Genomic DNA, 57671 nt, shown 5'->3' with positions numbered 1-57671 from the left:
GGTGTGGGGAACTTTCACCGACCAATATATGCGACGGCCACCATCGGCGGTAATCACATCTTCACGAAACTTCTGAGCTTGCCCAGATTCAAATACCTTACGGTTATGCTCGGCTAACGATTTAAATGTTGCTTCATCAACAAGCTCCGATATTTTCATGTTCTTGAGTTCAGCTTGGGTATGTTGAAACTGCTCTGCCAAGCACCGGTTGCTGTAGACCAAACGGTTATCTTCATCGAGCATAAAAATGCTCGAATCGATATTGTCCATCACGATATTTAGCATCTCGTTCTGATGCTTGAGTTCACGCTCAAGGGCTTTTCTTTCCGTGATGTCGGTGGAAATACCAAACATACCGATGAGCTTCTGGCTGTCGTCGTATAACGGCTGCTTCACGGTGAGATATGTCAATCGCTCGCCAGTCGACTTTAAATAGTTCACTTCTTCGGTTTCGTGCACTTGGCCGGATTCCATCACATGACGATCGTTTTCTCTAAGTTCCGCAGAACGTTCCAGATCAAAAAACGCTTCATCGGTTTGGCCCACAATTTCTTCCAGTGAAGCACCAAACAATTCCTGCACCTGACGGTTCACATAAATGTACCGCCCTTCGGTGTCTTTGATGTACACATACGCACCCACATTATCCAACACAGTCGTGAGGATTTCTGCGGGAATTCCAATGCGTTGTAAGGGCTCCAACATCAATGCAGATCTCCGAACTTCGTGAGTTTTGTGGTGACTTTAGGAACAATGCGCCACTGATTGATAGTAGTTCATTAATCCTAAAATCACTGTGAATTCTTCCATTATATGCCGTTGATCATATTATCGTCCGCGCACGTACTCTTAGATACATGGATTAACCTTGGATGCTTATGCGAGTGATATTTACCGCAATAATGTTTGGCGCACTGCTTGTACTAGTCGCGTGCCAACCTACACGCGTGCTCAATACTGTGGTGCCGTCTGGCAGCTACCATGCCCACACCGATGTGATTTATGGTGAACACGAACGTCAGCGCATGGATATCTATCTGCCACAGCAAGAAAAAATAAAGGAACAAGTTATAGTATTCGTATATGGCGGCGCTTGGGATCAAGGGGATAAGAAAGAATTTGAATTTGTGGGGCAGGCATTTGCCCGACTTGGCTATATCACCGTGGTACCCAACTATCGCTTATACCCGGATGTGGAGTTCCCTGATTTCATTCAAGATGTCGCTGTGGCCATCGCAGAGATCCCAGCTACTCTGCAGGCTCGCAATATCGATAACTGCCCATCAGGGCGACAGGTAATTCTCATGGGCCACTCCGCCGGTGCCCATAGTGCCGCTATGCTGGTGGCCGATCCGCAGTATTCCCACACTGCCGGCATCGACGATCTCACCATCTCCGCGTTGGTAGGTATGTCTGGCCCCTACGATTTACCCCTTGAGCATGAGCGCGTAAAAGACAAGTTCTCCCAAGTTGAAGGCGAAGAAGCCAACCCGGTTGCGCTCGCTCACGCCGAGATGCCGCCAACTCTTCTGCTCCATGGCGGTCAAGATACGGTGGCCGAGCCATTGCATACGGAAAAATTTGCACAGCGCCTGCGCGAGCTTGATGTGCATGTGGATGTGCATAGGTACGACCGCGCCCGGCATGTGGCGCTGGTGGCAAGTTTAGCGTCGCCTCTGCGCTTCTGGACGCCCGCCTATAACGATATTCAAGCGTTCCTAACCGAGCAACAATTGGATGGGGAGTGCTTCCCGGAAGGCCCGCATTAACGGGCGTCGAGGGTAAACGATAGAATTTTTGAAAGGTGCGCGTAAGGCAAACCCGTTTCTTCGTGCCATTGATTAAACACTTTTTGCGCTTGTTTTAGGCCTTTTTGCGACGTTGGATTGGCATCAAGCAAGTTGTGATTCACCAGTGCTGCCGTAACATCGCTCGAGAGAATAAAGCCATCCCAGCCCACCATACGCAAAAAATATTGGGCACTGGCCCCGCCCAAGCGCGACCCGTTTTTCTTCAGCCAGAGCAATAAGCCGACTTGGTCATGCGATGGCCATTGCGCCAGGAACTCGCCAAAACTGCCGTATCGCTCCGCGACTTCAACGATCATAAACGCGTTTTGCGGCACCGTATTAATCTTCTGCATATTGCGCACAATACGCTCGTCGCGCCCCAGAGCCTCTAAACGCTCCGGCGGCACCTGCTGCCAATACAACGGCAGAAAACCACTAAAGGCTTCTTCAAAACCCGGCCATTTGTTCTCAATAATGCGCCACACAAATCCCGCCCGAAACACGCATTTGGTGATCGTCGCCAAATACCGATCATCACCCAACGCCCGCAGCTCATCCGCAGTGGCCACGTAAGGTAAGCGCTCACTCACCTTTTGCAAGCCACCCTTTCGCTCTAGTGCCCGTTGGTAAAATATTTCAAATTTCATGGGATGGGGTTACCTTAGCCAAGATAAAAACTCTCCAGTGCGACACAATATGTCGCACAAGCTCGCTAATCTAAATCCGTCGAATCTAAGGAAGGATAAGTGGCACAGGATGTGCCGACAAGGGTTTTATCCTGCTTTACTTTTTTTAAACCACGTCGCAACGTTCTTGTGGGTTCCGGTGGAATAAACAAGCGCTTCGGAGTAAATTGGCTACTATTAATTTCTATAATGGTTAAAACCACCAACCCCAACGTGGAGCAATGCAGCATGAGCAGCGCAGCACAAAAAGAATTCAACAGCTTCAAAGAGTTTTACCCGTATTACCTCAAAGAGCATCGTAATCGTACGTCCCGTCGTTTGCATGTGGTGGGCACTTTGTTGGTGGTTGCGATTGTTCTGTATGTGTTGTTTACCGGCGCATGGGTGTGGTTATGGGCGGTGCCTGTGGTGGGTTACGGCTTCGCTTGGGTGGGGCATTTCTTTTTCGAGAAAAACAAACCCGCCACCTTTAAGCATCCCTTATACAGCTTGATGGGCGATTGGGTGATGCTTAAGGATGTGTTGACGGGTAGATTACCCTGGTAACAGCATCGCGCGTATAAATGGACAACGCGCCCAATCCGCTCCATGCTTGATTTGTATTTGTTTTTTCACAACACCCTGTGATCAATTTCACGTTGTTGGGCGTTTTATACGAGTTATCTCGTAACTTTTCAGGGACATAATAAAATGAAACGGCCTGATCAATTTCCCCTCGCGGTGCGCTACGGTTTAATTGCTGTGATTGTAGGCGGGCTTGCCCTGCTCTTTCTCGCAGTAGCTTCTGGCTTTGGTCAGCGCGTGGTTACCGCACAAGAATTCGTAAATTTCCAAGAAGGCGGCAATCCCCATCAGGGATTTCGGCGCGCTCATGCCAAAGGCTTTTGTATCGCCGGTGAATTTATTGCCAGTAATCACGTCGGGGCATATACCACTGCCGCGGTGTTTAACCAACGCAGTACGCCTTTTACCGGACGCATCTCTACGGGTGGTGGGAACCCCACAGCACCGGATCTTGCGTCGTCGGTACGCAGTTTGGCATTGAGCTTTAATCCGGGTACCCGTGATGCATGGCATACCGCGATGAATACGCCACCGGTGATGCCGGTGCGAACACCAGAAGATTTCTATGCCTTTGCCCAAGTCTTTGCGCCGGATCCGGAAACGGGCCAACAGAACCCAGAGCGCATTGGCGCCTTCCTCGCGGCGCATCCGGAAACTCAAGCGGTGCGAGAATGGCAAGCGAGCTACACGCCTACGGGCAGTTTTGCTACCGAAACCTACAACAGTATTAATGCGTTTTACTTAGTCGATAATGAGCGCAACAAGCGAGCTATTCGTTGGTCGGCGAAACCGAGTGCCCGGGCCGTTGCGGGCAGTGTGATTGAGCTCACTGATGATCCTAATGCGTTGCGCAATGAGTTCATGGCCCGGCTCGAGCATGGTCCGATTGTGTTCGATATGATCTTCACCTTTGCCAATGATAGCGACGATGAAACGGATCCCACTGTGCTTTGGGGCGACGACCGCGAGCAACGCTTAGCGGGAATTATTATGGTTCATCGGGCGACCCCGGAAGCAGATGGCAACTGTGACGCTATCAATTTTGATCCCTTAATCCTACCGCGGGGCATGGCACCCACCGACGATAAAATTCTACGGGCGCGATCTGCTGCTTATGCAGAATCCTACCGCCGGCGGGCTCGAGAAAATCTGATGAATGCTCGCGGGGAGGGATCACAATGAGTACACATAACTATCATCTTGCCGCGCGTATCATGCATTGGAGTATGGCCCTGCTCATCCTGTCGATGTTGTTTGCTGGTTTAGCTATGGTGCAAAGCCTCGAACCTTGGCATTTAACCTTTCTGCAGTTGCACAAATCCTTTGGGGTGGTCGCCTTGCTTGCGGTGATTGCTCGCGTCGTTGTGCGCTTACGGTTTACACCGCCGCCGTTGCCCAGCTCAGTGCCGGTACTACAACAGAAAATCGCCAAGTTTTCGCATATGTTGCTCTACCTTGCCATGTTTGCCATGCCCCTATCGGGCTACCTGATGCAAAGTGCTGCAGGGCGTCCCGTGGTGGTATTTGATCTATTCGCGCTGCCTCAGATTCTGCCGCAGAATTTGGCGCTGTACGGATTCCTGCGCGAATTTCATGGTTGGGTGGCTTGGGCATTTATTGCACTGATTCTAGTCCATATCGGTGCAGCGCTACATCATGGTTTGATTAAACGTGATGGGGTATTGCAACAAATGCTGGGCAGCAAACCTAAAGACTAAGCCGCAGGCTTTGCTGTATTTCTTTTATAAGGCCACTGGGCACCTCGTGCTCCGTGGCCAACTCCTGCCAACGTGACACACTCGCAATCACTTCATCGATGATATTGTTCACTCTGCGCTTGCTAAACAGTGGACTCACCGGTGCGAGTGAATAGAAATCCTCGCGCGTGAAATCATCCCGTTTGCCATTGAGGGTCATCCAGTGGCTATTCACCCATTTGCTCCCGGGCTTGTAACTGAAGGCGATATCGTAGGCCGGGGCGAGGGTCCAGGTTTTATCGCGCAACATAAAGGCGAAGTTCTTGGCATGATCGTCGTGATTGCGCGCCACAATATTGAATACCATTCGGCGAAATAATTGCTCCGCTTCTTTGCCACTGAGGCGCAATTGGCGCGCAACGCCAAATAACTCGGCGTACGAGAACGATCCGGGCTTTTTATAATCCACGTGGGCCAGCCCGTTTAATGTGGACACATGAACTTTCTCGTTGCCCACACGATCAAATCGCTGGGTAATAAAATGGCGTCGATTGCCTTCGGGTAATAGATGGCAGGGCATCATGGTGATGCCGCAGTCTTGGGCCATCAGTGAATATACATATTCCATGGCTCCAAAGCCCAGAGGATCACCGAAAGTTTCTTGGTTAGGGTTATGCTCGCTTACCCCATCAAACTTCATCAAATAATGGGTAAACCCGTCTGGCACGTCGGTTTGCCCCGAGCGCACTTGGCTAAAATCTTCGTTAAAGGCCAGAACGGCTTTGGGACGCGCACCCCCGGCACTCATACCCACGGTAAATAGTGCCATCATGGCTTCTTTGTCTTCACGGCCATCGAGCGTGAGCTTGGCGCTAAAGTCGGTGCGGGCATCGAGAATTTCTTGAGCCAGGGCCACCAATGATTGCACGTCCACTTTTTGTGTGGCGTTTAGGTGCTTCATTCGGGTTGCCGGGGCGTATTCCAAGGCGCCCATGCCGCGTTTACCGGTGTATTGCAGGCGCTGTAAGGGCGTGATCTCATGCACGGATTTACCTCGCGAGGCGACCCACGCATTGAGCACGGCATTGCCGAAATCATCCGGTAAGGAATCGGCAATCATGCCCGGCAAGCCCTTAAAAGTGGCGTAGTCGAGGTTGGGAAAACTATAGATTTGCTTGGACAGTGGCATTTTAATGGGGGCAAGCTCAATGCCCGACGCAATAAATGAATCGGCGTACTCGAAAGCACCAAGACCACGCTCGGTATCGAAACTGACTGCGCCGACCGTTTGCCCCTGATAGTTCACCTCAACCACTTCCATTACCATTCTGGCGTGTCCTCATTCTCTGTTGAGCTTGTGGCGCTTCCTGATCGCGCTCGCAGCCCAGAAGCGCGTTGGCGTTGCTTGCCTTGCAACTTGGCTAACTGAATGGGCGACAGCGGCTGCGGCGGCAAAAAGCGATCCAGATGCTCGGTTAATTCCAAAGCATCCAGAATAGCAACAAAGACCACCAGCTGTGCCTTGCCTTTCTCGGCATTTACCACAGCTTTACGCGATACTCCGGCCCGCTCGGCTACTTGCTCTTGGGTGTAATCGCGATTCAGCCGTGCTTGTTTTAAGCGCTGCCCGAGCTCTTCCGCTATAGCTGATGATGACCTTGTACTCATGTAATGTCCTTTAATTTGCTCATTATTGCCTTATATGTTTTTAATGTACTTATTATAGCACACTATAGAAATAAGCAATAAAGAGCTTTATTCGTTACATTATAGCTTTAAAATTATTTAATGTGCTTTTACAGGGTCATTATATGACTTGTGTGTTCTGTATGCTATTGGGTGTTCTGTGGCCTATTTTCCGATGACGGCCAGATCGAAACTCGCGGTATCGGCTTCCTAACCCTTGGCTACCGCTTCTAATCCGCTTCGTATTCCAATAAATCCCCTGGCTGACAATTGAGTGCTGCGCAGATAGCAGCCAGGGTGCTAAAACGAATGGCTTTCACTTTGCCGGTTTTAAGCAGTGACAGGTTGGTCATGGAAATCCCTACCCGCTCCGATAATTCCGTGAGCGACATCTTATTCTTGGCCAATTCCACATCGAGATTTACGCGTATATTCATCGCAACTGCACTCCTAGATCGGGGCCCATACTAAACCACTTCAACGCTGTGGTCGTTGCGGAAGAATTGAATGGCCAAAAGCACAAGCAGCACTGGGAATAAGAACACGTTCACTACAGCAAGAATGATGGTGAGTTGCATCAGGCTTAACAACAAAATACCAATGGCGAAGATTTTGATTAATGTCGGTAGGGCCGCGAAACGGATCAGCAAGCTGATGGCAAAGATCAATGCAACCAGAGAGTACAACACTAACAGAGTGATACTCGCGCCAAGCACTAAGAACATCACCGAGCTGGTCACTTCTGGAATCAAGCCGACAGCAACGGCGACATCAAACAAGACAGTACTTGTAAACACCACAACAATTCCGGCCATTACATATAAAAGTATCGCGGGTAACTCGCCATTCACTTGGTCTTTGCACATACGGGCCAGCATCACATAGACATAGACTTCAAGCGCGCCTATCAGCACAAACAACGCATCCCAGCCGTTTAGTGTCATTAAATCATCACGCAGGATTTCTTGGAAATTTGTGACGGCCAGATAGTTCACCGGGTGTAACCAGTAGATTGGGAACAATACAGCGAGTAATAACGCGGCCACTCCGGCCCATTGATAAGGATTGGAATTCATGGTGTCTCTCCTTGCGCTAACCAAACCCACAGGGAACATTTCGGCTATCGCTTAAATTAGTTAGTTTGCGCGCTCATCTTTACGTTCTATAAATGAGCAACTGATGAGAATATAGATAATCAATTTATGATTTGCAATTATTATTTTATGTTTATCATAAATTTATTTATGTTAGCCCAAGTTATACAACTCACAACAAATGGCTTGGCTTTCACTTTAATTTGGTTATGATGGGGAGACGATATAAGGACGTAATGGGCGCAAGGAGTAGTATCTGCCATGGAAGAATTAGTACTGATTGTTGATTTAGAAGCCACCTGTTGGGATGATCATGTTCCGGGCTTACACCGCATGCAGACCGTTGAAGATATGGAAGTGATTGAGTTTGGTTGTGTTGTGGCAACACTGCAAGGTGAGGTGATTGATTCCCGCTCTTTTTTGGTACGCCCTCTAGAACGTCCGACTTTAAGTGAATTTTGCACCTCGCTGACGAGCATAACCCAAAGCGATGTTGATCAAGCCGATTTATACCCTCAGGTGATTGCGGCCATGGATCACTGGCTCGCTAATTATTCATTTGTGTGCTGGGGCTCTTGGGGCAACTACGATCGCAATCAAATTACCGTGGAACAGAATCGTCACCAATGCGCGCCTAAGTTTTTTGCGCTCCCCCACGTGAACTTAAAAACCTTATGGCGCAAAAGTAACGGCCTCTCCCGCAAAGCAAAAAGTGGCTTGCTACACGCCCTTGAATATCACCAGTTTAAATTCGCTGGGGCCCATCACCGGGGTATCGACGATGCTTTGAATGTGGCCCGATTGCTGCCGTTTATTGATTTACAAGCATCATAGAGAGGCGAATTAACCGTCGGCTATCGAGATTCCGGTGACGGTTACGGTTACGGTTACGGTTTCAGAGTGGAACCGGGAATTAACTAACAAGCCATCGTAAGATAGCGGATTTGTCCTAGAAAACTTCGGGTTACCGGACCGAGAAGCTCGGCATCGGTGAAGTTCAGATAGAAGTTCGTGGAGCGCACAGCACCGCGGTCCAAGTTCAATGCCTGTAGGCTACCATCGGTTAAACTAGTTGCCACCGCGTGCTCGGGTAGCCAGGCGTAGCCTAAACCCCGGCGAATGAGCTCAATGGAGCTGGCAATATGGCTAACGGTCCAGCGCTGATCGGCCCCCAGCCAGCCATAATTGGTTTGCTTTTTGAGGGCGGAATCCCGCAATACGATTTGGCGGTGGGCCTTGAGATGTTCTAGCGTGAGGGGTTCCAGCGCTTTACTTAAAGGATGATCGTTACTAGCCACCAACACAAACTTTACCGTGCAAATATCTTCACTGAGATTTTCCGAGAGGGTGAAAGGCGACAGCGACACGTCGGCCTTGCCCTGCTGCAGCAATTCGTCGGCACCGGAGAGAATGGTTTCAAGCACCTCGATACGAATCAGCGGGAACTCTTCCGAAACATTAGAGAGTGCTTGATACAATGGCTCTTTTGGAAAGGCTTCATCGACGGCAATGCGTAGGCTCGATTCAATGCCCACCTGCATATTACTGGCCACATGTTCCATTCGCTCTACTTCGTGAAGTAAATAGTCGATGCGTCGCAATAGGTGCTCACCCGCAGCAGTAAGCACTAACTTACGACCATGCATTTGAAATAACTCGACACCCAACTGCTGCTCTAATTTCTGCACCGCATTGTGCACACTCGACGGGCTTTTGTGGATGCGTTCGGCGGCTTGATTAAAGCCACCGAACTCTACCACTGCTTTGAACATTTGCCATTGGGTGATGGTCGAGCGCGCCATAGGAAGCTCCGTTATGCACGGCTTATTTGGTAAGCGCTCCGTCGGCGGAAAGTTTCCCGGCTCCGGTGAACGCTAACGACACACTGGCCGCTAGTAACGCTAATCCAAACTCATAGCCGTTGTTTGCTAGAAATAATCCGTGCTCAAAATGCACAGCGAAAATGGCCACAATCATGGTGAAGGCGAGTACCACGGCCGATGGTCTAGTCAGTACGCCGAGAATCAAAAACAGACCACCAAAGAACTCTGCGGCACCGGCAAGAAATGCCATGAGTAGTCCCGGAGCCAAGCCAATACTTTCCATCCAGCCAGCAGTGCCCTCTAAACCGTGGCCGCCAAACCAGCCAAATAGCTTTTGCGCACCGTGGGCGGCAAAAATAATGCCTACGGGCACGCGCAATACTAAAGCGCCCCAGCCACCGTCCGTGGTAAATAATTTACGTAACCATGCGTGTTTTTTCATGAATGATGTTGTCATCAGAATGCCCTCAATTTGTGTATGTGGGCATACTGTAGAACACATCATTAATTCAATGTATTGGATATATTCTAATCTTTTATTCTAAAAATTAGAATGCAAAAACTATTTAATCTGCGTTTAATGGGGAAGGTTCGCTGAGCAAGCCGTTGGAGGTCTGTATGTTACCGTCGAAGCAACCGGTGTTATTTGTATCCCACGGGGGTGGCCCGTTGCCACTGTTGGGGGACCCGAGTCATGAGGATATGGTACGGCGCTTTCGCGACATTCGCGAATATCTTCATACTCAGGTGTCCAAGCCCGACGCTATAGTGTACATCAGTGCCCATTGGGAGGCGTCGCCGTTACTGATTACTGCTGCGCCTTCTCCCGAACTGTATTATGACTATTACAACTTTCCCGTCGAGGCTTATACGTTCAAGTATCCTGTGCCGGGGGCTTCTACGTTGGCTGCGCGTATACAGCAATCCCTAATTGATGCAGGTATTCCCGCTGAATTAGATGCAAAGCGAGGGTTAGACCATGGTGTGTTTATCCCCGGTTTGTTGTTATTTCCAGAAGCCGATGTGCCCACCTTGCAGATTTCCCTGCACCCCGAGTTAGACCCTCGTTTTCATCTCGAGCTCGGGCGGCAGTTAGCGGTGCTGCGCGAGCAAAATGTGTTGATTATCGGGTCGGGATTTTCGTTTCATAATATGCGCGAGTTCTTTCGCCCATCGGATGTAGATGCAGACGCCAAGAATTTGGCCTTTGAGGAGTGGCTAGAGGAAACCTTGCAGCTTCGCGATGCCGAGCAACGTGATAAACGCTTGGTTGAGTGGACCAAAGCACCTCATGCGCGTTTTTGCCATCCCCGCGAGGAGCATTTGCTGCCCTTGCATGTGTGCGTAGGAGCCGCCGGCGATGCTACACTGCGGGAGAGCTGGCATTTTGCCGCGTTGGGCAAGCAGGGCAGTTGTTATCTATGGTAAATCAGCGCAAAAAATTAGTGGTGTTAAGTGGGGCTGGCGTAAGCGCGGAGAGCGGTTTGGGCACCTTTCGCGACAATGGTGGCTTGTGGAACAACCATTCGGTATACGACGTGGCAACGCCCGAAGCCTTTCACAACAACCCCGAGCTGGTGTTAGATTTTTATAATCAACGGCGTCGCGATGTTTATAAGGCCCAGCCCAACCCAGCCCACCTTGCATTGGCGGAAGCGGAGCGCGATTTCGATGTGACGGTAATTACCCAGAACGTAGACGACTTGCACGAGCGCGCTGGCTCAACGGATGTGTACCATGTGCATGGCTTAGTCACCCAGGCACGCAGTTCGCTTACCGACGAGGTGTTCGAGCTTGAAGGAAAAGACATTCACCTAGGCGACACCTGCCCTAAAGGCGCCCAACTCCGTCCTCATGTGGTGTGGTTTGGCGAGTTTATCTATCACATGGACGAGGCCATTGGGTTTGTGGAGCAAGCGGATATTGTGATTGTGGTGGGCACGTCGTTAAAAGTATTTCCCTTCGCGAATCTCGTTGATTATGCCCGCGCCGACGCTCAGTGCTTTCTGGTTACCCAAGATATCGACGCCGTACCCTACGGCTTCCAATACAAACAAGGCCCCGCTAGCACCGTTATCCCGCAGCTCCTCGCCGAACTCACCCTCTCATAAGCGCCCACCGCACCGCGCTGGCAAAACAATTCCACCTCCAACAATTCCGCCCCAGGGGTGAAACTCCGCTCTTCCCCAACCTCCAACAATTCCGCCCCAGGGGTGAAACTCTGTTTTACCACGATCTCCGCGGCCGCAAAAAACCGCTACACCCCTCTCCAACCATGGGATACAACAGTTTCGCCCCAGGGGCGAAACTCTGTTTTCAAGCCGCCTCCGATTATTCCACCCCTGGGGTGGAATTGTTACTCAGGAGGAGGTTGGGTGTTCTTAAGGCGGCGTTCGTGACGCTGAATATAACGTTGAAACAGCGGCAGATAGCCATGGTGATCCGACACTTTAATATCGATATCCGCTTTAATCAGGCCCGCCCCTGGATGTTGGCTGGTGAGCCATTCCCATGTAACTTGGCCCGGATAAATCAGCTCCACCGGATACCAATTTAAGTCGGTGTCCGCCAAGTGTGTTTCACTGTAGGTGGCAATAATTTCGGCTTCCCCGGTATTTACACCTAAGCCCAACCGATGCGGCAACGACACATGATGATGACGCGCACCCACCGAACCATGGTGCACTGCGAAGGCGACGTTATAGACATCCCCCTCCCGTAAACGCTTGGAATCAAGTCGGTTTGGACTGCGCATACTGCGTTCAAGGGTCACCCGCCACGCGCCGTCCCGATAAGCGCCATCTGCAGTAATAGCGCCACGAGCTCCATCGGGGATTTGTAGCATCCGAAACGGAATCACATCGCCTTCTTGCCACTCATGCTCAGCATCAAACGGCACCGCGATGTCTTCGGAAATGTAGTACCAATCGTCTTGGCTGTACTCTCGGGCTACTAACGCATCCCAATCTAATGATTGGATACCGGTTTTCTCAACGTCGAACATGTAGGCAGGGCGATCCAGCTCAGCATCCCGGTTATCGCTATACATACCGCGACCTTCCGAGTTCAGCCGATAATGAAGCACATAGCCGTTATCGGCGTAGCCAACCGGATTGGAGCGATGCGCCCGCCATTGCCATAGATCTAGGAATTCCCCGCGATCGCGCATTTCATCCAGTTCTTGCTCAGACTTCACATCATCCCACCGGGCTTGATCGGTATAGCGATCCACGTTGCGCGATTGCGGAATATATTTGCGCACATCCGAACGCCCCATCGCCTCACCCAGCGTCGGGTGTGCTTGCACCGCGTCGCTCGACATAGCGGAGTCCAAGCTGCGCATGCCTGGGTGAATCAGCATCCAGCCCCCATAACGAGCAAAGCCTTCAACCGATCCGTCGTCGAGCATCATACTAATGCGGTCTTCATAGAGCCCATGTGGATCAGGACCATCTGCGCCCGACCCCATGCGTACCCACTCACCATCGGTGAAGCGCCAATATTGGTGATACCAGCTCGGGTTCTCAACTTCCAGACGATAATGCAGACGGAAAGTGTCGTCGTTGTACTCGGCAGCCACATACAGCGTCTGGGCCTGATTACCCAATGGCGCCTGCGCTTCTGCACTCTCCTTGTCTGTATCCGTGGACGGCGCGCACGCCGCCGTTAAAAGCGCCAATGCAACCACACCCGACACCTTGCCAAGCCGCCAATTTCCGAGTATCCCCATCATATTCATCTCCCTCAAAACAATTCCGCCCCTGGGGTGAAACTCTGTTTTAAAGCCGCCTTCGATAATTCCACCCCTGGGGCGGAATTGTGTTTTCGCTGGGGTTAGCATACCGGCTTCAGAGGTGGGAGACTACCGCTTGATTTTGTTGTGCACTCGAACAATCCTCCGAAGATGTGTATCTTTAGTTAAAGGACTTCAAACCGTGTTGGAGATTGGCTTTGCCCGTTATTCAAAAAACCATTCAGCTCAAAGCGCGTCAGCGTGGCTTTCATCTAATTACATCAGAGGTGCTACAGAGCATTCCTGAGATTAGCCGTTGCGATGCTGGTCTGTTGCATGTATTTATTCAGCACACTTCGGCGTCTTTAACCATAAACGAGAACGCAGATCCCACGGTGCGTCAAGATTTTGAAAGCCACTTTAATGAAATGGTGCCCGAGAACGCGCCCTACTATCGTCACACCTGCGAAGGCCCCGACGACATGCCCGCGCACCTCAAATCCAGTTTGCTCGGCAGCGGCGTGACCCTGCCCGTGAGCCACGGGCAACTTAATGTAGGCACGTGGCAAGGTATTTATTTGTGCGAGCATCGTGATCATGGCGGGTCACGTCGTTTAGTGCTGACCCTCACCAGCTAATCCTGCGTAACAAGGACAGTGATATGAATTCATCTCAATCACCAGCAAACAAAAAACCTCGCTCATTATGGCGCTTCGTCGGCCGAAGATTTCTACTCGCCGCGATCATCATGTTAATTCTCGCCTTTTTTAATCCGCACTTGTGGGCGAGCAATCACGTGCGCAATTTGCACAATATGTTGATGAACGGAAGTGAGATTCAAACGCTGCTCGCACTCGCCGAAGATACGAATTACAAGCAGATTGCCTGGAGTACGCGCAGCGCAGTGGAAGCCCGCGGACGTGTTCGCACAGTACCCGGAGGCGCTTGGCAGACGGCGACAGATATTCAACCCATTATCGAGGCGGCTCAGGAGTTCGGATTGCAGCGGATACTGCTCACTAATTTTAATGGGAATTGGTATCTGGAAGGTTTCGGCGAAGAAGTGCCGGACGGCACGCAAGTGCGAGCGCATATCGGCAGGCCCGACGAAATCGACTATCCGAAGTGCACTACGGAGCTTAAAAGTTCAGGCGCTGGACTATGTGTGCGAGCGCGTTGGGGCGGCTGGGCCGTGGTGCATTACTGGATGCACTCGCCTTCATTTCAACGATAACCCACCAGTGGATGCCGGACCCAACGCACTGCGTTGGTTCTAGGCTGAGAGTAGGTACTGAGCTCGCTGCCAACGCGATGCGTTGAGTACTTTAGATTTCATTGATTTGTTCATAGCGTTCGGCGAGAAAATCGATCAGGGCGCGCACCGAGGGCAACATACCGCGGCGCGATGGGAACACCAAATGAATCACTTCCGTGCGCGGACACCAACCATCGAGTAAGGATATTAAATCTCCCCGGGCAAGCTCATCGATTAACATCAACGATGGCAACTGCACAATCCCCACCCCCTTTAAGGCCGCTTGCTTCAACGCGAGCATATCCGTGGTGGTGTAGCGCGGTGTGAAGGGTACCTTGAGTTCTTTCTCTCCTTCTTTATTCAAGTACCATGCATGCGATTCGTTTGGATTACTTCGCGCAAGGGCCGGTAGCTCTGACAATCCCTGCACTGAATCCGGCACCCCATACTGTGCAATCAATGCCGGCGCAGCCACCAAACATTGCTCGCGACTGGAGAGGACTTTTAACACCAAGTCACTATCCTCGAGCGGAAACGGTCGCACCCGCAAGGCTAAATCGAATCCTTCCCCAAGAACATCCACGCGACGGTTTGTGGCGTCTAAATGCACCGTGACCTTCGGGTACATTTGCATAAAATCCGCAAGCATCTCGCCCACGTGAAAGTTGAGCAAGCCAATCGGACAAGAGAGCTTAATGGTACCGCTCGGCTCCGATTGCAATGACGCCACCGTTTCCAACGCCGTTTCCGCTTCCACCAGCATGGCTTGGCAGTGCTCATAAAAACGCTGTCCGACATCCGTAATGGCAAACGCCCGAGAAGAGCGAATCAGCAGGTTGATACCCAACTCATCTTCGAGTTTTCGCACGCGACGACTCAACTTCGACTTTGGCACATTCAACGCCCGCCCTGCGGGAGCAAAGCCACGATGCTCCACCACTTTGGCGAAATAAAATAAGTCGTTCAGATCGTACATACCCCTTCGCTCCCACCAGTGAACACCGTTCTAAAAGCAGAACGATTCGTGTTAATTATGCACCTTTTTAGGCGATCGTTCTAAATATACACTTGCTGAACATAAAAGGTAGGAGAAATTCACATGAGAACAGTACGCAACATCAACACAGTGACAGAAGCCCACTGGGTCGGGAACGGCTTTCCCGTAAGCACCATGTTCTCGTACCACCAGGGCGCGGACGCGCTATCGCCATTTTTACTGATGGACTATGCCGGTCCGGTCGTATTCGGCCCTGCGCAAATCCCGCGGGGTGTCGGCAAACATCCGCATCGGGGCTTTGAAACCGTGACTATCGTCTACGACGGCGAAGTTGCACACCGTGATAGTACCGGCCAAGGCGGGGTTATCGGGCCTGGCGATGTGCAGTGGATGACGGCAGGGTCCGGAATTTTGCATGAAGAGTTTCATAGTGAAAAGTTCGCAGCCAGTGGTGGAAAGCTGGAGATGGTTCAGCTTTGGGTAAATCTCCCTGCAGACCACAAAATGATGAGCCCGGGCTATCAAAGCATCACCTCGGATCAAGTCCCCCGAGGGGCGTTTTCTGGGTTGAACTCGACTTTTCGCGTGATCGCGGGTGAATACAAAGGTCTCCGTGGCCCCGCTAGAACGATGAGCCCAATGTTGGTGATGGATCTAGCACTCGAACCCAGTGAGCATGTAGATCTCGTGATCAAAAAGGAGTGGAACCTGATGGTCACCGTGCTGACTGGCACCGTGAACATCAATGAGAAGTATCTTGGACGGGATGCCACCATCGCCTCCTTTAACAACGACGGAGAGTACGTCACTTTGGAGGCAAACAATCCGGCCCGTGTGCTGATTACCGCTGGAGAGCCTATTGATGAGCCAGTTGTAGGGCATGGCCCTTTTGTAATGAACACGCAAGAGCAGATTAACACCGCTTTTCGTGATCTCGAGTCGGGCAGTTTCGGCGAGCTGCCCGCGCAATAACTAAATAATGCGTTGCGCCGACGCAATAAGGAATCCGTTATGAAAGATTATGCACGTTTAGACAAAAACAATGCGGCTGTATTGCTGGTTGATCACCAAACTGGGCTGTTATCTCTGGTGCGTGACATTCAGCCTGATACATTTAAAAACAACGTGTTGGCGTTGGCTGATTTGGCCAAGTATTTTAACCTACCAACGATTTTAACGACGAGCTTCGAAGATGGCCCCAATGGTCCTCTCGTGCCTGAGTTAAAAGAAACTTTCCCAGATGCACCGTACATTGCGCGCCCAGGACAGATTAACGCGTGGGATAATGAAGACTTCGTGAACGCAGTGAAGGCAACCGGCAAGAAGCAATTGATCATTGCCGGGGTAGTTACAGAAGTTTGTGTGGCCTTCCCCACGCTCTCGGCCCTTGCCGAAGAGTTTGAAGTATTCGTGGTCACCGATGCATCGGGCACGTTCAACGAAATGACGCGCGACGCGGCCTTAGACCGGATGTCTAACGCAGGTGCTCAGTTGATGACGTGGTTTGGCGTTGCCTGTGAATTGCATCGCGATTGGCGAAACGATATCGAAGGATTGGGTACGTTGTTCTCCAATCATATTCCGGACTATCGAAACCTGATGAACAGCTATGCGACGCTTATGAGCAAGTAACGGGTATGAATAGACCCAACGCACCGTTATCGAAGGTGCGTTGGGTACGATTTGATCGCCCCCCGCCAATGCGGTGCCTTGGTTACGGCTGTACTTTATAAATAACATTCACGCGTTTGTAGATTCGAATGGACTCGGGAATAAACAGCTCCTGATCGACACTTGGTGGTGGTGCCGACGTCCGCATTTGCTGCATGTCTGCATACACGGCGCGGTTTAACCCAAAAGTCGCAAAAAACTCTTCAAACGATCCGGTATCGTTAAACGCAAACACGCTATCGATTGTGACACCTAAACCCTGGGCCATCTGCTCAGCTTTTTGTTTTGCCGCGGCGGCCGCTTCTGCGATCAACTCCAGTTCTACTTCCTGCCGCTGGGATGAATCAAAAGAACTCTGCTGAAACGTAAGGTAATCGATATCGAGCAGCGCCAGCACAATGGCGGAATACTTATCCAAATCCGCAATCTCTACTTGGAAATTACGCCGGAATTGATAGCCAATAATCCCCAATTGGTTATAGGAGCTATCCCGCTCCCGCACTTCGTTTTTTGAAATTTCATAGGATGTAATAGCACGGTCAGGGATATTGTGATCCGCGAAAACTTCTAACGCCTGGCGTGTGGTGCGATTCAGTTGCGCACTGGCATTTTCAGATTTTTCATGAAAGGTCACAATTTGAAAAGTGATGACAGCCTCATCAGGCATAACCCCACGCTCGCTTTCCCCACTTACGGTCACAAACGGGAAACTGGGGAGCGACGACGCCTGAACAGCAACAGGGAAACAACAAATAAGTAAAGCAGTAAGTAAACGCAACATGACGAGACCTTCATTGGTAGGGGGAATCCTCCTTGAAATCTAGTCTCTTTATCGCTTGGGGGCAATGTATGGGATGTAAATTGTGGTAGCCAACGCAGTGCACTAGTTCGAGATCTGCTGACATATTCGGGCTCCCTACCAACGCGATGCGTTGGATACGATTTGACAGGGTCTCGCTACATGTGCGGTGCGTTGGCTAGGATTCTAATTACATTTAGTGGAGTTTGTGCTCATAGCACGCTTCGATTTGTCGCGCCGGTAGCTGTTGCCCCACAATCGGCTCTAATGCCAGTTGGATGCGCGGCACCAAGGTTTCCAATCCCTCTAACAACAACTTTTCGGGGGTCGATTCTGCAAACGCTAAAGTAATCGTTAGTGACTCTGGGAAGCGTTGGTAATTCACCGCATGGGTTAACCAAACAAAACCATCAACATCGAATTTCGAAGCTTCACACACCTCTGTCAGTGCTTGAATGATCTGGTTATCGCGCTTTTTGTCGGTTTTCCGCATGGGGCTCCGTGAGGGATCAGTTGAATCGAGAAGCTTTGTTGAAGCGATTATTGCAGCATAGATTTGGATTGCAAACACCTCGTAGCCTGAGTAAAGTTCAAAATACAAACAAAGAGGTCGCCTAGTATGGCGTCCCAAACCTGAGACAGCACAGCATGATACTTAAGGAAAAGGCCCCTTCGAACGCCTCCTGCGTTCGACTCGCTGCAGGGATAAAACAAGAGCAGGATGTCGCTTTTTATCTGCGCAGAGCCTACCGCAACAGCGAAAAGGTAATGGTGCTCAACGATATTTCTATTGAGCACGACGGCGAGCGCGCGCAAATAGATCATCTCATTATATACACCTATGGCTTTATTATCGTGGAATCAAAAAGTATCCGCGGCCAAGTGATTGTAAATGAAGAAGGCGAATGGATTCGTAGTTACAACAACAAGTGGTCGGGAATGCCCTCGCCTATCAAACAGGCCGAGCTGCAACTCGCGTTGCTTAGGCAATTTCTGATCGCCAATACCTACGACGTTATTGGTACATTCCTCGGTATACAGCAAGGCTTGGGAGCTCGTTGCTACGATGTTTTTTGTGCTATCTCAAGCGATTCAATAATCGACCGTTCGCGAGCACCGCAAGAAGTCGCAAGTAGACTTGTAAAGTCTGAGTTTGTCACCGATGTACTCGACAAAACCATGGACTTCAAAAAGTTCTATCAAGTGGTTGGAAAAGTATTTGATTCTCGCCCGGGTTTTAATGCCAAAGAGCTAATGCATATTAGTAATTTTATTCTCCGACACCAATCCGGAACTGCCGAAGCTACTAATCTCAACCCGTTTAATGTTCCTAAGTCTTATTCTTCAGTTACCCCGCCTCCAAGCACCGTCAATCATGATGCCAACACCACCGTCGTTTCCTGTAAACATTGTAGCGATACAACCCCTTTATCGGCGCACTCCGGACGATATGGGTATTATGGAAAGTGTGGGAATTGTGGAGGTAACACCCCGCTCAAGAAACCTTGTTCAACGTGTAATAACAAGGAAACCGAGGTTAAGAAAAGAGGGAATGTATTTACGCTCCACTGCGACAGTTGCTACAGCGTGACCCGCATCGCAGTGAAATAAATGTTAGCGTAAAAAAATACGTTTCCAGAATGGTGACCGTTGCCGCTTCGCCCCAACGCCAGCGAGCTGAGAAAGCAGCTCGGTATTGCCTTGTTGTTCGGCAGCCTCAAGCGGCGTGAGATTGACCATCGCCGAGCGTAAATGCGGGTCGGCACCGTGCTCGAGTAAGTAATTGGCGATGTCGATATGCCCCGCCATAATGGCAGCCACCAGGGGCGTACACATAATCTCAGGATGTTGGTAGTTCGGATCCACACCTGCGCCAATATGATATTTCACTCGGTCTAAATCACCACTACATGCGGCGCTATATAGATCTTTCCAGTCACCTGCAGACATGGCATGGTCCTTATTCCGTGTAACTAATGAGATTTATTGATTCCAGTATAGTCATGTCAAGCCGTCTCAACCACCAATTCAATATCCTCTGGTGCGGTTAACAACGGCGCCAGCGCATTAACGTCGCTGTGTAGCCAAAATGTTATTTCACTTGGGCGGATCAGCAATGGCATACGGTGATGAAATTCCGCACATTGGGCGGTTGGTTCTGTGGTGAGCGTGACAAGCTGAGTAGGATGATCCGAGTACGGATAGTAAATTCCCGCCATAAACAACGGCTGTTCGTTGGCCTCGGCAAAACGGTACTTAGTTTTTCGGGTTGACCCCTCGTGAGTTTTCCATTCATACCAGCCACTGCAAGGTACTAAGCAGCGGTGCTGCGCAAAGGCCTGTTTGAAGGTAGGTTTGGTGGCGACGCTTTCTGCTTGGGCGTTAATCAGAATGCGTTTCGCCCATTTGGGCTGGATGCCCCATTGCGCAGAAAATTGATACAGGTGATCGTGCTCGCTCCCGATCACCTGTACCTCTTGCGTTGGGCGTAGGTCCCGATTCGACGCGACGTGAAAATCTAACCCCAACTGCTCTGAAACAAAGGTGCTCAGGGGATGATCTTTTACATCGAGTCGGCCACACATAGAAAATCCTTGAGCGTTACTCCGCCGAAGGTGGGGTGGGTTCACCGCCGATAATGCGGCGGCGCAGCGGTGGCCATAGCAAGGCGGCTAAGCCAATGCCTGCCAAAACGCCTCCAGGCATCCACCATAACTCGCCATTGATGGATAAACCGAGTAGCACCACCATTACCCCGGAGATAAACAGCGATAACCCAGAGATAGACGCGGCATCCGGCAGCAGAGGCGGCATTCCGGCGGCACGCCGCATACCGTTGAGATAATCAATGGCATACACCGACAGCCCGCTCACTAATACCGCAGAACCGGCCACTAATAAGGGAACAAAAACACCGGCAATTAAACCCAACAGAACAAAAAACGTTCCTATGGTCATTAAACTAAAACTACTTTTTCCTACTGCCGAATCTTGCCCCGCGTCTCCGACCCCGACAACCGACAGCCGACCGAGCGGCACATCAAAAGCGGCCGCTAAACTCAGCTTGGTTTCCCGCGAGCCGCGACCGTCTGCTTCCACCCGTTGAATGGTGCGCAAGCTCAGTCCCGCAACTTCGGCCAAATGTTCCTGCGACCATCCCCGGCTCTCGCGAAGGGCGCGCACTTGTTCTGCATTGATACTCATGTCGTAAAGCATAATAGTCTCTCCTTGTGATTGGAAGCATGAGCTTGGATGCAATCACAAATACACACCACGACACGGTAACGTCATTTGTCTGACAGGGGGGTGACACGGGGCTGACAGGGCGCTGCCAACGCGGTGCGTTGGGTTGGCTCAGGGTTGGATCACAGTTGGCAATTTCGCTGCCAACACGTTGCATTAGGTGCGTCCTTCTTTAGTTAATTCAACACCGCTTGAATCAGCACCGTATCGGTATACTGGAAGAATTTGGTGACTTTGCCATTTTTCAGGGTCCAGGCATGGGCGAAAGGCGCCGTAAAGCTCTTTTCCGTGTCTTTGCGAGTGCCACTGTACTCACCGAGCGCAATGACCATATCCCCTTCGGCGACAAAGGTGTGTGGTTCCACCCGGTAACTCGCCCATTCTTCACCGATTTTCGCGAATATATTTTCAATCACCGATTGCGGACCGATATAAGTACCGGCTTCAGGTGAACCTTCTGCTTCGGTCCACTCTATTTCTTCATGAAAATTAGCCATTGCGCCGGGCACATCACCCGCTGCAAATTTTGCATATAAATCTTTGATCATATCTTTATTGTTGCTCAATTCGATTGCTCCTTGCTCTGATTTACCATGACATAAGCTTAGTTTAGATAGTGCAGGAACAACAGAATCGGCAAACCCGTTGTATTGATTGAGCTGGGTCTAGAAAGCGCATAACCGCTGCTCTTTCATCGGGCGCGGCATTGGCGAGAGGCCCCGTAAAACTCTTTTCCGGGGTCTTGCGAAAGCTATTCACACGGAAAAGGCAGGCCAATTCGGGCTTCAAAAAAATCTGGGCGGATATGGTAATCCCGGCACACCTTTCGCCATACGTCCGCCGATAAAACATAAAACATCACAGGACGTTGGCACGCATCAATAGCCTTCTCGCGACGTTCCTGCAGGGCACCACCCGCGTTATTGAACTCCTGAATCCGACTTCTCAAGTTAATTGCTTCATTTCGCAATGCCTGTTCACGGGACTGGTGACGCTCAGCCATCTCGATTTTCTCGTCATACTGTGCCCGGCAAGCACGGTCGCGATTAACACAAGGAATTAAGGCTTCAATCTCCGCTAACAAACGCTCTCCATCCCGCTGCATCCGCTCATGACGCGTTAAAATCTGCCGTTCTTCTGTCCTCAACTCGCGGTGTTGATCATCGCGGCGGTCATAATAAATTTGGAACATTTCGAAATCATTAAGGCACTGGCGCGCCATTTGTTCTGCATTAGCGTGCACGGGAGATACGGACATGAAATATAACAAGCACCCGTGGAACCCCAAAAGCACCGCGTGACCAAACGATTTTGCCGTTGCCATGATATTTTTCCTTATTCTGGATTACGCCGAACGCACCTTGCTTCCCTCGGGCGCAAGCACTGTAAACTCATGGGTGGCTCTATCTACAAAGCAGCCGTCGACCGACCACACTCTGAAAGAGCTCATGGGAAATTTCGCGATCGTCACACGCGTCTTGCCAGGTATGATAAGAAACATCTTCGAGCTCCGACTGGTTACACGAGTCCACGGCGCGCTCTCTGAACCAAGAAAGATTTTCCCGCCGCACTTCAAGCTCATCTATTCGCTTCGCCAAATCCGCTTCATCGGCGCGAAGTTGTCGATTGCGCTCGTTATGCTCTCTTCTAATTTCATCGTGGGCATGAATTCTAGCCATACATGCCGACTCTAGCGTGTTGCAATTAGTAACTTCGCGGCTTTCGCGAAGCAGGCGCTGACTATTGCTCTCGATTTGTTGCCTGCGTGCCGCGAGTTCCTCACGCTCAAAGGTTAACTCGCGCTGCTGATCCATAATGCGCCAGTTTTGATTTTCATAGCTTTGAAAATGACTCAAGCACTGCAGCGCATATTGTCGGTTATCATCCGCATGGGCCGACGATAAGCCCACAAGGCAACCGCTGAGTATCCATGCCGCTGCCCAAAAAATTGACTTTCCTGTGGTCATAACCCACCTCCTGTTACTTAAACCTAGCAAGGCATCTTGGCTTTCGCCATTTAAAATGGTGCTACATGACATTCGTTGACCCTTTTTGACCTTGTTTGACAGAAGCGCTCTGGTTATTATCTGAACAGAATCGACGTTCACTAGGAATTTGCATGAAGCGTATTCTGATTGGCCTTATTTCTATTTTCATCGTTATCGGTTTAATTTTCTCAGGGTGGTATTATCGGCCTTGGTCGCCTTTTTCTCCGGCCAGTGTACGCGCCTTAGATAATCCCGCAGAATATGTGATTACCTTTCAACGCATGGACGAGCTGCTTCCTAGTGCGCGCATTACCGCCCAAAACCCACAACCACTTCCGCGCAACGTGCAACCTCTCGACATAACTTACGAATGGAACGGAGAAATCCGCACCCTGGATGACTATCTGGAAGAAGCCCGCGTAATGGGCTTGACCGTGCTCCATGAAGGCCAAGTTGTGCATCAGCGGTTTTTCCATGGTGCCGATCAAGCGACGCGCTTCACCTCTTGGTCGGTAGGCAAAAGTTATGTGGCCAGCTTGATTGCCATGGCCTTAAAAAACGGCTTGATAGACAACCTTGATGACCCCGCTGAATTGTATGCGCCTGAATACGCCGGTAGCTATTATGGTTCCGTGTCGCTGCGACACCTACTGATGATGTCGGCGGGGGTGGACTTTAAAGAGGAGTACTCGCCTCATCGCCCATCTGATGTACGCCCGTTCTTTTTTAACTCCTTCATTATGGGACGCAGCCCAGACCGATTAGCTCGCGCCTTTGGTGCCAACGAGCAAGTACCGGGCGAACATTTTCATTACGTGAGTACCAACACGCAGGTGCTCTCTGCGGTAGTGCGCAATGTGTATGGGGGCTCGCTCGCCAACGTGGTTGAAGAACGGATCTGGACTCCATTGGGTATGACCGCCGACGGTACTTGGTTGCAACATATCGCTGGGGATCGCGGCGTGGCCGTAGGTTATTGCTGTTTGCAGGCCACCAGCGAAGATTACGCCCGCATGGGCCAATTCTACCTGCAAGATGGGGTCTGGAATGGGGAGCGCTTGCTACCGGAAGGATGGGTATTAGAAGCCACACGCCCAGTATCGCCAGCCCATGAGGCTAGCGCCACCCTGGGTTACGGTCCGCGCGGATACGGCTTACATTTTTGGATACCCCAAGGCCACAACGGCGAGTATTTTTTCGCAGGAGTCTACGGCCAATACATCTGGGTGGATGAAGTGCGCGGCGTAGTGATTGCCCAAAATGCAGGCGATCCCGCCTGGGGTCGGCTGAGCGCTGAGACATTTACAGTGATGCGCGCTATTGCCGCGGCGGTGTCTGATAAGTAGTCCGTCGATCAGATAACGCTTTATTCGTCGTCGGTGCGCGCGATTACTTCAAACTCCCCGTCCATGGTTTCATGTACCGTGAGTTCAATAGGCTGACAGCAGATTTGGCAATCAACAATTTGCGCTTGCCCCACATCATTGATGGCGTCGATCTCTAATGAGTTCGGCGCCATACAATAGGGGCAAGAAAATTCTGTTTCGTAACCGAGCGACATTAGGTTTTACAGGTATTAATTCCGAACAGGCGATATAATCCACACACACGGAAGATACCTGTCGCAATTAGGGCCACGCCAAGAACCCACCAAAAATTGCCTGCGTTAATGCTCCACACTGCAATCAATAAACCAATCACAATGCGAATTGCACGGTCGATAGTGCCCACGTTATAGGTCATGTTCATGGTAGATTCCTTTAAAGTTGAGGTGTTGCGAAGAGTATAGGTTAGGTTGAGGGGGTGCGCGAGGCTCTCGTTATGACCCATCACAGAGAACATGAACCCAACACCAAAAAACTAGACGAGTCTAGTATGGAATTGCGGTATAATAATTAACCAATGAAGCAACATTGCTTCAGATGTCATTCACTACTGATTTGCAGGCGGAGATGTGCTTAAGCCAAAAATCATTGTTCCAGAACGCTTTATACATCAGCAATCCATCACGCCAGGTGCAGAGTTTGGGGTGTTGTGCTGGAATACACAAAAACTGACACAAACATTAAAGTTTCAACTCGCCCTCGCGCGCGTGTTAGATCAATTTCCGAGTTTGTTCTTGTTGCTTCAAGAAGCAAAACTGGCCTCGCACCGCGATTGGCACTTACCCCACTGGTCTTACGCGATTGCACCGAATATACAAACCAAACGATCGACTTATGGCGTGTTAACCGCCAGCCAATACGCATTTACCGATGCACAGCCGCGCCTGACCCGTCATCGCGAAGGCATGCTCGCCACCCATAAAAGCTATATGCTGTCGTATCACCCGCTACCTGATAATGAATCACTTCTGATCGTGAATGTGCATGCGATTAACTTTGTGCGAGCACGCCACTTTCAGCGCGAAATTGAGTTACTGAAAGCAGAACTGTTACACCACAAAGGGCCACTGATCGTTGCCGGAGATTTTAATGTGTGGAATCGGCAGCGGCGTTTGCACCTATTCCGTTTCTGCCGCAGCGTAGGCCTGCGCACCGCCAACATGTTGGATGCGCACCATATAAAAACATACCGAGAGCACCCATTAGACTTTATTTTCTACCGGGATCTTGGGCTGAAAGAAGCCACCGCCATCGACACCACTTCAGTGTCTGATCATAACCCTATTTATGCGCGGTTTGTGTTGTGAGGTCTCAGAATGGGCAGCGCCATTAAGCCATTCGCTCTAAAATCTGTTTGCAGTATTTCACATTTTGTAACTGCTGCTCGGCCAGTGCTTTAAAGTGGCCGCTGATCTCCGCGTGAGATAATACGCTTTCCCAAAATTGAATCGCCGCCGGATAAGCCGTTTCCCAACACACGCGTGACACTGATGAGCTGATTCGAATCCTATATGGCGTTGAAGGCAAATCGCCCGCCGCTGTGGGAGCAAAATGCATTGGCAGCATGTCGTAAATAGGCGCCAACTCATAAGGCCGGATTCCGCTATGAATCACAGACACATTACCCAAATGCATATCTGAATTCGCTATCAATTGTCCAAATGCCCATGCCACTTTGCACCAGGTAACAGCTTTTTCTGTAACGACTTTTTCTCGATGTAGTGCATCAACAAGAACTGGCCAAGACTCATTCGCTTTGCCAACGAACTGCGCATCTAAACTTGCGAAGGAAACCACACCGATACGGCCCCCGTCAGCACTTCGATCGAATCGCTGCGAGGCTAATAGCGTTCTACCGCTATGGCAAAAGCTTCTATTTGGGGCGGCAATGCCTGGCAGTACGTGGTTCAATACCTTGGATGCTAAACACTCTGCATGTAGCAAATCCGCCCAACGATTCGCCACGCCGTCTTCTTGCGTTTGGGTAACCGAACCCGAAAATTTTACAATACAATCACCATCTTCAAGCCGAGCAGTAAACTTCGGTTGTTCCCCCTGGGCGGAAGATTCAAAGTGCTCACCATTGGCAATAGCATGAGCTCGCTGCGCAGCCTCAGCATCCGATATTATTGTTGGCTCCGGACGGCGAAGCCAGTCTTGATAAGCCTCTTCGCCAAGTAACAAATTGCCGATATGGTCTTGAGGGTATCGCACCAACATTGCCAGCACATGATCCTCGCGCCAACTGCGGGGGTCTGCATCGATCGGCTCGCCACGGGCGCGCACCTGTTTGGCAAATAAACGACCCAAGAAACCCTGTGGTCGCATGTCTGTAAGCCACCACGGCAGGGACTCATAGTAAGTCCACTCGCTAGCTACCATCTCCGGGGCTGTTTTACGAAAGTATTCCACAAGATAAGTTTCCGCTGGAAAAACCGAATATAAATTGGCTATGTGCTCCGCTCTCCTTTGCTCATTCACACGATAAATCGGTAGCTGTCGCGCTCTCTTTAGTAGCTCTAAGGGTCGTAATAGATACCAGCGCGTACCTCGTCCACTCCCTGCTTTCACAACCTGCTTACTCAACATTTTGAGCTGACGTGTGATCGTGGACCCGTTGACACCCAAGCGCTCGGCAATCTCAGCAGCAGATCGAGGGCCTGATCGAAGTGTTAATGCAATGTTATTAGAAAGCGTCGTCATGAGTTCCTAGCTATACTAGAGTTGGTTTTTCAGTGCCAAATGCATTAATTTTTGCATTGTTTTTATAATATTTTAATCCATTTAAATCAATAATATAAATAAACTAAATAAAGATAAGCACACGGTTTTACGCATGATTTTGATACACCTGTTTAGATGTTATAGCAGAGACAGTAAATCTCCGCAAATAGCTAGGGGGCTGGGCTTTGTAGACGCGAGTTATAAAGCGATAGGAGTCCTGCAGTCAGATGCTCGACCGCACACTGCCTCCGAGACATCGCAAAGACAATACGAATCGAACATAAAAATAAATAACACACCCTAAGATCGCATCTCTCAAACTGCACGTATACTTAGGCGATAACCATACTCTCATGGTGCACGTTGTCTAAACTCATACAGGAACGATTTTTATGAAAAAGTTTACAGGTCTACTGTTGATTCTGTTGATACATAGCTTTTTCTCTCACGCAGTATTTGCGCAAGATGAAACAACCGCTTTGGTGCCCTTACCCTCGGTAGACGACTTTACCCGAGGGAAAGACGGTTGGGCCCTCGGACTCGGCCTTGGTATCGAATACGAAACCGCCTATGAAGGATCCGACGAATTCGGTTTCGAGCTCGACCCTGCTGGCGCCCTGCAATGGCGTCGGGGTGATAATATTTTCTTTTGGGCAGGTGAAGCGCTCGGTTGGCGCGGGCTACGTGCCGACACTTGGCTACTCGAAGCACTGGTAGGCTTCGATGAGGGCCGGGCAGAGAGTGATTCCAAGAAAGGCCACTTAGATGGGCTCGGTGACGGAGAAGAAGGCCTGGAATTCGTGTTCCAAGCGCGTCGTGCATTCGATGCCGATTGGCGTTATTGGTTGGTCGGCCGCGTTGTAGCCAGTGAAAACGGTAATCTTGGCCTGTTTGGCGTTGGCCGCCGCTTTGGCGACAAATTGGATGGCTCAGGCTCTGAAGTGAATGTTGTTGCGGTGTATCATGATAGCGAATTTGCTAACAAAGATTTCGGCATCAACGCACAACAGGCGGCAGCATCCGGGCTTGCCGAAACACGCATGAGCGGCGGCATCCGCTCCGTTGGTATCAACTACAACTATCGCCATATCATCAACAAAAACTGGCAGATTTTCGGCGAAGCACTCTACGAACATTTCAGTAGCGACGTTCGCAAAAGCCCCATCGCCCGTAGCGACTATGAGGCCGAAATAGGGATTGGGTTTATTTACGTGTTTTAAAGTGATTGCCTGAGCTCAATAGCAGGGCGTTTTCAAGCAGCGCTTGCACAAATAGACAAAGGCCACAAATGTGGCCTTTGTTGCATTAAATAGGTTTGGTTACTCTATGTTTTGAATCTTAATATCGAACCAAAAAATAAAAGTCAGATTAATTAAGCGCTTGAGATAAGTGCATATCCATAAATTAAAATTTACCCACCACTTTACCCGCCACTTGGCATGAGATAGGATTATTGGCTTTCCATACGACGTAACTTCGCTACTAGCACTCGCGCACCGCTCACATCTACAAAGTTCTGATAAAAAACCTCACTTCCTCGAAAGTGAAGCTCCAGCCTATTAAGTACATTTCTGAGCGCGCTTAACATTTCCTCAATATGCGCTCTGCTAATGCCACTCAATGGTCGCACAGGTTCATTCATCAGATGACCAGCATCTTGATGCGCAACACGCTTATTCCGGTGTTCTCTTGCAAACTTCGCTGACACAAAAGCAGCTTCGCAAAGGCCTTCTATTTCAATTTTTAAAGCTTGATCATCTATCAATGGCGGCAAAGAGAAGATCGTCAGGTTCTTATTGCTTTGACTTTTCGCGGGATCAGTCATTCTAGAAATACTCAATAGGACACTATCCCAAAGTTCGTCTTGAACGATCTTGAAGAATAGTCCCGCTGTGCGATTCAGAAGCTCAATAGTGTCATCATCCGATCCAAAAAGCTGGCGATATTGCTGCCAAACGATGTGTAATTCACCGAGCTTTCGATGTAATGCGAAAAAATGAAGACCAAGTTCCTTTCCCATCGAGGAAACATAATCATTCCTAATTACATCAAATTCGCGAATGTTCAACTCAACGACCAAAACCCTTTTTCCTGCGATTAACTTTCTTTCTGTCAGTCACGTTCTGCTCCAGCTTGGCTCCTCGCGGCCCAATCAGCTCTAAATCATCACTACACTCAATTGGTCCTTCGTTTTTTGTGATTGGTCCAACACCTCTCACGCCATCGTCTCGTTGCTGGGGACTATTGCTTGAACCAACTTCCACGTCAGCGCTGATAACACTTTCAGCGAAAACACGATGTTCTTGTATAGCTTCTTGTTCCTTTTCTGAAAGATAGCTCTCATCAACATCTAACTTTCGGTTGTGCTTGAGCGCTTGAACTTCTCTTTCTCTGTCGGCAAGTGTCATTTTCTTGAGCTTTAACTCTGCTTCTAACTCCTCAACCCTATTCTGTAGTTGCGTGGCTCTCTCTTTGGATTCTTTTATTGCCTGCTTGCTCTTCTTCATTTGTTCATTGTGCTTTGTAAAATCATCAACGGTATCCAAAAGCATGGACTCGATAACGACGCTATTGGAGCAATTAAGCTTTTTGACTAGGAACTCTAAAGCGGCCGCCCCCTCTTTTGTGAGTTCGATAGTCTTTCGCCGAACTGCCAGCTCTCTCCTTCGTTCATCGCTTGTGTAGCGATTTCGAACCCTTCCTGCAAAGTCTAATAACACCAACAGACGAGCTTCATCATAAACCGCTACAAAGCTCGCCTCGCGCTTTTGCCCTGCAGCCACATAAGCAGAATCTAGTAAGTGTATGGCAAGAGTCTCGCTAATCTTCGTACCAGGAGACTTTACTATTGTCGGTAATGGATAGTTGAAAGTTTTCTGAAACCTACGCTCCGCAAAAACGCGGACACGTGCCCACTTCTCATTATCAAGTTTATCAAGCCACTTCAGGCGCTCAGATAAACGCCGCTTTGCCTCTAAGAAAGTGTAACTACTCATTGTCCTCACCCAAGTAACAACCCCAGTAACGATCAAACCCTAATGAGGATAGCTGCTTTTATGAATAAAAACCATGAGTAATAATGTTATTGATTACATGACTAAATACGTGATTTAATAATTCCACTATTTCATCTTAAAATAGGGTATTAAATGGTGCACATGTTAGGTGGAAAGGAGTCTTTGCTAATGATAAAAAGCCTATGCTTAGCTAGCTTTCTGCGTTTGAAGATTAATAAACACAACACGATTGTTACCTCGAGTACGACAGAGATAGCGAAAATCGCCGGATGCAATAGGAAAACTATCGAAGCTCCATTTAGGGAGTTAACGGAATCTGGGCTAATCAGCACAGAAAGTGTTTTGGACGGAAAAGGGGATTTGGTTCAGGCACTATGCTTCAATGAGGAAAAATTCGCGGCAATTTCCGAGGCAATACCTGTTGAGGGAGCATCCTGCCATGACGCCGTTATCGACGATCTTGTATCGAGCATGTTTCAAGATCTAAGCATAGAGAATCGACTCGCTAAATTGTCTCCTGTAAATACACTGTTGCTCTGCTCAATTCTTTCAGCTGCAGATCAAAATGGCATTACCAATTCCCTATCTCAAAATAAGTTGAAGAAGTTATTTGGTTTCTCGACCGCGCGTCTTAAATCTCAACTGAGAAAGTTGCAACACTTGGGGCTTCTAGAGGTTCTTTCTGTTGGTGGCGCAGAAAAAGGCAAAGGGAGAAAAATTTCAACCTTAAAACTTGATGTTAAGAAGATTAGAAACGCATACGAACATGCGCAAAAGCAAACTAGTTACATTTTGATAATGGATGATTTGAATATCACCGAGGCAGTTACGTCGGCAAATGAACGTGGTCAATCATTCTTAAGAATTAGTAACGAGGAAACCAAAGATCTGTTCGCTGCAAAGGGAATGCGTGACTTATCCTTACCTTGGCAATCGAATCAAATAACAGACGAAATCGAAGCACTGTTAGATTCAGTAAATGAGCTACTATCCTCACAGTTCGAGCACTGGAAATACGCTCCACCGGAGGGGGCGCCTCCTCATCAGAGTCTCAAAAACGACCTACTTACGGATCGCCTAGTATATTCAATCGCCAAATCGGTCTTTTCAGGAATTGCTTCCAGCAAATGGGGAACAAGCGTTAAATTTGCTAGCGTGCGGCATGATGATAAAAGGCAGTCACTCATCGTGAGACTTGAACCTTAACAAGCTAAGAGTTAGTTCTGAGCAACTTAGCCTTAACGTAAGTTGCCATACTTCGGGCATACCAACGTGATTTAACTTCCAAATTCTCACATCCGCCTTATGCAGGCTAAGGACCTGAAAATACCCTCTGTGCCTGTGCATTCTTTAGGCACCGATGTCGGTTTAAATAATATTAGAGTATTAAGGCTTTATTCCTAAGTAACCAATACAGGTAACAAGTTGAAAGCTCAGTATAAGCCTAGTGGCACAATTGGATGGCAATAGCCCAATCCAATCTAAGAACACATAATTAATTACAGACATGCAACTTCCTATGCAACTAATACCCACAATAGGAACTAAGCATGTCAAAACATCTACCTACCAACCGTAACCTGCATATTTATAGCGAAGATACTTTTAGAGGCTTTCAGTACTACCAACATAGAGGACCTATGATTATGGAGTACCTTGAGGCCTCAATGGATGTCATACATCGCTCACTAAACGAACATCCACGTACGCTGGCTATACGGGTCGACTTGAGATATCCCCTTTTCTATCAATGCAGACCAGACAGCAGTGTGATTGCAAGATTTACCGAAAAACTCAGGTATTTGATTGCTGCAGATATTCGTGAGAGAAAGGCTCGTAATTTGAGAGTTCACCCCACAAGCCTTCGGTATATCTGGTGCAAGGAGTCTACCGAAGAATCAGTAGCTCACTACCACATGATGCTTTTTGTTAACCGAGATACATATTTCCAACTGGGTAACTACCAAAGTGACGGGAAAGGACTCGCTGGAATGATTCGCAAAGCTTGGACCTATGCGTTGAACATCGATGAGCAAGAAGCTATGGGCGCTGTGCACTTCCCTGAAAATCCGATATACCATTTGAAAGAGCGAAGCAGCGACTTTGCAGCGACCTTTCAGGATGTGTTCTATCGCGCCAGCTACTTTGCAAAAGCTGATACTAAGTTTTACGGCAATCGGTATCGCTCCTTTGGTGTGAGCCAGATTTAACTCGAGTCGACGAACATTGTCACTATCGAAACTACTGCACTCGCACTCTCGGGGTATTGATGTGATTTCAATACCCCGACTTTCAAACTCAAGGTGTTTTTGGAGACTCATATGCAAATTCGTCCACTTACCGAACCACAAATACGATCAATCGCCAAGAGGTATGGTCTTAAAGCTAGTCTTTCGAACGAGTTAATCAATACGGTGATCAGGCTATCTCAACTCGTGAGTAATGAAGGTACGAGCGTTCATCAGCAAGCATTTACTCTAAATGCCGTACTGGCCAATCGGCTACCGAAAGCCCTAGACTCCGTAGATTTTTGTGTGGCAGTTTCACAGGAGTTCTTGGCCTCCAACTTAGATATAATCTCTACACGGCGCCCCTACAGAAGCTCTGAGTCGGCCGATTCGTCGTCACCTAGTTTCACGTAGGATTTTCATACGAATGTAGAGCGGAGGCGAAACATGTTCGGTGACGCTTTCTCATGTATACTTATCGTGCTATAAAAATCCGTATATCGATTAACCGCCAGGGAAATGAATAATGGCTAGTTCGGCCCAATTGAAAGCACTTTTTCATGCACACATATCTGGAGACACTGAGCGTTTTCGTTCCGTTGCGCTGCAGGTCGCTGCTCATGAAGCCAAGATTGGGCATTTAAAATTAGCTGGCGAACTGCGTGAGCTTGTGAACAAAGCAAAAGAACAGCAGCAAGTCGTAGCAATCTCAAAGGGGCAACGCGATTCTTCCGGTCTGTTAAACATATCAAGCCCCTCTACTAAGCTGAATGATTTGATCCTCGCCGAGGATGCCCGAGCGCAACTTGACCGTGTTATAAAAGAAGTGTCGCATATCAATCACCTTCGAAGTCACGGCTTGAATGCGAGACGGAAGCTGTTGCTTGTAGGTCCACCAGGAACAGGAAAGACATTCACGGCAGCTGCCCTTGCTGGTGAGTTAGGATACCCCTTATTTGAAGTTCGCCTCGACGCAGTGATTACCAAGTTCATGGGAGAGACTTCGCTTAAACTGCGGCAAATATTTGATTCCATCGAGAGTGTCAGAGGAGTTTATTTTTTCGACGAGTTCGATGCCCTTGGCGCAGATCGCTCCACTGGAAACGACGTCGGAGAAGCCCGTCGTGTGTTGAATAGCCTACTTACGATGATCGAGCAAGATACCTCAACAAGTCTCATCATCTGCGCAACCAATTACAGTGAACTTTTGGATAAAGCGTTATTCAGACGCTTTGACGACGTTATCAATTACGAGCTACCGTCCGTTTCCAATATTGAAAAATTACTCGTCAGAAGATTAAATCCATACGCGCCAGCTCGTATGGTCTGGCAATCTTACGCAAAAAAAGCAGAAGGTCTAAGCGCTGCTGATATCAAAGTTATCGCTGATGACGTCGTCAAAGAGATGCTGATCAGTGGTGCGTCAAAATTCAAAGCAACGTGGCTTGATAGATCAATCAAAGAGCGTTTAAAAGTGTCGCGCTCGGAACGACAGGGTAGATAGCGAGAATGGCAGACAAGGATAGTAAGCCTCATTTATATATCGGTAATAATGGCTCCAGGCACCCACTGAAACGAAAGGGTAGCGGAAGTAGCAGCAATTCGGCACGGCACATCATTAATCCTCGCACCCATGCAAACCGGTTATCAGGCCAATTAGCAGACATAGCCTCGTTCGCGCACGATGTATCTATTGATGCTCATGAAGATGGTATTGAACGTATTGGAATCCAGATCACTTTTGAAAGCTTTGAGGGCATTGAGCTTGTATTTAATAGCCTTGAAAATAGCCCAAAGAAGATCGAGCTACTTAACATTCAGCTAATCGATAATACCTACTACGCGACCGTATTTGTTCCTGAGGGCAAGCTGACATTTTTCCAAGAAAGGTTGGAAAAATACGCTTCGACTATTGATGAAGAATCCCCATCGCATCGGGCCGTTATTGAAAGCATTGCTGCTGTAAAGCGCGCCACAATTAAGACCTTGTGGACTGACGCTCGTGAACTATTCCCCGAGAACGAAGATGAACAGGTCGAATGGGAAGTATGGCTAGTAAAAGGCGATGGGGTACCTGAGCGTGAATTTAAGAAGTTGGCAGATCGAATGGAGCTCTCTGTCTCACCACATCAGATTAATTTCCGGGAGCGGATTGTCATTTATGTAACCGCCTCGGCAGCGCAATTAAGTTCCAGCGTACATCTTCTTAATTGCGTCGCTGAGCTTAAGAAACCAAAAGAAACCGCGGAGTTTTTTGATGAGCTCACTATCGAAGAACAACGCGGTTGGGTCGTTGAGTTGACTAATCGACTAGCCGACTCTCGCAGAGAAGAGGATCCTTTAGTCACCATTCTTGATACAGGCGTCAATATCGGGCACCCCCTTATAAAACCCTTTTCTGACCAAAACAGCTTGTTCACAGTAAACCATGCTTTTGGCGCCGCCGATAATGACGGTCATGGCACAAACATGTCAGGACTTGCCCTTTATGGAGACCTGCAATCTGCTCTAGAGTCTCAGGAACAAATTGAAATTGGTCATTCTGTAGAGTCCGTCAAAATAATTAACCATGGCGGGGATAATCGCAATAAAGCATATGGCGCAATAACAATAGACGCCACGACAACGCCGGAAACAGCGAAGCCTAATCTCAATAGAATATTCACTATGGCGATCTCCGCCACCGATTCTCGTGACAAAGGTCGCCCGTCCGCCTGGTCAGCCGCTATCGACGAGCTCTGTTTTAACCGAATTGGTGAACAAGATCCTAAACGTCTTTTTATTATCGCTAGCGGCAATTCGAGACTTAAACCCGCTGATTTTCATGCATACCCTGATTGCCTTGATTCGCAGCCGATACATGATCCAGGTCAGTCATGGAATGCTCTAACAGTGGGTGCTTACTCAACAAAAATTAACTTAACCGATCCTAACCAAGGAGCGCCGCTTGCCAGATCCGGAGAAATATCGCCGTACACTTCAACCTCGACCGCTTGGGAAGATAAAAAGCCAATCAAGCCGGACGTAGTCTTTGAAGGCGGTAATGTTGCTGTGAGCCGTTACGGTGGTTTTTCCCATCCATCACTATCTTTGATAACGACAGATCATGATGTCCAGAATCGACTATTCACTACATTTTGGGCCACGAGTGCTGCCACAGCTTTAGCAGCAAATTTTGCAGCCAAAGTTTACTCTAGATATCCTGACCTTCGGCCTGAAACCGTTCGGGGGTTGATTGTGCACTCAGCACAGTGGAACGATGCGCTCAAAGCACAAATTCAAGGCAAACTTACCCCGAAGCAGCTAGCGGCAAAACTAATGCGACGAGTCGGCTATGGCGTACCCAACTTAGAAGTCGCCTTAGATAGTGCTAGTCAACGCGTTTCCGTGATTATTGAGGATGAAATTACACCGTTCAAAAAAGGCTCTAGCGCTCCCAGCTTGAATGAGTTGGTGACACATGACTTACCATGGCCAAAGGAGATTTTACAAGACCTTGGGGCTCTAGAGGTTAAACTAACGGTAACGCTTTCCTACTTCATCGAGCCGAACCCATCGAACCGTGCATTCTCAAACAAGTACTCCTATCAAAGCCATAACCTACTGTTCGATCTTAAGCGCGCTCTAGAGGGTCCGGATGACCTCGTATTGAGAATAAATAATGCTGACGATAGACGGGAGGAGTTCCAACCACAAAACGATACAGGTAATTGGTTAATTGGACCACAGAACCGTGCTCATGGCTCAATCGCTAAAGATATTTGGACTGGGACTGCAGCGGATCTTGCAGAGCGTAATCAAATAGCGATTATCCCCACAGCCGGTTGGTGGAAGACTCGCGCTCCGTTGAAGATGTACGAAGAAACGACGAGGTATTCACTCATATTGACCATTGAGACGCCTGAGAGTGACATTGATATTTACTCAGCTGTTAAAGCGATCGTCGAGGCTCAAGTTGAAGCGCGAGTTGAGATTGAAGTCTAAACATAAATGAGGGTGACCTGTCCTACTAGGTAATTCCAGTTTAACGCAATGTTGCATTTTCCGAACTGTGAAAAAACATCTTTCGTCAGGACTTAAGTAGTCATGTGAGGTTTCCCGCGTGGTTGCGCCAGCAGAACAACATTACTCATTGGAGTAAAAGGGTAAGGGAGTTAAAAATCAGATTGCATTTCTTTAATCAAATGAGGTTCCTCGAATCGTGTGCCTTTATAATATCCCTGACTTGATCGAGTAATGGAGCGAACTTAGCAAAGTTAATTTTTTCCCGTTCAGCTTTGATTACACGCTCTGCGAACCATGCCTTTCCATATGTACTCCCATCACTTTTTTTGTTCTTTCTAGAAAATTTCTTACCTGACAATTCCCTATTTAACACACTACTGTCGAAAAGGTCTTCGATATCCGCATCCCCGGCACCTGACGGCACTGCCAGTATGTAGAGATTTTCGAAAAAATAATCTAAGCGATAGTTGGCTGCTATACCTTTAGATTTGATCGTATCATTCTTTATCTTTTCAGCTTTTTTAATAACCCCCCGACCCGCGTCATCATTATCAACAATTACTATTACCGGATGACTTCCTCCTTTGATTTTGTATTTAGAGCAGAGCCGTTTGTAGCTTTTAATTAAATAGGACAGACCACTGGTTCCCTCCGCCATTTTAAGAATCTCTAAGTTTCTATCAGATTTACTGAAGAATGAAATACGACACCTTTTAGTAGTTGCATCATAGAGCTCTGGATAAGCATTTCCTAATCGCGAAATAGCAGCCTTTAAATAGATGTTATCTGTTTTTCCTTCGCAAATAATTAATGGTTTTTCGTTATAATAAAAATATCTAAAAAACATAAATTTTCGGTATAGGTTCTTAATGCCATCCAGAGCTACTCGGTGATTATCACTTGCATATGTATCACCTCTTACTATGGGCGGGTATGAAGAACTTTCATTAAATTTTGTTCTAATTCCGTCATGAGAGCTTGGTCTATGACCTTTCCGTGAGAACCTATTCTGATATGATTTTATATGGTAGATGTGCGCTAACATCCCATCTAACGACGCTAAGGAAGTACATTCTTGTCCTTGTGTGTCTCCCAACTCATCATCCTGTGTGTGTACGCGAAAGTATTTGAGCGCGAACTTATTATAAAGTCGAGTTAGGATAGAATTCGTCTTTGGCTTGGATACTGTTCTAGCGCTAGACTTGAAATAGTAGCCAAACTTAAACATAGAGTGACACATAGAGCGAATCTGACGGTATGAGGAAGAAGATACGTTCACTCTCTTATTCACAGTAAGCCCTGTAACCTCTTGCCTTGAGTCTCGATATTGCATTCGGCTCTTATTTTCATTCACTGAAAATCCAGCATTTTCAATAGCTCCCTTTACAGCACTCCCAAGACGCCAACTACCTTTTTCAAGAGTCAAAAAACGTCTTTTAGCAATTGCTTTAGGGAATGCCTTTTGGTTTGTTGAGAATGTCAAATCGTCAACGTAACGGGTGTAAGTACAACTATGATTTTTTGCTATCGACAGTAAGTGATAATCAAGGTGCTTCGAAATCAAATTAGATATAACGGGAGAACATGGACTCCCCTGAGGGAGCTTATTCTGAAAACATGCGATCTGCGCTAATATAGTTGCAACTTTCGAATTCAGCCTGAATCTACTATTTTTTAAAAAGTAGCCCCTCACTCTTCCAAAGTTGAAACAATCGAAAAAAGAGGTTAAATCGATGTTATATACAAACCTTTTCCCAACATGCATTTCAGCATTGGTAGCGATGGATAAACCTTTCTCGTATCCGTGAGACATAGATTTACGAGCCCTCTTTCTCAACGGTAAATCCGAATTCTCTCCTCTGAATTCACCAAGTGTTTCCTCTGAGGGTTTGTCTTCTTCAATACAATCATACAAAAGATCAGCCAACTTTCGCTGAAGTTTTTTAAGTTTATCGCAGGGAGCGCAAATTACACGATGACCACCGGATTTTTTAGGAACATCGAAGGTAAAGTACTTATCAACATCATCCATACGGTACAGAATAAATGCGAGCGCGCTAGGTTTATATCCGAGTAAGGATGCAACGTCTGAAAGACTTGAAGATTGCTTAAGTTGAGTGAGCTTTGACAAATTTCTCTCCGATCATGAAAGAGTGGCTTACGGGCACTCCTACGCTTTGAGAAAACATAGGGCGACTAGTCGAATCGATGTAAACCGACCGGACGACCGCTAGGTAGCAAATGTAACGAGACTTTTGTATCAAAGATTGCGATGCGCAACCCAAATTCTGCCCGTAAGCCAATGTAAAGCTACATCCTTAACCCCCAATATTCAACACAAAACTTGGCTCTGACCGATAATACCCCTTAAATAAATTCTATACTGGTCGCTTAACTAATGAATGTCCGTTTGGATTGGCAGCTGATACTTTATTTTAATGTGGGAAGACTATGAATTGGACTCCCCATTAAATCTCCAACTCAACAAAATCCCGATCCACGTCCTCCTGGGTAATCCCAATGTAACGCAGGGTCACAGCTTCAGAACTGTGGCGTAACATCTTCATCACTCGAGCCAAGTCATTCGTGTTTTTGTACAAATGGTAACCGCGCGTTTTGCGCATGGAATGAGTACCCAATGCAAGCCCGACCTCCTCACCTATCATTGAAATGGCTCGTGATACGTACCGGCGGCTCAGTGGCCTGGGCTCTTTTCGAAGCGACCACCGGTTTCTATGGGATTGGAACAGGTAGATGTGATCCGGATTATTGCGACGACGACGCTCGATAATCTCACGTGCCTTATCATTCAGTTTAATAGTGGCGTGCTTACCTGTTTTACCTTCCGTAATAAGCACTCGGTCAGATTGAATATCGTCAAACCGGATTGAAAGCAAATCACTGATCCGAAGCGCTAGGTTCAGGCCCAAGTTCCACACATCGGCGATTTGTTGGCCGTAGGTTCGCTCAAGCAGATGACTTACGAGCTTTACGGTATCAAGATTCTTAACAGCATGAACTTCACTCATAGCTATGTTCCTTATTTGTTGTGAGACGAAAAAAAAGGAACTTCAGAGCCTGTTTAGCTCATCAGTTCCCGTTTTATAAGGCTTGCAGTGTTCCCAAAAGTACAATTTGGGAACTTAAATGCATTGATTTAGCAAACATTCATATCCGGAACGATATTTACTCCGATTTCACGCATTGCTTCGGCGATAATGTTGAGCACCTGCTGGCGCGTTAACACACCATGAAACGACGATTGTTCTTCATCGCAGTGAATGGCCACAGCATACGCTCGGTAATACCGGGCCAAGCTCTGTATCTTCTGTTTGTTTACAAAGTAGTGACTAGCCGTAGCGTAATCCAATTGGACAGTAGCAATGGTGTCTTTCTCATAGCCCAGAAATACCAAGCTGAACGCACCAGTAATGGGTTTGAAAGGTGTGCTATCTCCCTCTTGGATAGTTCCGGGTGTTGCTCGTGTTGAATTACGAATAGCAGGAATGAGTGCTATAGCCGTGATTAATGCCTTTACACCGAGAATGATCCACTTTTGAGATGAAGTGATGGGTATGCTCATAAATATTCCTCATTTGAATACTCTAGCGCTATAACAAGCCGCGTTCAGCAAATGACACGGTTTCTTTGCCGACAACAATATGGTCGAGAGTGGCCACATCTATGGTGTTTAGCGCAGTCTTTAGCCGTTCAGTCACGCGCTTGTCTGCGTCGGATGGCTCCGCTACGCCTGATGGATGGTTGTGGGCAAAAATGACAGCGGCCGCATTGGTTTCAATCACTGCTTTTACAACTTCACGCGGATACACAGGAGCGGCATTGATGGTTCCGTAGAACAATTCTCTAAATTCGAGTAATTGATGCTGACTATCCAAGAGCATTACCCCAAACACTTCGCGTTCATATGGTGCAAGCTTGAATCGAAGGAAATCCTTCACAGTGTTCGGGTTGCAGAAGGACTGACCTCGCGTGAGCTTTTCCTCCAAAAGCTCACAAGCTCGATTAAATAACTCGCGCTCGGTGAGCCTTCGGGTGGTGACATAGTTTTTCGGTGATTTTACTGGCAGGGATGCTTCAGTTTTCATGAGATGAATTCCTCTAGTTAAGGTTCATCTCGGTGATATAGGTTTGAAATTGTTTGGAATGGAACGAGAAGGTCACCTGAACGATGACCTAGCTCTAGTTTGCTCTATACCCTATTCAATACTCTTTAATTTACGCTTGTAGATCACAGAAACCGTTCCTTTGAGCCTGTTCTTGCCGATCTCATAATCGGGGCTCCAAGTAGCGATGTTGTGAACACTCATCCCTACTGCCGAGGCAATACCTGCCACGGCAGTAGGCCCCCAAAACGAAGCCAATAACGCAGCTTTGCGGCCCACTGTAAATACACGTGATTTCATTCCGAGTTTATCGATTTGCTGTTCGACAATTCGAACGGTGTCACCGATCTTTAAGCTCTTTATCTCAAACGATTCACGTGCCGCGAGTAACGCTTTTACTTCTTCAAGTGAACTTGGTTCTGATTCATACACAGTTTTCATGGACATCTTCCCTAACGATCAACTTAAGCAAGAATTTCACAGGAATCGAAGCGGTAGAAAAAATTGTGATGTAGCAACCTGTTCAGAATGCTGAACCAGCGGTTTTTGGGGGCAAGCGCGCAAACTACGAACTTGAAGGTGGGCTTTCAATTGAGAGCAACTGAAGTAATGCTTTACGGTATTGCTTCCCCAATGGAATGATCTTATTCCCCGTGAGCACACACTCGGAATAGCGTCCTAGCTCGCTCTGTAGCCGACGTAAGTGAGCTATGTTGATTACATAGCTACGATGGACCTGAACAAAGCTTGAAGGTAACTGCTTCAGAACATTCGATAGCGTCGCGCGATGCATTGAGTGTCCATTGACCAGTTGAAAATCAATGTAATTGCCTGCTGCACGAATACAGACTACTTCTGGCAAACGGACGATATCTACAACGCCAGGCTCCGTTTTGGCAGCAAATATCTGATCAGCGAATTTATTCACGAGCGGCCTCCGATATGGACGCCAAATGAGCTTGCATGTGCATTTTCAATACTCCTGTAGATGATGATGCACTGCAGGTGATATATGTCTGAAAGCTTTTTGAGTGGCCACAGTAGGCCCGTACAACTCCCAGCGGCACTGCCAACCTTCCAACCCGTCGAATCTCTCTCATGCTCTGCACTCAACTCCTTTTGTTACATCGATTCTGACAAAAATATGAAGGAATAAGCGCTTTATGCCTCGGGAGCGGCCAAATGTGTGATCAACCGGCCATTTCCAGTGATGAATTGGCCGAAACAGGAGGCTGGTATGAATACAAACCATTAAAAATTACAGCGATGCGCCATCGCATGACACAACTGCGTTTCAAAGGATTACCGTCATGCGACTCATTAAACTGGAAGAAGTAAGAAACAAAACAACGCTTAGCCGCACCACGATTTATAAACTTGTGGTGGCCAAATCATTTCCCAAGCCCGTGACAGTAGTTGGCCGAAGCCGAGTATGGGTGGAAGAAGAGATTGATGAGTGGATTAGAGCGAAGATTGCGGAGCGTCTCGGAACAGCGTAAGGAGTAACATGCAAACTTAAGGTAGCACACCGTTTTTCTCTATGTATATTAGCGATCACACAACGACATACGAATAAATCAACTCTGTCACCATGGGACTTTAAACACGAGTAATTTAAGCAAATAGTAGGTGTTATGCACACCTCGGCCTTGCCAAGTTTTTCTTTGCCACATTGGTACATAACTTTGCTACTATGCAGAAAAGATTTCATTAATTTTGTGCCCAAGTTAAATCAACCACTTCAGAACGAACAAGTTAGGAGCTTTTAGTGTCAAGACTGACCGATTTGATTGCCAAGGCAAAAGCCAAAGACGCGGCGTTAGGAGCCGAGTTGGATCGTGAGTTTAAAATGCTTTCGTCACGGCTCCCCTTCGGTCTGAACTTCGAACGTCATAGCCCAGAAGCGGTGGAATTGCCGCTACGACCCATTCGAAAGGGTGACAAGGTACGCGTATTACATGAGCGTGGTTCCACCAAGAAGGGGGATCAACTGCTGTGGCGAGTGAAAGCTATTAACAAGGCGAGAAAAACTGTCGACCTAGAATTGCTAGACTCAGAAGAACTTGAAACACGGACGGTCATGCTCGATGACTTAGTGGTTGTCGCGGAGTTCCGGGATACTATCTATCCGGGTTTGATTAGTACTGGTAAGGTACTGCATGGCGGCGCAAAACCTTGTCATACGGTAATTAATGGTGAGAACTATCACGTCCTAAAAGCCCTAACCTTCAGCCATCGCGGTAGAGTAGACGCCATTTATATTGACCCTCCGTACAATACTGGTGCGAAGGACTGGAAATACAATAACGATTATGTGGAAGGCGACGACCTCTACCGCCACAGTAAATGGCTGGCGATGATGGAGCGACGCTTGTTGATTGCACGGCAACTGTTAAATCCAGCGGATTCAGTGCTGATCGTTACCATCGACGAGAAGGAATATCTGCGCCTGGGATTATTGCTGGAGCAGTTATTTCCTGAAGCTCGGATTCAAATGGTTTCGATAACTACAAACCCAAAAGGAGCGTCTCGTCCCGATATGTTCGCGAGGGTGGACGAGTTCGCTTATTTTGTCCTAATTGGAGACTCGATTGTTTCTGGAGTCGCTGTAAGCGCTTCACAGGGGAAGTCGGTTCGCTGGCCTTATTTACGGCGATCTGATGAAAAATCGACTCGGGGACACCGCCCTCGGCAGTTCTATCCGGTTTTTGTCGACCCAAATACCTCTAAGATAACAGGCGTTGGTGAGCCTTTAGCCCATGATGTACCTCGTGAAAGTATCAAGGCGCCTCCAGGTTTAATTGCGGTTTTTCCTGTCCGTGATGATGGTGTCGAGATGGAGTGGGGGTTAACTGGGCCCAGCCTCATGCGCGCCGTGCGCGGTGGTTTTGCTCGGGCAAGTCGCACCAATTCGCTCCAACCGTATGCAATTTCTTACCTAACAGCTCCAGCAATTAGCAAGGTTGAGTCTGGAGAGTACGTTGTTGCAGGTATAAGAGAAGATGGAACGAAGGTTGTCATTGCTCCTAGTGGAAAGACTACACGACCTACGACGGTATGGACCGAAAGTCGTCATAGTGCTCCCGACCATGGCAAGAAAATTTTAGGAGCTCTACTGCCAACAAGGTCTTTTCCTTTTCCAAAGTCATTATACGTAGTGGAAGATTCATTGCGGCTATTTTTGGCAAATAAGCAGAACGCAACCGTACTTGACTTTTTCGCAGGTTCTGGGACCACGGCACACGCGGTGATGCGGCTCAACAAACAGGACGGTGGAAATCGTCAATGTATCAGCGTGACAAACAACGAAGTCGCCGCCGATGAACAGAGGAAGTTGCGCGAAGCAGGGTTACGCCCCGGCGATGATGAGTGGGAAAAAATAGGCATCTGCGATTACATCACCAAACCCCGCGTTGCCGCCGCTATTACCGGAAAAACTCCGGATGGCGAACCAATCAAGGGCGACTACAAATTCACGGATGAATTTCCGATGTCCGATGGCTTCGAGGAAAATGCCGAGTTTTTCACTCTGACGTATGAAACCCCACTGTCGGTCAGCCACAATCTGGCGTTCAGCCGAATTGCGCCTTTATTGTGGTTGCGCGCTGGAGCGAGAGGTAGTCGTATTGACGAGTTACCAGCCAATGGTTGGTCGGTGACCGATGCCTATGCACTGCTAAATAACGTGGATACTGCTACACCTTTTATCGAAGCTGTGGCTAAGGCGAATGGGATACGGATTGCCTATATCGTTACCGACGATGATCGGCGCTTCCAGGCAATTGCTAAACGATTACCCGATAGCGTCGAGCCTGTGCGTCTGTACGAATCTTATCTCACCAACTTTAGCTTCACCAATGGAGATTAACGGATGAAATTCACGCTCAAAGACTATCAGCGCGACGCTGTCCGTGACTCCTTGAGTAACCTAGGCAAGGCTCGCCGCCTTTGGCATGGGGAAGCCGACAGGACTGCGTTCTCACTCACTGCGGTAACCGGCGCGGGTAAAACTGTGATGGCGGCGGCTACGTTTGAGGCGCTATTTCATGGTGACGATGAGTTCAGTTTTGATGCCGATCCCGGCGCTGTGGTTATCTGGTTCAGCGATGACCCGTCGTTGAATGAGCAAACTCGCTTTCGCTTTATCGAGGCCAGCGACCGCATCAACTACACCGACTTAGTGGTGGTCGAAAACACGTTCAACAGGCCAAAGTTCCAGGCCGGAAAAATCTACTTTCTCAATACCCAGAAACTCAGCAAGAACAGTCTGCTGGTGCGGGGCCATAATCCCGGAGATTTGGCGGCCAAGGTGGATGCTACTTTTCCCGAAATGCGCCCTGACCTGCGTGCATATACCATTTGGGACACTATTCAAAATACTATCGAAGATCCGGATTTAACGCTCTATTTAGTGCTGGACGAGGCGCACCGGGGCATGGGCACACAAACCGCAGCCAGTCTGAACGCCAAGAGCACTATCGTACAACGACTCATCAATGGCGTGGGCAGCGTGCCAGGTATTCCTGCTGTATGGGGTATATCGGCTACTGTGGAACGATTCAACAAGGCGATTGAGTCGGCAGGTAAACATATCAAACTACCCAATGTGGAAGTTGATGCGTCCAAGGTACAGGAATCCGGACTTATAAAAGACACCATCCTGCTGGACATACCAGACAATGTGGGTGACTTTGATACCGTCTTGGTGCGTCGAGGAACCGACAAATTGAAAGAGTCCACCGCTGCTTGGTCAGCTTACTCCAAGCAGCAACAAGAGGCTCATGTCGTCGTTCCGTTGATGGTTTTGCAGGTTCCCAACACTCCTGACCCCAATGAGATTGGGCGCGCGTTGGATACCATTTTCGAGCGCTACCCTGAGCTACCATCTGCCAGTGTCGCGCATGTTTTCGGCGATCACACCACCCAACTGTTTGGCAATCGATACGTTCCGTATATCGAGCCTCAACGAGTCGAGGAGTCAACCTGGGTGCGGATTTTGATTGCCAAGGATGCCATCAGCACAGGCTGGGATTGTCCGAGAGCCGAGGTCATGGTTTCCTTCCGCGCAGCTGAGGATAAAGATCACATCACGCAGTTACTCGGTCGACTGGTACGCTCACCGCTTGCTCGCCGTATCCCCGGCAATGACCGCTTGAATGCGGTGGATTGCTTACTGCCGAAATTCAATCGCAAGGCCGTAGAGCAGGTAGTCGATGAATTGACGACAGGCAGTGAGGCAGCAACGCCAGGCCGTGTTTTGATCGATTATATCGAAGTGGTGCCTAATCCTGCTGTTCCGGATGCCGTGTGGGATGCGTTCGAGGGTTTACCGTCGCAAACACGCCCGCAGCGTGGTGCCAAGCCTGCTGTCAGGTTGACTGCGCTGGCCCATGAATTGGCGTCCGACGATATTCTCTCTGGTGCAGGCAGGCTGGCCCATGGCGAAATGCACGCAGCCCTGGATAAGTTTCAAGCCGACAACGCAGCCAAGATTAAGGCCAAGAGGCAGTCTGTCCTGGTTGTAGACGGCAAGACCGTGAAAGCGGACATGCTGGGCCAAGGTCGCAGTCTCGAGCAGTTCTGGGAAGATGCCGACGTCGCGGTAATAGACGACGCCTACCGCCGTGCAGCACGAATCCTCAGCCCGGCTATTGCTCATTCGTATGTTGACCACTTGGCAAGCCAGGACGCCAACCGTGATGAAGACCCGGAATCGTTTCTGGAGGCCATAGTTGAAGCTCGCGTAACCGTTTCTGGTTTGGGGCTAGTCATGGAGGCACAGGCTTATTTCGATGCTGAGGCAGACAAACTTGCGAAAACTTGGTTGTCCAAGTATCGGCAGCAAATCAAGGCACTGAGCGATGACCGTAGGGAGTCCTATCGGCAGATCATCGAAATGAGTACCGAGCCTCAAGACGTGGGCTTGCTTAAGCCTGAGGCTCGTTATGAGGCTACCAAAGCGAAAGAAAACGGTAATGTAAGAGCAATCCCGGTCTGGGATAATCATTTGCTGTGCAACGAGAACGGCAAATATCCCGCTGAACTAAATGACTGGGAACGGACGGTTGTCGAAACCGAGTCGGCTAAGCCGGGCTTCTCATTCTGGTATCGCAATCCGCAGCAGCCAGGACAGTCCTCACTTGGTATCGCATATGAGAATGCTGGCGAATACAAAATCTTGCGTCCAGATTTCATTTTCTTCGCTGAACAAGATGGTCGAATTGTCTCTGATATTGTTGATCCTCATGGACTCCACCTAGCCGATGCCTTAACCAAGCTTCAAGGCCTTGCAGAGTATGCAGAGAACAACGCCAGAGCATACCGCCGTATCGAGTCTGTCGCCGAGATAAAAGGCAAACTCCGCGTACTTGACCTTACTAGGGCTGAGGTACGCAACGCCATCAAAATCGCTACAGATGCTGCAGATTTGTTCAGGAGTACCCACGCCAACGACTATTGATAAGTAGGACTTGGTAGCGATCGTTACCTCGCTATCAACGCCTGCATTCCCCCTATTGTCGAGTGAGATTTGTAAGTAGGGGGAAATAATTAAGTTGATTAGCGCGAGGGTTGCAGAACCTGCATTTGCGGCGTTTGGACCTCCCAGGCTTTGCTAGACATTTTTAACAGTTTCAATGTAACTTACAGGAGAGGTGTTTTTTAGCAAAGGTAAACTGTAAACCGACGAATTTAAAGTTGAAGCAGTCAAGCAATTTGCTGAGCGTGGGCACTAATCGGGACCAATCTATGAATGTTCGAGAGGTCCGCAAAATTGCGGGTCGAGTACAAAGAGTAGTTCGAAATACAGCTATTGTCGAAAATTACCCTTGCGCAGAGATCGCACCTCATATCAGGGAGCTTTCAGACTATACCGCAAATCAATATTCGGGGACTGACGTTTCTTCCGACGACGTTTTTTCCTACGTTTATTTCAAGTTAATGGAGTTCGTAAGGGCTATTCTCAAGGAGGTGAAGGGAGAGGTCGCGGACGGCACTTTACTTGTTAATCTAGTTGAACACAGACTAATCGAGAAAATCGAAAGCGAGATTTTAGAGCACCTAACTTCAGCTCCACAGAGTTATAAAGTTCGTATACTTCTTCAATCAGAAATAAGGGAGCCGATAGCTTGCTGGAGATTGACAGAGTCCTTATACCTTGAAGTCACTGAGGACAATAAATCCCCAATCCGGCTATTTAATGAAGCGGCTCTGAATCTTTACTTAGTGATGGATACTCGCGGCTTCTACTCCCCGAGAAGCGAATGCAGCCTGGCGCAGAAGTGTATCCAGCTGATCAAAACATTCCTGTACTCTGCATGGGTTCTTCACGATGAGACTTTTAACTTAGAGTTTAGAAATCGACCTAGCAACCGCAGTACTTTTGATAAAGTCGTGATCTTGAATCGCTATCTTGAAATCATAGAACCTTCCGGAGATTGTTCACTCCCGATTCGAGTCCCCTCAGAACTAGCTTCCTTCATCACTGGTTTTGCTTTGCGACGACCTTTAGAAGAACTTGAACTTCCCTCACTGTCATCTATAGCTCATGATCCATCCCCCGAAGCCGAGAGAATAAGGGCTGCTATAGAGTGGTATATTGATTCAGTAGTCAGCGACACTGAGACAGTTAAATTTATTCAACTCTGTGTTGGCTTAGAATCACTACTTGGCGATGACCTTGGCGATGTCCCTTTGTCAAAAACATTGGCTGATAGATGCGCGTACTTGGTATCTGACACCATCCGACAACGCTCCGTAATTCGAGATAAATTCAAGGTCATGTATAAGGCTAGGTCGAAGGTTATTCATGGGACGTCTCGTAACATGACCGATAAAGAAAGAGAAAACCTTGTGTTCGCGCGAACGATGCTTTCAACGTGTATTGCAAAGGAAATAGAACATCTAGGGGTTCCCCAATAGGCTCGACTTCAGGTCCTTTCTGGCGTTTCTAAAGTGAGTCATTCGCGTCCTTGGCTTCTAATTGTGCGAGCCTAGTTAGCCCTTCTATTTGATCAAATAAACGAACAATACTGGAGAATTTTTCATGGATAACATTCCTACTTAAAGCACTTATTTAAATACCCTAAAGGGGTAATGGCATTAACCAGAAGATTCCCCCCCTCAATCAGGGAAAGATATAAATTACCACCTTCGGGCTTTGGGGTTCGATGTAAGAATATATTAAGTATGTTAATGCATACCATCAATTATGTGAGGCTGCAGTGAGTAACTTAATCGCGTCAAAGCCTCCTTCCGCTCCTCAAAGTAATCATGCCGATCATAAATCCCCTCAACACCTTTGAGCTTGTGGTTTAAGCATCGCTCAGCCACATGCCCAGGAACACCCAAACTGGCGAGTAGAGTACGGCAGGTTCTGCGCAGGTCGTGAACTCGGAAATACTCAATATCACCCATCAGGTTTTCTGGCTGCTTCTTCTTGCCCGGGTCTCGACCAAACATCTTACCAATTGCACGATTCAGGGTATCGGGCCCCATATGAGGCTGTTTCGCTAAACGCCTACTCGGCAGTACATACTCAGATCCACACGCTCTCAATTTAAGCTCTGTAAGCATTTTTAAGGCTAGTTCAGGTAATGGGATAACAAAACCTACACCAGACTTGCTTCGCTCCTTAGGAAGCTCCCACGTGCCCTTTTCGAGATCGAATTCTTGCCACTTTGCTTCGCACAGTTCGGATTTACGCACCCCAAGTAAAAGCAATAACGCACACGCCAAATAGTTATCCCGAGTAAACACCATTGGGTTGTCGCGAAACACCTTGAATACGTGCTTTATTTCATCGAGTGTAAGGGCACGATCACGGCTAGATTCTAAACCACCAGCATCACTGACTTGAAAGGCGCTCGCCGGGTTACCCCCGACGACGTCTAGTTTTATGCCGTGATTGAAAAGTTGCTTGCAATACATCAGTGCATCGTTGGAGATTGTTGGCCGTCCGGAGTCATTGATTGATGTGATGATCTTGCGAATGTCTCGCGCGGTAACTTGATTCAGTGGAATATCACCGATGTGAGGCTGGATATCTTTGCGGTACACCCGAGCAGGGATCTGTGAGTGCTTTAGACGTTTCTCATTACTTTTTTGCCAGTCCTCGAACAAGTCATCAACCGTTACGAATTCCTTTTCGGTGGCCTTGCGCTTGAGGGCGATTGGGTTTTGTCCCTCACGCACCAGTACCGATTGTTGCGTTGCCAGAGCTCTCGCTTGCGCCAGCGAAAGTTCATTAAGCTTGCCTAGTGTCATCTCACGGCGCTTCTTACCAGCGCTATACCTAAACATCCAATAAGGGTTACCCGGCTCACCAGAGGTTGTGGTGGGCACCACAAGATATAACCCACCACCATCAGAGTGCCTACCCACCTGAGATTTTGCTAATTTCGCGACTTGTGTAGCGGTTAGTTTAGTCAAGGCTATGATTCCCTTAATGTTTTCTCAGCGAGCAATTCACCCACCACATCAACTAAATCGAACTATAGCACACCCACCACTTTACCCACCACTTTTTAGTTAACAGCCATGAACAAGCGCGAACAACTACAACCACATAATCAAGATAAGCTATTGATTTTAATAAGTTAAAACCAACAAATAAACCACCAGAATCACTATTCAATATTCTGAATCTGCTCCCGCATCTGCTCAATCAACACCTTCACTTCCACTGCGGCATTGGTAATCTCCGCATTGATGGATTTGGAGCCTAAGGTGTTCGCTTCGCGGTTGAATTCTTGCATCATAAAATCGAGGCGTCGGCCGCAGGCGCCGCCTTTGCGCAAGATACCGCGGGTTTCTTTGATGTGCGAGTCGAGGCGGTCGAGTTCTTCTGCTACGTCCATCTTCTGCGCCAGCAGCACCATTTCTTGGGTGAGTCGCTCGGAGTCGAGTTCGATTTTGGCTTCTTCAAACTTGCTGCGTAAACGCTCACGCTGCCATTCCACCACTTCTGGCATGCGGCTGCGTACAAAGCCGGCTTGCTCGCTAATGCCCTCTAAGCGGGTTTCGATCAGCTCGCGCATGTTTGCGCCTTCGCTGGCACGGGCTTCAATAAATGCGGCGAGCGTGCGCTCGAACGCTGAGAGCAAATCTTGTTGAATGGCGTCCATATCGGCGTCTTGGGCTTCGAGCACGCCGGGCCACTTAAGGATGTCGAGGGGGTCGATAGACGCTTTCGCGCCATTGCCCTGCACCCATTCGGCGCTGCGCAATACGGCTTTGGCCAGCTCTTCGTTTACCTTGAGTTCGGTATTGGCACCTGGGTTGGCGTTAAAGCGCAAACCACATTCTACTTTACCGCGGTTCAGGGCGTTTCGCAGGCGATCACGCAATACGGTTTCCATGCCGCGAAACTGCTCAGGCAAACGGAAGTAGGTTTCCAGATAGCGTTGGTTCACTGAACGGAGTTCCCAAACGGCGCTGCCCCAATCTGCTTTAATTTCTTCGCGTGCGTACGCGGTCATGCTGTAGATCATGATTGCTTCCTGTTGTGCCGTTGCCCTAGTTCGGTGCGTGTTGTGGGCGGGCGAAAGTTCTTTTTTTAAGTTCGTTACCAACGTACCGTAACGAAAAGTGCGTTGGGTACTGTTCTAGCCTTGCTGCCAACGCGCCGTAACGGAAAATGCGTTGGCTACTAAATGCCATATTGGCTGCGGTATTCCCGTACTTTTTCGAGCATGGCTTCTTGTCCGGCCTGCTCGCTTAAATAGTCGATAATGTCGCCTAAGGTGACGATGGCGATTACCGATGCATTATAGTCCCGTTCTACTTCCTGAATAGCAGAAAGTTCGCCGCGGCCTTTTTCTTGGCGATCGAGGGCAATCAGCACGCCTGCCAACGATGCGCCATTAGCTTCCACGATGTCCATGGATTCGCGAATCGCGGTGCCTGCGGTGATTACGTCGTCGACCAACATGATGCGGCCTTTCAGCGCGGCACCCACTAAGCTGCCGCCTTCGCCATGATCTTTTTTCTCTTTGCGGTTAAAGCAGTAGGGCACGTCTTTTTGATAGTGCTCGTACAAGCTCACCACGGTCGCGCTGGCAATCGGGATACCTTTGTAGGCAGGCCCGAACAGTACGTCGTAATCGATGCCTGAATCTTCCAGTGCGGCGGCGTAATAGCGCCCTAATTTAGCCAAGTCAGCGCCGGTGTTAAACAGCCCAGCGTTAAAAAAATACGGGCTGGTGCGGCCCGATTTTAGGGTAAATTCACCAAACTTTAGCACGCCCTTGCCAAGGGCAAATTCGATAAACTCGCGCTGATACGGCTTCATGCAATCAGGGCCTCTTTCTGGATGTCGTTAAGTTCGCGGATGGCGTGTTTGGCCAGCTCCACCATGCTGTTCATTTCTTCGAACGAGAACGGTTCAGCTTCGGCGGTGCCTTGAATCTCGATGATTTTGCCGGTGTCGGTCATCACCACGTTCATGTCGGTTTCGGCGGCGGAATCTTCTGGGTAGTCGAGGTCAGCCACTGCTTCGCCTTTGTAGATGCCCACAGAAATTGCGGCCACCATGCCTTTGAGTGGGTTTACTTTAACTAAGCCTTTCTTACGCATGTAGCTAATGGCGTCGACCAGAGCAACGCAAGCGCCGGTAATCGATGCAGTGCGAGTGCCGCCGTCGGCTTGAATCACGTCGCAATCCACGGTGATGGTGTTCTCGCCAAGGGCGCCTAAATCAACCATGGCACGCAGTGAGCGAGCGATTAGGCGTTGGATTTCCATGGTACGTCCGCCTTGCTTGCCCCGTGCGGCTTCCCGGTCTGAGCGGGTATGCGTGGCCCGTGGCAACATGCCGTATTCGGCGGTAACCCACCCTTGGCCTTTGCCTTTTAAGAAGCGTGGAACGCCTTCTTGGACGCTGGCATTACACAGCACTTTGGTATCACCAAACTCAATGAGTACGCTGCCTTCAGCGTGGCGCGTGTAGTTCCGAGTGATGCTAACGGGGCGAATTTGTTGCGCGGTACGGCCGCTTGGACGCATGAGTAAACCTCGATGGTTATAAAAGGATGGGCGATCTAAACGCCGCTATTATAGGCGAAATGCGCGGGGATTTGTAGCCAACGCATATTCGGTTACGGGGCGTTGCTTGCAATGAGCCCAAGCCGGGGCGATGCGCCCAACGCGCTGCGTTGGGTACATCTGACTGGCGGCCAACGCGGTGCATTGGGTTCACTGAGCCGGGAGGCCAATTTGCCGCCATGGGCGGTGCGTTGGCTACTGGGTGGCGATACCCATAATGCCGTTCATGATTTGGCAGCGACCGCGGGAAAGTTCGAGTTCACTGTCGTCGTTTACGCGCATCATGAGTTCGAAGTTCTCTTGCAACAGGCGAAGCTCATTGCGACCACGACACACAGTATCGATGTTATCGAAAATACCCGAATCACCTAAGAAACGATTCGTCGTCGATTCAGGACGCACAAACTCTTGGGGCGCCATCACCGCATCGATTAATCGGCCACCGCTAAGTTGCCCCAAAGTTCCGGTGCGCAAGTAGTGGAAAGTAGACGCGAGCATGGTGTCAGTGCCCATGGCTCCTTCCAACAAGATCACACCTTCGCGTCCGCCAATTTCAAAGGCGCCTGTGCGCGTGTTCATCCGAATGGCTGTATCCCGGTCAATACCCATAGCCAACGGTGAGCGGGTATCAGCGGCTAAGCGCAATAACCGACCTTGCCGGCCTCGGTGCGACACATCGGTATCGATAATGCCAAATCGAGCAAATCCTAATCCACCTAGGGGTTCATAGGTGAGGCTATTCCCGCTCAAATTGCGCGGGCATGTGTTATCCAAGCCACAGTCTGGCGGTGGAGGCCGACGTGCGATGGAGCCTTCCGCAACGGCTGATCGACTATGACCATTGGTAATCATGTTAGCGCTTACTAAGGCGGCAGCCCCTTCGCCAGCTGCACCAATGGCTAAATTGCCTTCAGTGAAGCGCTCCTGCATGGCCGTTAATAACGCCACGGGGCGATTATCTCGGAAAAATGTTTGCTTCAACCGGTCGGCGCTGCCGCCGGTAATAAACACGGCATCGGCATTCGCCAACATGCTTTGCCATGCGAGGGGATCCCGACAAAACGCGATCTGCTGTCCATGACGCACCGGATCGACACGATCTCGGTCATAGGTACCACTGAGTTCGCGACGTAACGCTTCCAAATCTTGGCAGCGTCCGCTTGCTTGCGCCGCGGAAACAGCAATATCTAACGGCATCCACGTGGCTTCGGCACCTGCTTGATTAAAGGCTTGTACGTGAGAATCTACATTACGGAAAGTATCGCGCTCACCGGCGGTAATCACCAAAATACGCGCTGGTCGTTCATTGGCAATGCCATGCATGGATTCCGCCATGGCCACAAATTGCGTAATAAACTCCGCAGAAAAATCATCGTTCATGGCGAGATTAACCACTTCGTCTAAACCTTCTAAACGGGGCATCTCCAAGTTATCTAAGATGCGATTGTACTCAGCATCCGATAAGCGCATTAATAAATCGAGGTAAGCGCGCGAGCGGAAGCGGTCGACAAGGCGATGTTCCGAGACCACGCCGCGGGCAAAGTAATCCACCATTTCCCGCAGCATTTCATCCAGTTCTTCACGCACGCCTTGGCGATCACGCGGCCAAATCGCTTGGCGCAAGGCGCTGCTGCGACGAACATCGGTGAGTTGAAATAGACGAGACGTGCGCATGTCGTTGGCGTTAATCCACTCGTCGTTGGCGCAGTAATCAGAATTCATACTCGAGCAAATGCGCAGCTCACTGCCGATGAGCATGAGGTTCCACTGAGGATCCTGTGGGCTTGGACTCTCTGCCATAGCGGCTCCACTCATTCCGAGCGTGAGCACCGACAGTACAACTTTCCAATTTAATGTCATGCGAACCTTACCTTTCACCTTTATCTGAGGATTCAGAATGTCTGTGCGATTATCACACGGATACATGAATCACACAAAAACAGTCCGCAAATTCAGACTACACCAGCGCCTGTAAGTTTCTCACCATGCGATAGTATGATTGTTGGGCTAACCCATGAAACCCTGACATGAGCTTAATCTCCAGAGCGTTTCTTTGAGTTTGTTCGGTTAAGACACCGACAACGACTCTGGTAGCCTCGATAAATCACCGTATAATAGAGCTCAAATCTATTCACCCTTGAACTCGTCTATGTTTCATATTGCACTTCATACGCCTGTGATGCCGGCCAATACGGGCAATATTATTCGCCTCTGTGCAAACACGGGGTGTCAATTACACCTAATCGAACCCCTCGGGTTTGATTTCGAAGAGAAGAAACTGCGTCGCGCCGGGCTTGATTACCATGATTTAGCCAACGTGACTCGCTATCCTAACTACGATGCCTTTGCTCAGGCCATGGCGGGCAAACGAATTTTCGCCTGCACGACTAAGGGTAGTAAAAATTACGCCGACGTGCATTATGAAGCCGGCGACGTATTGCTATTCGGATCGGAAACCGCAGGATTACCACCAGAAATTCGTGATGCTTTTGCGCCGGATCGCCGTATTCGCATTCCCATGCAACCCAACTCGCGCAGCCTCAATTTAGCCAATTCCGTATCCGTCATCACCTACGAGGCCTGGCGCCAGCTCGGCTTCGCCGGCAGTTAACCATTTTATGTGCCAACGCACCGCGTTGGCCAAACCCAGCCTCCAACGCAATGCGTTGGCTACCTAGTTTCTTCAAAAAATGTCAAAGCGGCGGTGATGGCCATGGCGCGACGGGCATCGCTTTCCATAAGAATTTCATGATAGCTATCGGGAATCTCTTTTAATTGCGAGCGCTCGTGAGTTAGCTTCTCAGCAAAGCGTTGATGTCCACGGGGATCGACAATACGATCCGCCGTGCCCGAGAGCACCAACACAGGAATGGTGATTTTGTTCGCCGATTGGATGCACTGTTCCGCCGCCTCTAAAGCTTCGGTAACCCAATGGGTCGTAGGGCCGCCTACCTTAATGTTGGGCATGTCGGCATACATCCGACTAAAGTGCTCGTAACGCGCCTCACTATGGGTGAGCTTATTTTCGGCAAACGGTAATTTTTGATAATCGCCAGTGCCAGGTGCATACCAAAATTTACCTGGCGTGACTAATCGATTCAGCGCTGTAAGTGAACGGGTTAAAGGGCCTGCAAACCATTGTGGCCACGGCGTGGTGTTAATACCAAACATGGGTGCGCTCAGCACTAACGATTGAATCTCGTGGGGTTTGCTTTGCACATACATCGTTGCAATGGCGCCACCCATACTATGGGCGAGGATATGTACCGCTAAGTCACCTAGCCGTGGACGCAATTCCTGTACCCATTGTTCGAAATCGTGGGCATAGTCCGCGAACTGGTTCACATGGCCTTGCTCATGATGCGAGGTAAGACGCTCCGAATGGCCTTGCCCGCGATGATCGATCATGGCCACTGCGAAGCCCGCGGCCACTAACTCAAGCGCCACTTCTTGATACTTGAGATAACTTTCAACACGCCCGGGAGATACCAACACCCACGCTTTAGGTTTCGGGTGTGCCAGTACACAATAGTGAAGTTGGGTACGGTCAAAGCTGCGAAACTCATGATGTTCCGCGCGTCGAAAAAACGCATCAAGGTGGGTTCGGGACCATTCATCCCATTCTGGATCCGCGTCGCCAGGTCGTTGGGAAAGCACCCGTTCCGCCAACGCATCGAGCGCAAGCTCATTGGCACTTACATCAAATTCTGCCGCGTCACTCATAACCTAGTCATCCCTATACCACCCATGCCAACCATCCTACCCAAACAAATACATACAAAGCAACGTCCGTCAGCCTGTACCATCGTATCCAATTGTGCGTTGGCTACGTCCATATACTATCGCGTTGGCAGCAGATTAAGCGCGGAGAGGGAGCTCTAAGGTGACTTGCAAGCCGCCTTCGGGGTGGTTTTCCGCGTCTATGGTACCGCCGAGCACCGCGGTGGCCCGCTGGCACAACGCAAGGCCAAGCCCGACACCGGCACCATGATGGCGGGAAGGATCGCCACGGAAGAATGGGGCGAACATTTTCTGACGCTGTTCTTCACTCACGCCGGGCCCTTGATCGCGTACGCTAATACCAAGCCAAGGCACGCCATCGCGTTCAAACTGCGTAGCCGTGACAAACACCGAACCATCCTCTGGTCCATACTGAAATCCATTACGCACCAGGTTTTCAAAAATCAGCCGTAGCAGCACAGGATCTGAATCGATATCCGGTAACGTCTCTTTTGGTAGATGCAAGCGCCCACGCCACTTCTCGTTCACGTAATACAGATCGCTTTGCAAATCCTCGAGGATGTCCATCACAGCGATTTGCTCGTGTACTAATTTATCGAGGCCGTTTTCTAGCCGCGACAACCACAAAATACTGTCGATAATACCGCTCAAGCGGTAAATGTCTTTTTGTAACTGCAAGTAATTCCGATCGCCCTGCAATCCTTCACTTTCCATTAAGTCTAAAGCGACCTGCAGGCGCGCTAATGGCGAGCGTAATTCATGGGACACATCGCTGAGCAGCCGGCGTTGCGCATCTCGAGATGTTGCCAATTCCACAGCTGTCCAGCGCATGGTGCGCGCTAACTCACCGAGCTCATCCCGTCGACTGGGTAAACGGCGCAGCTCTGGCTCCGCCGAACCGCTGGCAATCTGACGCATGGCATTGCGCAATTGGCGCAATGGGCGCACAAACCACAGCCCCAAAATCAATGCACCTAAAAACGACACGCCAATGGCGAGCACAATGAGATTTGGTAACCACTCTTCATCGGGCTCTTGGAACTGAGCCGCAATTTCCTCTGCCGTTGAGGGACGGCTCACAACCACCCAACCCTCATTGCTCGCCATAGGACCGCCAAGTGTACGCTCCCCAAACACCAACTGAATCGGGTCGTCACTTTCCATAATACGCACAGCAATTGCGAGCTCTTGCTGAGTCAATCCCGGGGCAAAGCGCGCTTGCGGCCGCTCGGATTGTACTTCAGCTGGTGCATCGTCGGTGGATAAATCGTTGTTGGGAAGCGCTGCGATAAGGCCATTAATATCAATATCATGGGCCGCAGCGAGGGCTGCGGTATCCAAATCTGAAGTCGCTTCCAAACGTTCGTCGCTATCGGCAA

Annotated in this window: 60 protein-coding genes (2 of these 60 cut by a window edge); 24 read left to right on the top strand and 36 right to left on the bottom strand. The window is 49.0% G+C overall.

Annotated features, from left to right (window positions below; all coding sequences use genetic code 11):
- Positions 1-705: the 5' portion of a sensor domain-containing diguanylate cyclase gene (locus tag FM042_RS09470; protein ID WP_143236186.1), read on the bottom strand. Its footprint begins 402 nt before the window's first position; the window shows 705 of its 1107 coding nt (coding positions 1-705); its start codon is at positions 703-705; the stop codon falls past the left edge of the window.
- A gap of 167 nt (positions 706-872) precedes the next feature.
- Here FM042_RS09470 and FM042_RS09465 point away from each other — a divergent pair, with 167 nt between their 5' ends.
- Positions 873-1769, top strand: coding sequence for an alpha/beta hydrolase (locus tag FM042_RS09465; RefSeq protein ID WP_143236185.1), 897 nt, complete (start codon positions 873-875; stop codon positions 1767-1769).
- Here the strand turns inward: FM042_RS09465 and FM042_RS09460 are convergent.
- Entirely contained in the window at positions 1766-2437 is a 672-nt protein-coding gene (locus FM042_RS09460) for a DNA-3-methyladenine glycosylase I (protein ID WP_143236184.1), read from the bottom strand. The two genes, FM042_RS09465 and FM042_RS09460, sit on opposite strands and share 4 nt — an antisense overlap.
- 267 nt (positions 2438-2704) lie before the next feature.
- Between FM042_RS09460 and FM042_RS09455 the strand changes: the two genes are divergently transcribed.
- The 3 genes from FM042_RS09455 to FM042_RS09445 all read left to right on the top strand — a co-directional run bounded on the left by FM042_RS09455 (position 2705) and on the right by FM042_RS09445 (position 4758).
- Positions 2705-3022: a DUF962 domain-containing protein gene (locus FM042_RS09455; RefSeq protein WP_143236183.1), complete on the top strand. Its 318-nt coding sequence runs from the start codon at positions 2705-2707 to the stop codon at positions 3020-3022.
- A gap of 144 nt (positions 3023-3166) precedes the next feature.
- Positions 3167-4222 (top strand): catalase family peroxidase, encoded by a 1056-nt coding sequence (locus FM042_RS09450; protein ID WP_143236182.1) that lies wholly within the window; start codon positions 3167-3169, stop codon positions 4220-4222.
- Positions 4219-4758, top strand: coding sequence for a cytochrome b (locus tag FM042_RS09445; RefSeq protein ID WP_143236181.1), 540 nt, complete (start codon positions 4219-4221; stop codon positions 4756-4758). The genes FM042_RS09450 and FM042_RS09445 overlap by 4 nt, the downstream gene beginning before the upstream one ends.
- Here the strand turns inward: FM042_RS09445 and FM042_RS09440 are convergent.
- The 4 genes from FM042_RS09440 to FM042_RS09425 form a co-directional block, all read right to left on the bottom strand.
- The gene (locus FM042_RS09440; RefSeq protein WP_143236180.1) at positions 4748-6064 is read right to left on the bottom strand and encodes a type II toxin-antitoxin system HipA family toxin; all 1317 of its coding nucleotides are present in this window, start codon (positions 6062-6064) and stop codon (positions 4748-4750) included. The genes FM042_RS09445 and FM042_RS09440 overlap by 11 nt on opposite strands.
- A complete protein-coding gene (locus FM042_RS09435) occupies positions 6058-6405 on the bottom strand; it encodes a helix-turn-helix transcriptional regulator (RefSeq protein ID WP_143236179.1) in 348 nt (115 codons plus the stop codon). Before FM042_RS09435 ends, FM042_RS09440 begins: the two co-directional genes overlap by 7 nt.
- Before the next feature lie 248 nt (positions 6406-6653).
- Entirely contained in the window at positions 6654-6860 is a 207-nt protein-coding gene (locus FM042_RS09430) for a helix-turn-helix domain-containing protein (protein WP_143236178.1), read from the bottom strand.
- Positions 6861-6890: 30 nt separating this feature from the next.
- A complete protein-coding gene (locus FM042_RS09425) occupies positions 6891-7499 on the bottom strand; it encodes a hypothetical protein (protein WP_143236177.1) in 609 nt (202 codons plus the stop codon).
- 279 nt (positions 7500-7778) lie between these two features.
- Here FM042_RS09425 and FM042_RS09420 point away from each other — a divergent pair, with 279 nt between their 5' ends.
- Positions 7779-8351: a 3'-5' exonuclease gene (locus FM042_RS09420; RefSeq protein WP_143236176.1), complete on the top strand. Its 573-nt coding sequence runs from the start codon at positions 7779-7781 to the stop codon at positions 8349-8351.
- An 83-nt stretch (positions 8352-8434) separates the two neighbouring features.
- On the opposite strand, the gene FM042_RS09415 is transcribed toward FM042_RS09420, so the two are convergent.
- Together FM042_RS09415 and FM042_RS09410 are read right to left on the bottom strand one after the other, a co-directional pair.
- Positions 8435-9319: a LysR family transcriptional regulator gene (locus FM042_RS09415; protein ID WP_143236175.1), complete on the bottom strand. Its 885-nt coding sequence runs from the start codon at positions 9317-9319 to the stop codon at positions 8435-8437.
- 22 nt (positions 9320-9341) lie between these two features.
- Entirely contained in the window at positions 9342-9782 is a 441-nt protein-coding gene (locus FM042_RS09410) for a DoxX family protein (protein ID WP_143236341.1), read from the bottom strand.
- Positions 9783-9958: 176 nt separating this feature from the next.
- Here FM042_RS09410 and FM042_RS09405 point away from each other — a divergent pair, with 176 nt between their 5' ends.
- A complete protein-coding gene (locus FM042_RS09405; RefSeq protein ID WP_143236174.1) occupies positions 9959-10768 on the top strand; it encodes a DODA-type extradiol aromatic ring-opening family dioxygenase in 810 nt (269 codons plus the stop codon).
- Positions 10762-11451: an SIR2 family NAD-dependent protein deacylase gene (locus FM042_RS09400; RefSeq protein ID WP_143236340.1), complete on the top strand. Its 690-nt coding sequence runs from the start codon at positions 10762-10764 to the stop codon at positions 11449-11451. Before FM042_RS09405 ends, FM042_RS09400 begins: the two co-directional genes overlap by 7 nt.
- A 245-nt stretch (positions 11452-11696) precedes the next feature.
- Here the strand turns inward: FM042_RS09400 and FM042_RS09395 are convergent, their stop codons facing one another.
- Complete coding sequence (locus FM042_RS09395; protein ID WP_221931525.1) at positions 11697-13073, bottom strand: ethylbenzene dehydrogenase-related protein; 1377 nt, start codon at positions 13071-13073, stop codon at positions 11697-11699.
- Between the two features lie 218 nt (positions 13074-13291).
- On the opposite strand from FM042_RS09395, the gene FM042_RS09390 reads away from it, so the two are divergent.
- Entirely contained in the window at positions 13292-13711 is a 420-nt protein-coding gene (locus FM042_RS09390) for a secondary thiamine-phosphate synthase enzyme YjbQ (RefSeq protein WP_143236173.1), read from the top strand.
- Positions 13712-13734: 23 nt separating this feature from the next.
- Entirely contained in the window at positions 13735-14307 is a 573-nt protein-coding gene (locus FM042_RS09385) for a hypothetical protein (RefSeq protein WP_143236172.1), read from the top strand.
- Between the two features lie 91 nt (positions 14308-14398).
- On the opposite strand, the gene FM042_RS09380 is transcribed toward FM042_RS09385, so the two are convergent.
- Positions 14399-15304, bottom strand: coding sequence for a LysR family transcriptional regulator (locus FM042_RS09380; RefSeq protein WP_143236171.1), 906 nt, complete (start codon positions 15302-15304; stop codon positions 14399-14401).
- 123 nt (positions 15305-15427) lie between these two features.
- On the opposite strand from FM042_RS09380, the gene FM042_RS09375 reads away from it, so the two are divergent.
- Complete coding sequence (locus tag FM042_RS09375; RefSeq protein WP_143236170.1) at positions 15428-16297, top strand: pirin family protein; 870 nt, start codon at positions 15428-15430, stop codon at positions 16295-16297.
- Positions 16298-16336: 39 nt separating this feature from the next.
- Positions 16337-16957, top strand: coding sequence for an isochorismate family cysteine hydrolase YcaC (gene ycaC / locus FM042_RS09370; protein WP_143236169.1), 621 nt, complete (start codon positions 16337-16339; stop codon positions 16955-16957).
- An 82-nt stretch (positions 16958-17039) separates the two neighbouring features.
- Here the strand turns inward: ycaC and FM042_RS09365 are convergent, their stop codons facing one another.
- Together FM042_RS09365 and FM042_RS09360 are read right to left on the bottom strand one after the other, a co-directional pair.
- Positions 17040-17777, bottom strand: a complete 738-nt coding sequence (locus FM042_RS09365; RefSeq protein ID WP_143236168.1) for an SIMPL domain-containing protein — start codon at positions 17775-17777, stop codon at positions 17040-17042.
- A 214-nt stretch (positions 17778-17991) separates the two neighbouring features.
- On the bottom strand, positions 17992-18288 hold the full coding sequence (locus FM042_RS09360) for a hypothetical protein (RefSeq protein ID WP_143236167.1): 297 nt from the start codon (positions 18286-18288) through the stop codon (positions 17992-17994).
- 155 nt (positions 18289-18443) lie between these two features.
- Here FM042_RS09360 and FM042_RS09355 point away from each other — a divergent pair, with 155 nt between their 5' ends.
- Complete coding sequence (locus FM042_RS09355; protein WP_143236166.1) at positions 18444-19406, top strand: nuclease-related domain-containing protein; 963 nt, start codon at positions 18444-18446, stop codon at positions 19404-19406.
- A gap of 3 nt (positions 19407-19409) precedes the next feature.
- On the opposite strand, the gene FM042_RS09350 is transcribed toward FM042_RS09355, so the two are convergent.
- From FM042_RS09350 to FM042_RS09325, 6 genes are all read right to left on the bottom strand, one after another.
- The gene (locus tag FM042_RS09350) at positions 19410-19745 is read right to left on the bottom strand and encodes an ankyrin repeat domain-containing protein (RefSeq protein WP_143236165.1); all 336 of its coding nucleotides are present in this window, start codon (positions 19743-19745) and stop codon (positions 19410-19412) included.
- Positions 19746-19801: 56 nt separating this feature from the next.
- Positions 19802-20380 (bottom strand): SOS response-associated peptidase, encoded by a 579-nt coding sequence (locus tag FM042_RS09345; protein ID WP_143236164.1) that lies wholly within the window; start codon positions 20378-20380, stop codon positions 19802-19804.
- A gap of 16 nt (positions 20381-20396) precedes the next feature.
- A complete protein-coding gene (locus tag FM042_RS09340) occupies positions 20397-21011 on the bottom strand; it encodes a helix-turn-helix domain-containing protein (protein ID WP_232366416.1) in 615 nt (204 codons plus the stop codon).
- A gap of 203 nt (positions 21012-21214) precedes the next feature.
- On the bottom strand, positions 21215-21604 hold the full coding sequence (locus FM042_RS09335; protein WP_143236163.1) for a nuclear transport factor 2 family protein: 390 nt from the start codon (positions 21602-21604) through the stop codon (positions 21215-21217).
- Positions 21605-21789: 185 nt separating this feature from the next.
- Positions 21790-22362: a hypothetical protein gene (locus tag FM042_RS09330; RefSeq protein WP_143236162.1), complete on the bottom strand. Its 573-nt coding sequence runs from the start codon at positions 22360-22362 to the stop codon at positions 21790-21792.
- Positions 22363-22441: 79 nt separating this feature from the next.
- Complete coding sequence (locus FM042_RS09325; protein ID WP_143236161.1) at positions 22442-23005, bottom strand: hypothetical protein; 564 nt, start codon at positions 23003-23005, stop codon at positions 22442-22444.
- A gap of 152 nt (positions 23006-23157) precedes the next feature.
- Here FM042_RS09325 and FM042_RS09320 point away from each other — a divergent pair, with 152 nt between their 5' ends.
- On the top strand, positions 23158-24372 hold the full coding sequence (locus tag FM042_RS09320; RefSeq protein WP_143236160.1) for a serine hydrolase domain-containing protein: 1215 nt from the start codon (positions 23158-23160) through the stop codon (positions 24370-24372).
- Positions 24373-24392: 20 nt separating this feature from the next.
- On the opposite strand, the gene FM042_RS09315 is transcribed toward FM042_RS09320, so the two are convergent.
- Both FM042_RS09315 and FM042_RS09310 read right to left on the bottom strand, forming a co-directional pair.
- Positions 24393-24587 (bottom strand): CPXCG motif-containing cysteine-rich protein, encoded by a 195-nt coding sequence (locus FM042_RS09315; RefSeq protein ID WP_143236159.1) that lies wholly within the window; start codon positions 24585-24587, stop codon positions 24393-24395.
- Positions 24587-24775 carry a YgaP family membrane protein gene (locus tag FM042_RS09310; RefSeq protein ID WP_221931524.1) on the bottom strand — a complete coding sequence of 63 codons (189 nt, stop codon included), beginning with the start codon at positions 24773-24775 and terminating at the stop codon, positions 24587-24589. Before FM042_RS09310 ends, FM042_RS09315 begins: the two co-directional genes overlap by 1 nt.
- Positions 24776-24980: 205 nt before the next feature.
- On the opposite strand from FM042_RS09310, the gene FM042_RS09305 reads away from it, so the two are divergent.
- Positions 24981-25718 carry an endonuclease/exonuclease/phosphatase family protein gene (locus FM042_RS09305; protein WP_143236158.1) on the top strand — a complete coding sequence of 246 codons (738 nt, stop codon included), beginning with the start codon at positions 24981-24983 and terminating at the stop codon, positions 25716-25718.
- A 22-nt stretch (positions 25719-25740) separates the two neighbouring features.
- Here the strand turns inward: FM042_RS09305 and yjjJ are convergent, their stop codons facing one another.
- On the bottom strand, positions 25741-27114 hold the full coding sequence (yjjJ, locus tag FM042_RS09300) for a type II toxin-antitoxin system HipA family toxin YjjJ (RefSeq protein WP_143236157.1): 1374 nt from the start codon (positions 27112-27114) through the stop codon (positions 25741-25743).
- Between the two features lie 413 nt (positions 27115-27527).
- On the opposite strand from yjjJ, the gene FM042_RS09295 reads away from it, so the two are divergent.
- Positions 27528-28355 (top strand): MipA/OmpV family protein, encoded by an 828-nt coding sequence (locus FM042_RS09295; RefSeq protein WP_143236156.1) that lies wholly within the window; start codon positions 27528-27530, stop codon positions 28353-28355.
- A 230-nt stretch (positions 28356-28585) separates the two neighbouring features.
- Here FM042_RS09295 and FM042_RS09290 read toward each other — a convergent pair whose 3' ends face one another.
- Together FM042_RS09290 and FM042_RS09285 are read right to left on the bottom strand one after the other, a co-directional pair.
- Positions 28586-29215, bottom strand: a complete 630-nt coding sequence (locus FM042_RS09290; RefSeq protein ID WP_221931523.1) for an AbiU2 domain-containing protein — start codon at positions 29213-29215, stop codon at positions 28586-28588.
- Complete coding sequence (locus FM042_RS09285) at positions 29205-30131, bottom strand: hypothetical protein (protein ID WP_143236155.1); 927 nt, start codon at positions 30129-30131, stop codon at positions 29205-29207. The genes FM042_RS09290 and FM042_RS09285 overlap by 11 nt, the downstream gene beginning before the upstream one ends.
- 189 nt (positions 30132-30320) lie before the next feature.
- On the opposite strand from FM042_RS09285, the gene FM042_RS09280 reads away from it, so the two are divergent.
- The 4 genes from FM042_RS09280 to FM042_RS09265 all read left to right on the top strand — a co-directional run bounded on the left by FM042_RS09280 (position 30321) and on the right by FM042_RS09265 (position 36364).
- Positions 30321-31358: a hypothetical protein gene (locus FM042_RS09280; RefSeq protein ID WP_143236154.1), complete on the top strand. Its 1038-nt coding sequence runs from the start codon at positions 30321-30323 to the stop codon at positions 31356-31358.
- A 344-nt stretch (positions 31359-31702) separates the two neighbouring features.
- Positions 31703-32362, top strand: coding sequence for an inovirus Gp2 family protein (locus tag FM042_RS09275; protein ID WP_143236153.1), 660 nt, complete (start codon positions 31703-31705; stop codon positions 32360-32362).
- A 544-nt stretch (positions 32363-32906) separates the two neighbouring features.
- Positions 32907-33884: an AAA family ATPase gene (locus tag FM042_RS09270; protein ID WP_143236152.1), complete on the top strand. Its 978-nt coding sequence runs from the start codon at positions 32907-32909 to the stop codon at positions 33882-33884.
- A gap of 5 nt (positions 33885-33889) precedes the next feature.
- Positions 33890-36364, top strand: coding sequence for a S8 family peptidase (locus tag FM042_RS09265; protein ID WP_143236151.1), 2475 nt, complete (start codon positions 33890-33892; stop codon positions 36362-36364).
- Positions 36365-36560: 196 nt separating this feature from the next.
- Here the strand turns inward: FM042_RS09265 and FM042_RS09260 are convergent, their stop codons facing one another.
- The 6 genes from FM042_RS09260 to FM042_RS09235 form a co-directional block, all read right to left on the bottom strand.
- Positions 36561-38516: a retron Ec67 family RNA-directed DNA polymerase/endonuclease gene (locus FM042_RS09260; protein WP_143236150.1), complete on the bottom strand. Its 1956-nt coding sequence runs from the start codon at positions 38514-38516 to the stop codon at positions 36561-36563.
- A 337-nt stretch (positions 38517-38853) separates the two neighbouring features.
- The gene (locus FM042_RS09255) at positions 38854-39414 is read right to left on the bottom strand and encodes a tyrosine-type recombinase/integrase (protein ID WP_143236149.1); all 561 of its coding nucleotides are present in this window, start codon (positions 39412-39414) and stop codon (positions 38854-38856) included.
- 128 nt (positions 39415-39542) lie between these two features.
- Positions 39543-39968 (bottom strand): hypothetical protein, encoded by a 426-nt coding sequence (locus FM042_RS09250; protein WP_143236148.1) that lies wholly within the window; start codon positions 39966-39968, stop codon positions 39543-39545.
- Positions 39969-39996: 28 nt separating this feature from the next.
- Positions 39997-40491 (bottom strand): RadC family protein, encoded by a 495-nt coding sequence (gene radC / locus FM042_RS09245; protein WP_143236147.1) that lies wholly within the window; start codon positions 40489-40491, stop codon positions 39997-39999.
- A gap of 111 nt (positions 40492-40602) precedes the next feature.
- A complete protein-coding gene (locus FM042_RS09240; RefSeq protein WP_143236146.1) occupies positions 40603-40950 on the bottom strand; it encodes a hypothetical protein in 348 nt (115 codons plus the stop codon).
- Between the two features lie 124 nt (positions 40951-41074).
- Positions 41075-41437 (bottom strand): LytR/AlgR family response regulator transcription factor, encoded by a 363-nt coding sequence (locus tag FM042_RS09235; protein WP_185960758.1) that lies wholly within the window; start codon positions 41435-41437, stop codon positions 41075-41077.
- 382 nt (positions 41438-41819) lie between these two features.
- Between FM042_RS09235 and FM042_RS09230 the strand changes: the two genes are divergently transcribed.
- The 4 genes from FM042_RS09230 (at position 41820) to FM042_RS09215 (ending at position 48429) form a co-directional block, all read left to right on the top strand.
- Complete coding sequence (locus tag FM042_RS09230) at positions 41820-42008, top strand: helix-turn-helix transcriptional regulator (protein WP_143236144.1); 189 nt, start codon at positions 41820-41822, stop codon at positions 42006-42008.
- Between the two features lie 269 nt (positions 42009-42277).
- Positions 42278-44377: a site-specific DNA-methyltransferase gene (locus FM042_RS09225; protein ID WP_143236143.1), complete on the top strand. Its 2100-nt coding sequence runs from the start codon at positions 42278-42280 to the stop codon at positions 44375-44377.
- A gap of 3 nt (positions 44378-44380) precedes the next feature.
- Positions 44381-46969: a DEAD/DEAH box helicase gene (locus FM042_RS09220; RefSeq protein WP_143236142.1), complete on the top strand. Its 2589-nt coding sequence runs from the start codon at positions 44381-44383 to the stop codon at positions 46967-46969.
- A gap of 287 nt (positions 46970-47256) precedes the next feature.
- Positions 47257-48429, top strand: a complete 1173-nt coding sequence (locus tag FM042_RS09215; protein ID WP_143236141.1) for a HEPN domain-containing protein — start codon at positions 47257-47259, stop codon at positions 48427-48429.
- Between the two features lie 270 nt (positions 48430-48699).
- On the opposite strand, the gene FM042_RS09210 is transcribed toward FM042_RS09215, so the two are convergent.
- The 5 genes from FM042_RS09210 to FM042_RS09190 all read right to left on the bottom strand — a co-directional run bounded on the left by FM042_RS09210 (position 48700) and on the right by FM042_RS09190 (position 54411).
- Entirely contained in the window at positions 48700-49938 is a 1239-nt protein-coding gene (locus FM042_RS09210) for a tyrosine-type recombinase/integrase (protein ID WP_143236140.1), read from the bottom strand.
- 197 nt (positions 49939-50135) lie between these two features.
- A complete protein-coding gene (locus FM042_RS09205; protein WP_143236139.1) occupies positions 50136-50999 on the bottom strand; it encodes a YicC/YloC family endoribonuclease in 864 nt (287 codons plus the stop codon).
- A 158-nt stretch (positions 51000-51157) separates the two neighbouring features.
- Positions 51158-51799 (bottom strand): orotate phosphoribosyltransferase, encoded by a 642-nt coding sequence (gene pyrE / locus FM042_RS09200; protein WP_143236138.1) that lies wholly within the window; start codon positions 51797-51799, stop codon positions 51158-51160.
- Entirely contained in the window at positions 51796-52512 is a 717-nt protein-coding gene (gene rph / locus FM042_RS09195) for a ribonuclease PH (protein ID WP_143236137.1), read from the bottom strand. The genes pyrE and rph overlap by 4 nt, the downstream gene beginning before the upstream one ends.
- Positions 52513-52746: 234 nt before the next feature.
- Positions 52747-54411 (bottom strand): type 1 glutamine amidotransferase family protein, encoded by a 1665-nt coding sequence (locus FM042_RS09190; RefSeq protein WP_143236136.1) that lies wholly within the window; start codon positions 54409-54411, stop codon positions 52747-52749.
- 289 nt (positions 54412-54700) lie between these two features.
- Between FM042_RS09190 and FM042_RS09185 the strand changes: the two genes are divergently transcribed.
- Positions 54701-55162 carry a tRNA (cytidine(34)-2'-O)-methyltransferase gene (locus FM042_RS09185; protein ID WP_143236135.1) on the top strand — a complete coding sequence of 154 codons (462 nt, stop codon included), beginning with the start codon at positions 54701-54703 and terminating at the stop codon, positions 55160-55162.
- Between the two features lie 59 nt (positions 55163-55221).
- Here the strand turns inward: FM042_RS09185 and FM042_RS09180 are convergent, their stop codons facing one another.
- A complete protein-coding gene (locus FM042_RS09180) occupies positions 55222-56274 on the bottom strand; it encodes an alpha/beta fold hydrolase (protein WP_143236134.1) in 1053 nt (350 codons plus the stop codon).
- 135 nt (positions 56275-56409) lie between these two features.
- Positions 56410-57671 carry the 3' portion of a sensor histidine kinase gene (locus FM042_RS09175; protein WP_143236133.1) on the bottom strand. Its footprint extends 262 nt past the window's final position, so 1262 of the gene's 1524 nt are visible here — the last part of the coding sequence; the start codon falls outside the window, past its right edge; it ends in the stop codon at positions 56410-56412.

This window comes from Aliidiomarina halalkaliphila, from assembly GCF_007096385.1.
Lineage (GTDB): Bacteria > Pseudomonadota > Gammaproteobacteria > Enterobacterales > Alteromonadaceae > Aliidiomarina > Aliidiomarina halalkaliphila.
This window is presented reverse-complemented; position numbering and strand designations above follow the sequence as displayed.

Excerpts from the sequence above, each read along its gene's own strand:
- FM042_RS09465 (WP_143236185.1), top strand. The coding sequence starts at position 873 with ATGCTTATGCGAGTGATATTTACCGCAATAATGTTTGGCGCACTGCTT.
- FM042_RS09460 (WP_143236184.1), bottom strand. The coding sequence starts at position 2,437 with ATGAAATTTGAAATATTTTACCAACGGGCACTAGAGCGAAAGGGTGGC.
- FM042_RS09455 (WP_143236183.1), top strand. The coding sequence starts at position 2,705 with ATGAGCAGCGCAGCACAAAAAGAATTCAACAGCTTCAAAGAGTTTTAC.
- FM042_RS09450 (WP_143236182.1), top strand. The coding sequence starts at position 3,167 with ATGAAACGGCCTGATCAATTTCCCCTCGCGGTGCGCTACGGTTTAATT.
- FM042_RS09445 (WP_143236181.1), top strand. The coding sequence starts at position 4,219 with ATGAGTACACATAACTATCATCTTGCCGCGCGTATCATGCATTGGAGT.
- FM042_RS09440 (WP_143236180.1), bottom strand. The coding sequence starts at position 6,064 with ATGGTAATGGAAGTGGTTGAGGTGAACTATCAGGGGCAAACGGTCGGC.
- FM042_RS09435 (WP_143236179.1), bottom strand. The coding sequence starts at position 6,405 with ATGAGTACAAGGTCATCATCAGCTATAGCGGAAGAGCTCGGGCAGCGC.
- FM042_RS09430 (WP_143236178.1), bottom strand. The coding sequence starts at position 6,860 with ATGAATATACGCGTAAATCTCGATGTGGAATTGGCCAAGAATAAGATG.
- FM042_RS09425 (WP_143236177.1), bottom strand. The coding sequence starts at position 7,499 with ATGAATTCCAATCCTTATCAATGGGCCGGAGTGGCCGCGTTATTACTC.
- FM042_RS09420 (WP_143236176.1), top strand. The coding sequence starts at position 7,779 with ATGGAAGAATTAGTACTGATTGTTGATTTAGAAGCCACCTGTTGGGAT.
- FM042_RS09415 (WP_143236175.1), bottom strand. The coding sequence starts at position 9,319 with ATGGCGCGCTCGACCATCACCCAATGGCAAATGTTCAAAGCAGTGGTA.
- FM042_RS09410 (WP_143236341.1), bottom strand. The coding sequence starts at position 9,782 with ATGAAAAAACACGCATGGTTACGTAAATTATTTACCACGGACGGTGGC.
- FM042_RS09405 (WP_143236174.1), top strand. The coding sequence starts at position 9,959 with ATGTTACCGTCGAAGCAACCGGTGTTATTTGTATCCCACGGGGGTGGC.
- FM042_RS09400 (WP_143236340.1), top strand. The coding sequence starts at position 10,762 with ATGGTAAATCAGCGCAAAAAATTAGTGGTGTTAAGTGGGGCTGGCGTA.
- FM042_RS09395 (WP_221931525.1), bottom strand. The coding sequence starts at position 13,073 with ATGATGGGGATACTCGGAAATTGGCGGCTTGGCAAGGTGTCGGGTGTG.
- FM042_RS09385 (WP_143236172.1), top strand. The coding sequence starts at position 13,735 with ATGAATTCATCTCAATCACCAGCAAACAAAAAACCTCGCTCATTATGG.
- FM042_RS09380 (WP_143236171.1), bottom strand. The coding sequence starts at position 15,304 with ATGTACGATCTGAACGACTTATTTTATTTCGCCAAAGTGGTGGAGCAT.
- FM042_RS09375 (WP_143236170.1), top strand. The coding sequence starts at position 15,428 with ATGAGAACAGTACGCAACATCAACACAGTGACAGAAGCCCACTGGGTC.
- ycaC (WP_143236169.1), top strand. The coding sequence starts at position 16,337 with ATGAAAGATTATGCACGTTTAGACAAAAACAATGCGGCTGTATTGCTG.
- FM042_RS09365 (WP_143236168.1), bottom strand. The coding sequence starts at position 17,777 with ATGTTGCGTTTACTTACTGCTTTACTTATTTGTTGTTTCCCTGTTGCT.
- FM042_RS09360 (WP_143236167.1), bottom strand. The coding sequence starts at position 18,288 with ATGCGGAAAACCGACAAAAAGCGCGATAACCAGATCATTCAAGCACTG.
- FM042_RS09355 (WP_143236166.1), top strand. The coding sequence starts at position 18,444 with ATGATACTTAAGGAAAAGGCCCCTTCGAACGCCTCCTGCGTTCGACTC.
- FM042_RS09350 (WP_143236165.1), bottom strand. The coding sequence starts at position 19,745 with ATGTCTGCAGGTGACTGGAAAGATCTATATAGCGCCGCATGTAGTGGT.
- FM042_RS09345 (WP_143236164.1), bottom strand. The coding sequence starts at position 20,380 with ATGTGTGGCCGACTCGATGTAAAAGATCATCCCCTGAGCACCTTTGTT.
- FM042_RS09340 (WP_232366416.1), bottom strand. The coding sequence starts at position 21,011 with ATGCTTTACGACATGAGTATCAATGCAGAACAAGTGCGCGCCCTTCGC.
- FM042_RS09330 (WP_143236162.1), bottom strand. The coding sequence starts at position 22,362 with ATGGCAACGGCAAAATCGTTTGGTCACGCGGTGCTTTTGGGGTTCCAC.
- FM042_RS09325 (WP_143236161.1), bottom strand. The coding sequence starts at position 23,005 with ATGACCACAGGAAAGTCAATTTTTTGGGCAGCGGCATGGATACTCAGC.
- FM042_RS09320 (WP_143236160.1), top strand. The coding sequence starts at position 23,158 with ATGAAGCGTATTCTGATTGGCCTTATTTCTATTTTCATCGTTATCGGT.
- FM042_RS09315 (WP_143236159.1), bottom strand. The coding sequence starts at position 24,587 with ATGTCGCTCGGTTACGAAACAGAATTTTCTTGCCCCTATTGTATGGCG.
- FM042_RS09310 (WP_221931524.1), bottom strand. The coding sequence starts at position 24,775 with ATGAACATGACCTATAACGTGGGCACTATCGACCGTGCAATTCGCATT.
- yjjJ (WP_143236157.1), bottom strand. The coding sequence starts at position 27,114 with ATGACGACGCTTTCTAATAACATTGCATTAACACTTCGATCAGGCCCT.
- FM042_RS09295 (WP_143236156.1), top strand. The coding sequence starts at position 27,528 with ATGAAAAAGTTTACAGGTCTACTGTTGATTCTGTTGATACATAGCTTT.
- FM042_RS09285 (WP_143236155.1), bottom strand. The coding sequence starts at position 30,131 with ATGAGTAGTTACACTTTCTTAGAGGCAAAGCGGCGTTTATCTGAGCGC.
- FM042_RS09280 (WP_143236154.1), top strand. The coding sequence starts at position 30,321 with ATGATAAAAAGCCTATGCTTAGCTAGCTTTCTGCGTTTGAAGATTAAT.
- FM042_RS09275 (WP_143236153.1), top strand. The coding sequence starts at position 31,703 with ATGTCAAAACATCTACCTACCAACCGTAACCTGCATATTTATAGCGAA.
- FM042_RS09270 (WP_143236152.1), top strand. The coding sequence starts at position 32,907 with ATGGCTAGTTCGGCCCAATTGAAAGCACTTTTTCATGCACACATATCT.
- FM042_RS09265 (WP_143236151.1), top strand. The coding sequence starts at position 33,890 with ATGGCAGACAAGGATAGTAAGCCTCATTTATATATCGGTAATAATGGC.
- FM042_RS09255 (WP_143236149.1), bottom strand. The coding sequence starts at position 39,414 with ATGAGTGAAGTTCATGCTGTTAAGAATCTTGATACCGTAAAGCTCGTA.
- FM042_RS09250 (WP_143236148.1), bottom strand. The coding sequence starts at position 39,968 with ATGAGCATACCCATCACTTCATCTCAAAAGTGGATCATTCTCGGTGTA.
- radC (WP_143236147.1), bottom strand. The coding sequence starts at position 40,491 with ATGAAAACTGAAGCATCCCTGCCAGTAAAATCACCGAAAAACTATGTC.
- FM042_RS09240 (WP_143236146.1), bottom strand. The coding sequence starts at position 40,950 with ATGAAAACTGTGTATGAATCAGAACCAAGTTCACTTGAAGAAGTAAAA.
- FM042_RS09230 (WP_143236144.1), top strand. The coding sequence starts at position 41,820 with ATGCGACTCATTAAACTGGAAGAAGTAAGAAACAAAACAACGCTTAGC.
- FM042_RS09220 (WP_143236142.1), top strand. The coding sequence starts at position 44,381 with ATGAAATTCACGCTCAAAGACTATCAGCGCGACGCTGTCCGTGACTCC.
- FM042_RS09215 (WP_143236141.1), top strand. The coding sequence starts at position 47,257 with ATGAATGTTCGAGAGGTCCGCAAAATTGCGGGTCGAGTACAAAGAGTA.
- FM042_RS09205 (WP_143236139.1), bottom strand. The coding sequence starts at position 50,999 with ATGATCTACAGCATGACCGCGTACGCACGCGAAGAAATTAAAGCAGAT.
- pyrE (WP_143236138.1), bottom strand. The coding sequence starts at position 51,799 with ATGAAGCCGTATCAGCGCGAGTTTATCGAATTTGCCCTTGGCAAGGGC.
- rph (WP_143236137.1), bottom strand. The coding sequence starts at position 52,512 with ATGCGTCCAAGCGGCCGTACCGCGCAACAAATTCGCCCCGTTAGCATC.
- FM042_RS09190 (WP_143236136.1), bottom strand. The coding sequence starts at position 54,411 with ATGACATTAAATTGGAAAGTTGTACTGTCGGTGCTCACGCTCGGAATG.
- FM042_RS09185 (WP_143236135.1), top strand. The coding sequence starts at position 54,701 with ATGTTTCATATTGCACTTCATACGCCTGTGATGCCGGCCAATACGGGC.
- FM042_RS09180 (WP_143236134.1), bottom strand. The coding sequence starts at position 56,274 with ATGAGTGACGCGGCAGAATTTGATGTAAGTGCCAATGAGCTTGCGCTC.